We start from the raw sequence: 56,574 nt of genomic DNA on the forward strand, positions 1-56,574 counted from the left end.
GCCTCGACCCCGGCCACGAACTCGGCCACGTGCTCGCCGGTCACCAGGTAGACGACCCGCTTGGCCACGGAGACCGCGTGGTCCGCGAAGCGCTCGTAGTAGCGGCCGACCAGGGTGATGTCCACGGCGGTCTCGATGCCGTGGTGCCACCGCTCGTCGATCAGGTGGGAGAGCAGCTCCCGGTGCAGCGAGTCGATGGCGTCGTCGTCCTGCTCCATCTCCAGGGCCTTGTCGACGTCCTTGGTCGCGATGACCAGGCCGGCCTTGGCGACGAGGCGCTGGGCGAGCTGGCCCATCTCCAGGACGGTCGAGTGCAGGTCGCCGGGGACCGCCGTGTCCGGGTAGCGCATCCGGGCGATCTTGGCGACGTGCCGGGCGAGGTCGCCGCATCGCTCGAGGTCGGCGCTCATCCGCAGCGAGGTGACGACGATCCGCAGGTCGGTGGCGACCGGCTGCTGGCGGGCCAGCAGGTCGATGGCCCGGTTCTCGAGGTCGTGGTGCAGCTCGTTGACCTTCTCGTCGGCGGCGATCACGCTCTCCGCCAGCGCCAGGTCCGCGTCGAGGAGCGCGGTGGTGGCCCTGCCGAGGGCCGAGCCGACGAGCCGGGCCATCTCGACCAGGCTGTCGCCGATCGCATCGAGTTCCTCGTGGTACGCGTCGCGCATGATCTCTCCTCAGTGGCTGTGTCGGTGGCGGTGCCGACCGGTCAGCCCGTCCGATCGTCGTCATATCGTTCGGGTGGCCGCTGCTGGTGTGCGCGCATGGTACGCGCACCCCCGAGACGGTGCCCGTGGTTCGGCGCACCGTTTCGACCCACACGGGCTGCACGGCCAACTCTCAGCCGTCCCGGCGACCTGGCACGGCCAGTTCAGTGAATCGGCAGCTACGTGAAGGTGAATTCTCGGCAACGCGCGGCCGATGCCTTGATCCAGCCCTTGGGGAGCGGCCGCGCCGTGCGCTTACGCTGGCCACATGGACGTGAACGTGGCCGCCGCCGCTGCCTGCGCCATAGCCGGGCTCGGCGTCGGCCTCACCGCCTCCATCGCCTTCCGCTGGAGCGAACGCGAGCAGGCCCGGGGCAGGTACAACGGCACCGGCGGCAGGCATCACGGTCGGCACCAGCCCCTGGGCGCCGGCCACCCCGAAGCACCGCTTCCCCCCGGGGTCGACACCGTGCTCTCCGTGCTGCGCTCCTGCGCGATCGTGCTGGGCGAGGGCGACGAGGTGGTGAAGGCCAGCTCCGCGGCGTACGCGATGGGCCTGGTCCGCGGCGGTGCGGTCGCCGTGGACCAGATGCTCGCGCTGGCCCGCGCCACCCGCCGGGACGGCGAGATCCGCCAGGTCGAGCTGGAGGTGCCGCGCCCCGGTGCGGCCCGCGCGGCCGAGCCGCTCGCCGTCTCCGTCCGGGTCGCCCCGCTGGGCTCCCGCCTGGTGCTGGTGCTGGTCGAGGACCAGACCGAGCGCCGCCGGGTGGAGGCCGTCCGCCGGGACTTCGTCGCCAACGTCAGCCACGAGCTCAAGACCCCGGTCGGCGCCCTGTCGCTGCTCTCCGAGGCCGTCGCCGACGCGGCGGACGACCCGGAGGCCGTGCAGCGCTTCGCCGGCCGGATGCAGATCGAGGCGACCCGCCTGGCCAGCCTGGTCCAGGAGATCATCGACCTCTCCCGGGTCCAGGACGACCGCCTGATGGTCGACCCGGAGCCGGTCGCGGTGGACGAGCTGATCGCCGAGGCGATCGACCGCTGCCGCCAGCAGGCCGCCGCCAAGCAGATCCTCATCGCGGCCGGCGGCATCGCGGGCCTCTACCTGCACGGCAACCGCGGCCAGCTCGCCGCGGCCCTGGGCAACCTGGTCGAGAACGCGGTCAACTACAGCCCGCCGCGCACCCGGGTGGCCATCGCCACCCGCCGCATCTCCAGCGCCGCCGCGCTCGGCGAGGCGGACGGCGAGCTGATCGAGATCTCGGTCACCGACCAGGGCATCGGCATCTCGGAGAAGGACCGCGAGCGGGTCTTCGAGCGCTTCTACCGGGTCGACCCGGCCCGCTCCCGCCAGACCGGCGGCACGGGCCTGGGCCTGTCCATCGTCAAGCACGTCGCCGCCTCCCACGGCGGCACGGTCTCGGTCTGGAGCGTCGAGGGCCAAGGCTCGACCTTCACCATCCGGCTGCCCGCCAGCCAGGCGCCCACCCAGGACGAGGACACGGACGAGGACGGGTCCGACCCCGGAGCGGGTACGCCTACGTCAGGGAGCTCCGCCGGTTCGGCCCCCGAGGCCGCCCCGGCGCCCCGAACCCTCACCACGGGCCGTCCCGACGGTACGGCCCGTTCGCTCCCCGCCGGGGAGCGGGAACAACCCCTGTCAGACACAACCCCCCAGCTTGCCCCGGAGGCTTGATCGTGACCCGAGTACTGGTGGTCGAGGACGAGGAGTCGTTCAGCGACGCCCTCTCGTACATGCTCCGCAAGGAGGGCTTCGAGGTGGCCGTGGCCGCCACCGGCCCCGACGCCCTGGAGCAGTTCGAACGCAACGGCGCCGACCTCGTCCTGCTCGACCTGATGCTGCCGGGCCTGCCGGGCACCGAGGTCTGCCGCCAGCTCCGGGTGCGCTCCAACGTCCCCGTGATCATGGTGACCGCCAAGGACAGCGAGATCGACAAGGTCGTCGGGCTGGAGATAGGTGCCGACGACTACGTCACCAAGCCCTACTCCACCCGTGAGCTCGTCGCCCGCATCCGCGCGGTGCTGCGCCGCCGCGGCGAGGACGGCGGCGCGGGCGACAACGGCGGCGGCCCGGGCGCCCTGGAGGCGGGCCCGGTCCGCATGGACGTCGACCGGCACGTGGTGACCGTGGACGGCGCCAAGGTCGACCTGCCGCTCAAGGAGTTCGACCTGCTGGAGATGCTGCTGCGCAACGCGGGCCGCGTGCTCACCCGCATGCAGCTGATCGACCGGGTCTGGGGCGCGGACTACGTCGGCGACACCAAGACCCTGGACGTCCACGTGAAGCGTCTGCGGGCCAAGATCGAGCCCGACCCGGGCGCGCCGCGCTACCTGGTGACCGTCCGCGGCCTCGGCTACAAGTTCGAGCCGTAAAGAGCCGCGAAGCCGCGAAGAGCCGCATAGAGCGGTGAAGAGCGGTGAAGAGCGGTGAAGAGCTGTACGGAGCCGTAGAGCTCCGTACGAAGAGCGGGCGAACACAGCGGCGGGTTCGTCCGTACGGGTGAACGCGAGGGCCCCTCCGGCAGCTGCCGGAGGGGCCCTCGCGCGTCGTCCCGCCTACGTCAGTGGGCGGTCGGGGTGGTGCCCGCCGCGGGGGTGGCCGCGGTGGTGGCGCCGGCGGCCGGCGTGCCCGTGGTGGCGCCCGTGGCCGGGGTGGCCGGGGTGCCCGAGGCGCCTGCGGCCGGGGAGGCGCCCTTGGTGGGCACCGGGGCCGGGGAGGCGCTCGGGCTCGGGCCGTAGCCCGAGTAGATGTCCTTGTTCCTGAGGTCCGAGTCCGGGGTCACGCCGGCCTCGGCGGTGACGGTCCGGACCTGGCCCTCCTTGCCCTCCTGGATGCCGAAGGCGGTCTTGGCGAAGCCGCCGACCTTGACGTTGGCCGAGGAGACCGTGGCGGACGGGTTGCCCTTGCCGCCGATGGCCACCGAGCCGCCGGCCGGGATGACGATGGAGGGCACGGAGGCGCCCGAGGCGTCGGTGAAGGTGGCGTTGCCGCCGCCGAGCACGACGGTCTTGAGCTCCGCCGCGGTGGTGCCGGTGTTCGCGATGTTGACGACCACGCTGGCGGGGCCGGTGTAGTCGCCGGCGGCCTTGCCGGGGGTCACGACCACGATGTTGTTCAGGCGGAGGTTCGTGCCGATCGTCGCGGCCGCGTTGTCCGGCTTGATCTGCAGGGTGTCCGGCGCGTTGCCGGCGGCGCAGGACGAGAGCGAGGCGATGGCGATGGCGGCGACGACGGCGATGCTGCCGCGTCGAAGGCTGCGGCTCACGGCGGCGGCTTCTCCTTGGTCACTTGTCGGTAGGTCAGGTCTCAGATTATCGACCTCACTTATGCGGCCTTCACGGGGAGGTCCCCGTGTCGCACTTCCGGGTCCTCCTGGGGGCCGTCCGGACGCATCCGGGGGCGTTCGGGCCGTGGCGGGGCGATCAGCGGGGCATCACGGAAGGGACACACTTCGACCAAGATCGAATAACGATGCGGGTGCGACCCGGAACGCGACGAAAACTCAAGATCCAATCATGGCGTCGGGGGTGTTGCGCAAGGGTTTCGCCAGAGGTCTGTACCGCCTCCGACCTGCGGGAAGCCGTTCTCGAACATCGGTCGCAGCACGCCGGGGGGCCGCTTGTCAAGCCCCGAGACCGGTCCTGACCTGCGAAAACGCCCTTCGGGTGGGGCGCGAAGCGTGTTATTCTGGAAAGCCACGGAAGGGGTCCTGTCACATGACGTTCAAGGTTGGCGACACGGTGGTCTACCCCCATCACGGGGCCGCGCTGATCGAGGCCATCGAAACTCGCCAGATCAAGGGTGTGGACAAGACCTACCTGGTGCTCAAGGTGCAGCAGGGAGACCTGACGCTCCGCGTGCCCGCCGAGAACGCGGAGTTCGTCGGCGTTCGCGACGTGGTCGGCCAGGAGGGTCTGGACCGGGTCTTCGAGGTGCTGCGCGCACCGTACACCGAAGAGCCCACCAACTGGTCCCGTCGCTACAAGGCGAACCTGGAGAAGCTCGCTTCGGGCGATGTCATCAAGGTTGCCGAGGTCGTGCGCGACCTCTGGCGTCGCGAGCGCGAGCGCGGCCTCTCGGCCGGCGAGAAGCGGATGCTCGCGAAGGCGCGCCAGATCCTCGTCAGCGAGCTCGCGCTGGCGGAGAACACCAACGAGGACAAGGCGGAGACGCTGCTCGACGAGGTGCTGGCCTCGTAGTGCGCGCGTAGCCGTAGTGCAGTCGGGCAGCAGCCCAACGCTCACAGCGCCCGGTGCCGGCGCGCCACTGCTCGGACGAGGAGCCCGGGAGTGGTGCCGTGGCACTCCGGGCGCTGAGGCGTGTCCGGACGACGCCTCCGGCCCGGGCCGGTGCTGCCTTGCATGACCGTTTCTGCGGGTTGTGCCGGGTAGTGCCAGGTCGTGCCGAGTTGTGCCGCGGGCGGTTGGACCGTGGTTCTTCGGAAGGGGCCCGGAGCCCGTCGGGCACGCCAAGGCCATACCCACTTCGCCGAAGGAGTGAAACCTGAACGCCTCAGCAGCAGTCGCAGCAGCAGTGGTGCCCGCCGCCGGACGCGGTGAGCGACTGGGCCCCGGGGCCCCGAAGGCCCTGCGGGAACTGGGCGGCGTGCCGCTCCTGGTCCACGCCGTACGGGCGCTCGCGCGCAGCCGGGCCGTGGGCCTGGTCGTGGTCGCCGCGCCCGCGGACGGGGTGGCCGAGGTGGTCGCCCTGCTGGACAGCCACGGGCTGGACGGCAAGGACGTCCGGGTGGTGGCCGGCGGCTCGACCCGCCAGGAGTCCGTCCGGCTGGGCCTGGCGGCGATCCCGGAGGACGTCCCGATCGTCCTGGTGCACGACGCGGCCCGCCCGCTGGTGCCGGTCGAGGTGGTGGACGCCGTCGCGGCCGCCGTCCGGGCCGGGGCCGTCGCGGTGGTGCCGGCGGTGCCGCTGGCCGACACCGTGAAGCGCGTCGAGCCGAACCCGGGCCGTCCCGAGCCGGTGGTCGACACGCCCGACCGGTCCACCCTGCGCGCGGTGCAGACCCCGCAGGGCTTCGACCGGACCGTCCTCGTCGGGGTGCACGCCAAGGCGCTGGCCGAGGAGGCGTCCGGCGCCGCCGACGCGCCGCCCGTCACCGACGACGCGGGCCTGGTGGAGCGCTACGGCGGCCAGGTCGTCGTGGTGCCCGGCCACGAGGAGGCGTTCAAGGTCACCCGTCCCCTGGACCTCGTGCTCGCCGAGGCCGTACTCGCCCGCCGGAGGGCCGCCGATGCCTACTGACGCCCGGATCCCCGTCCTCCCCCGCGTGGGGATCGGCACCGACGTGCACGCCTTCGAGGCCGGCCGCCCGCTCTGGGTCGCCGGACTGGAGTGGCCGGACGCCGAGTTCGGTCTCTCCGGGCATTCGGACGCCGACGTGGCCGCGCACGCCGCCTGCGACGCGCTGTTCTCGGCCGCCGGGATCGGCGATCTGGGCGCCCACTTCGGCACCGACCGGCCCGAGTGGGCCGGCGCCTCCGGGGTGAAGCTGCTCGCCGAGGCCGCCCGGCTGGTCCGTGAGGCGGGTTTCGAGATCGGCAACGTCTCCGTGCAGGTGATCGGCGTACGGCCGAAGGTCGGCAAGCGCCGCACCGAGGCGCAGGCCGCGCTGTCGGAGGCCGTCGGAGCCCCGGTGTCCGTCTCCGGCACCACCACGGACGGGCTGGGGCTGACCGGCCGCGCCGAGGGGCTGGCCGCGATCGCCACCGCCCTGGTGTACGAACGGCGTTGAGCTCTCACCGGTGAAGACGCCGGTGAAGACGCCGGTGAAGGCGCCGGTGAGGACGTCGGTGAAGTCGCTGGAAAAGTCGGGAAGTCGACGGCGATCGAGGGGCCCGCGTCGGTAGTGTGCGACGCGGGCCCCTCGCCGGTCTCCGCCCGTGGGCCCGGACACCGCCGCCGACGTGAAGGGTTTCTTTGATGAGCGACGTCCAACTCTCCGACCGGGCCAAGACGTTGATCGACGGCAAGTGCTTCGCCGTGGTCTCCACGATCCAGCCGGACGGCAGTCCGCAGTCCTCGGTGGTCTGGGTCAGGAGGGACGGCGAGGACATCCTGTTCTCCACCGTGGAGGGCCGCCGCAAGCACCTCAACCTGGTCCGGGACCCGCGCGTCTCGCTGCTCGTCAACCCGCCGGAGAGCCCGTACGAGTACCTGGAGGTGCGCGGTCCGGTGACGATGACCACCGAGGGCGGGCGGGAGCTGATCGACGAGCTGGCCGCCAAGTACCGGGGCGTGGACTCCTACACCTGGGACACCCCCGAGGCCGTGCGGGTGGTCGTGCGCCTCACCCCGCGCAGGGTGGTCGGCGGCATCTGACCGCCGGGCGCGCGCCGTTCCCGGGGTGGGCGGGGCCCGCCATTCCCCGGGAATGTCGCGGGGCACCCCCCGCCGCCCACTACGCTTGACGCTGTGAGCATTCGTCTGTACGACACCAGCACCCGACAGGTACGCGACTTCGTCCCGCTTGTACCGGGTTGTGTCTCGATCTACCTGTGCGGCGCTACCGTCCAGTCGGCGCCTCACATCGGGCACATCCGGTCCGGCCTCAACTTCGACATCATGCAGCGGTGGTTCGCCTACCGCGGCTACCAGGTGACCTTCGCCCGCAACGTCACCGACATCGACGACAAGGTGATCGCCAAGGAGCGCGAGCAGGGCGTGCCGTGGTGGCAGATCGCCTACGAGAACGAGCGCGCGTTCAACGACGGCTACACCGCGCTCGGTTGCCTGCCGCCCACCGTCGAGCCCAGGGCCACGGGGCACATCCCCGAGATGGTCGAGATGATGCAGGCGCTCATCGCCAAGGGCCACGCGTACGAGGCCGAGGGCAACGTCTACTTCGACGTGAAGTCCTACCCGGACTACCTCGCGCTCTCCAACCAGAAGCTCGAGAACCTGCTCCAGCCCGCGGGCGAGGGCGAGACCGGCAAGCGCGACCCCCGCGACTTCGCGATGTGGAAGGCCGCCAAGCCGGGCGAGCCCAGCTGGGAGACCCCGTGGGGCCGCGGCCGGCCCGGCTGGCACCTGGAGTGCTCGGCGATGGCCCACAAGTACCTGGGCCCGGCCTTCGACGTCCACGGCGGCGGGCTGGACCTGATCTTCCCGCACCACGAGAACGAGATCGCCCAGTCCAAGGCGTACGGGGACGACTTCGCCAACTTCTGGGTGCACAACGCCTGGGTCACCATGGCCGGCGAGAAGATGAGCAAGTCGCTCGGCAACTCGGTGCTGGTCTCGGAGATGGTCCGCGTCTGGCGGCCGATCGTGCTCCGCTACTACCTGGGCGCCGCGCACTACCGCTCGATGATCGAGTACAGCGAGGAGGCCCTGCGCGAGGCCGAGGCCGGCTTCGGCCGGATCGAGGGCTTCGTCCAGCGGGCCGTCGAGCGCTGCGGCAAGGTCGACGCGGCGCCCGAGGTGCCGCCGGCCTTCGCCGAGGCGATGGACGACGACCTGGGCGTGCCGCAGGCGCTGGCCGTCGTGCACACCGCCGTCCGCCAGGGCAACAGCGCCCTGAACGCGGACGACAAGGAGAGCGTGGTGGCGCGACTGGCCGAGGTCCGTGCGATGCTCGGTGTACTGGGTCTCGACCCGCTCGACCCGCACTGGGCCGGTGCGGAGCGCGGCGAGGACCTCCACGGCGTGGTCGACTCGCTGGTCCGTCTGGTCCTGGACCAGCGGCAGGCGGCGCGCCAGCGCAAGGACTTCGCCACCGCGGACGCCATCCGCGACCAGCTCGGCCTGGCCGGGCTGGTGATCGAGGACACCCCGTCCGGCCCGCGCTGGACGATCAACAGCCAGTAACCCCATCTGACGATCGGGGTGATGGGTGGGCCGTACCGCACCGGTGCGGCCCTCCCTCATGACGTAGCGCATGTCGCAGGCGTCCGCCGCAGCGAGCGGGGGAGGCCGGGCATGCCGGACAGACAGGAAGTACAGCCATGGCCGGCAACAGCCAGCGCAGGAACCGCCGCAACCCCGGATCCAAGAAGGGTGCGTCTGTCGGTACCGGCGGGCACAGCCGGAGGGCGCTGGAGGGCAAGGGCCCGACGCCGCACGGCTCGGAGCGCAAGGGCCACCCCAAGCAGCGCGCCGCCAACGCCGCGATCAAGCGTGAGCGCGACGCCAAGGCCCGCGCCGGCATGCGCCGCTCCGGGGCGGGCGGCCGCGGTGGCCGCGGCGGCGCGGGCAGCGCCGAGCTGGTCTTCGGCCGCAACTCCGTGGTCGAGGCCCTGCAGGGCGGTGTCCCGGCCACCGCGCTGTACGTCCAGCAGTTCATCGACACCGACGACCGCGTGCGCGACGCCTTCCAGGCCGCCAACGACCGCGGCATCCCGCTGATGGAGGCCCCGCGCCCCCAGCTGGACCAGATGACCGGCGGGATGAACCACCAGGGCATGGTCCTCCAGGTGCCGCCGTACGAGTACGCGCACCCGGACGAGCTCCTGGAGGCGGCCTCCGACGCCGGCCAGGACGCGCTGATCGTCGCGCTGGACGGCGTCACCGACTCGCGCAACCTGGGCGCCGTGGTCCGCTCGGCCGCCGCCTTCGGCGCGCACGGCGTGGTCATCCCCGAGCGCCGCGCGGCCGGCATGACCGCCGGTGCCTGGAAGACCTCCTCCGGCGCCGCCGCCCGGCTGCCCGTCGCCCGGGCCACCAACATGACCCGCACGCTGGAGGCGTACCAGAAGGCCGGTCTGATGGTCGTCGGCCTGGCGGCGGACGGCGAGGCCGAGCTGAGCGACCTGGACCTGCTGACCGGCCCCGTGGTGATCGTCGCGGGCAGCGAGGGCAAGGGCCTGTCCCGGCTGGTCTCGGAGACCTGCGACATGCGGGTGCGGATTCCGATGTCCGGGCTGACCGAGTCGCTGAACGCCGGTGTCGCGGCCGGCATCGTGCTGTACGAGGCCGCGCGACTGCGCGCCAAGCGCTGAGCACAGGTGCCGTAGGCGGCGCAGGCGATCTTCCGAATTGCCCGCAGTCCGCATGGAAAACGATCGGGTCCGACAGGGCCCGATCGTTTTTTTCATGATCACTTCAAGTGTGCGCCGCACATCCACCCGGGAGAGTGTCCTAAGCGGCCGTCACCCGGTTAGACGGGCGTGGACACCAGAACACCTCGGCGCCCCCTGTTCGGCGGCGGCAGCACCGGGATAGACGCGGGCCCCGGCCTCAACACCGTCAAGGTGGACTCCGACCCCGGGCGCATCAGCAGCACCCAGGCGAGCTTCAAGCTCCGGCTCGGCGCCCCCGTGGCTCCGCTGATCGAGGCACCGGCGGGACTGCTGTCCACCGGCGCCGCCTTCGGCGACCCGTACGCGAGCCAGGGGCTGATCCGCCGTCCGCTGGTCACCCCGCAGGTCGTCGTGCCCGCCTCCGCCGTCCCCGCGCTCGCCGGGGCCGGGATCACGGCCGGTGGCGCGCCGCGCCGCAAGGGCCGGGTCACCGCCGTCACCTGGACCGGCCAGGCGGCCCCCGGGGACGTCGCGGCCACCCGGCTGCTGGAGGCCGTTCAGTACTTCGGCGAACGGGGTACGGGAGCCGGCTCCGAGGCGGACACCGAGGTGATCCCCTCCCTCGCCGGCGCCCGGACCGTCCCCCGCCAGCCCCGCGAGGGCTCCGGCACCGCCACCGACGCGGGCGTCGGCCCGATCGGCGAGCCCCACGGCTGGACGCCCAGCGGCGATCTGCCCGAGGTCTCCGCCGCCGAAGCCGACGGCAAGCAGCCCTGGTACCCCGGCCGCCGCGTCGACCTCGGCCTGGTGCTGCTGCCGCTGCGCGCCGTCCTCGGCTCGCTCTCCGTCTACGCCGGGTTCAGCAAGCTCTGCGACCCGGTGTACTTCGACGGCGGCGAGCGCGGCTCGATGATGCGCTGGCTCTCCTCGCTGCACCCGTGGAAGGTCGCCGAACCGCTGCTGGCCTTCGCCATGGCGCACCCGGTGGGCGCGGGCCTGGTCGTCTCCTTCACCCAGATCGTCGTCGGCGTGCTGACCCTCCTGGGCCTGTGGCAGCGGCTCGCGGCCGGCGCGGCGATGCTGCTCTCCGCCGCCCTGCTGTTCACCGTCAGCTGGCGGGCCGTGCCGGTCTACGACACCCCCGACCTGATCTTCCTGGCGGCCTGGAGCCCGCTGCTGATCGCCGGAGCGCCGTTCGCCTCGCTGGACGGGCGGCTCAACCTGGAGGCGTGGCGGCGCATCGGCTCCGGAGCGCCCGGGGCGCTGCGGCGGCGGGTGCTGCGCCGGGGCGCGGTGGTCACCACCGTCGTCGTCGGCCTGACCCTGCTGCTCGGCTCGATGCTCGGCGCCGCCGTCCGCACCGGTGCCAGTTCGCACCAGGCGCCGCCCCGTCCGGCCGGCGACTACGGCAACCCGGTCTGGCCGAACGGCACCCCGTCCGGCGCGCCCGGCGGCCAGGGCCCGTCCACCTCGCCCTCGCCCGCCGCCCCGCGCCCGACCACCCCGGCGCCCTCGCCCAGCGCCCCCTCGGGCAAGGCGACCGCCACGCCCGGCGGCAAGCACTCCGGCAAGCCCGGGGAGGGCGCCGGAGCGGGCCAGAGCCCGGCCGCCGTCGCCCCCGGCTCCGCCCCCGCGCAGCGGGGCACCCCGGCCCCCGGCGGCGGCTCGGGGACGGCGCCCAGGCAGAGCCCGTCCAATGGCCCGGGCCTGCTCGGCGGGGTGCTCGGCAGCGGCCCGCTGGCCGAGCTGTCCGGCGGCGCCCGCTCCTCCCGTCCGGAGGCCACCGCGACCTGAGCCTCCTCCTGGACGACGATCGGCCGGGTGCTCCGTGGGGGAGCACCCGGCCGATCGTCGTGTCTGTGGTCGGGTGCCTAGGCGGGGGCGCGGCCCGCGCCCGAGGCGAGCTCCTTGGCGGCCTCCGTGAGGTCCTTGGCGGTGTCGATGGCGCGCCAGTAGACGCCCTGCGGCAGCTGGTAGCCGGCCAGGCGCTTGCCGCGCGCGAGCTGGGGGAAGGTGGTGCGCTCGTGGTCGCCCACGTCCGGCAGCAGCTCGGCGAACTCCGGGCTGAACACGTACAGGCCCGCGTTGATCAGGAACGGGGAGGGCGGCGCCTCGATGAAGTCCAGTACGTTGCCGAACTGGTCGGTCTCCACGGCGCCCCAGGGGATCCTCGGCCGGGCCAGGGCGAGCGTGGCGACGGCGCCGCGCTCGTGGTGGAAGGAGGCCATGTCGCGGAGGCTGAACCTGGTCCAGATGTCGCCGTTGGTGGCGTACCAGGGCTCGTCCGGGCGAGGCAGCGCCTTCGCCGCGTACTTGAGCCCGCCGCCGCGGCCGAGCGGCTCGGCCTCGACCACCGTGCGCACCCGCAGCGGCAGGTCCGCCTTGTCGAGCCACTCCTCCAGCACCTCGGCGAGGTGGCCGCAGGACACCACCACGTCGGTGACGCCCTCCTCGGCCAGCCAGGCCAGCTGGTGGCCGAGGATCGGCTTGCCCGTCCCCGGGATCTCGACGAGCGGCTTGGGGCGGTCGTCGGTGTACGGCCGCAGCCGGGAGCCCTGGCCGCCGGCCAGGATCACCGCCTGGGTGACCGGGGTGGCGGTCGGGGCGGTGACCGGTGTCGCGGTCGGCCGGGGCTCGTGGTGCTCGCGGGGCTCGCGGGGCTCATGGACGGCGGCGGGGCCGGAGTCAGGGCTCATGCCTGAACAATAGGCGCGCCCGCCGCCGCAGAGGGCTCAACCGCGCGTCGGCGGGCCCGAGTTGTCGGGCGTGTGGCCTCAGCCGACGACGCCGGCCGCGAACGCCCCGTCGCAGACCGGGCGCGCGAAGGAGCGGGCCCGCTGGACGTCACCCTGGTACTTGCGCACCGCCGCCTTGCCCAGCTCCGTGGCCAGCGAGGTGCAGTACGGCGTCAGGGCCGGCTGCTCGCGCATCGAGCGCTCCAGCAGGTCCAGCGCGGCGGAGGGGTTCTTGGCGCGCAGCTCGTCGAGCAGCGCCACCCGCAGCGACTCCTGCGGGGCGAGGCCGTCCTGCGACTTGGTCGTACTGGTCGAGGCGGCGGTGGAGGAACGCCCGATCCCGGCGCCGTCCCCGCTGGACGCCGCCACGACCTGCTGGTCGAGGCCGGTCGGCGGGGCCCACGGGACCCGGGTCACGGCGAGGGTGCCGGTGGTCACCAGGACGACCGGCAGGGTCAGGGCGACGGTCTGGCCGATACGGCGCACTAGCTGCTTCACCCTCAGGAGAGTAGCGGTGGGTAGCCCCGAGATCGCCCTCCGTCACACCATCGAGTGACGCGTGTCCGGGTTTATCCCCACACCGCGTTGACGTGGGGGTGTACGGACGGAGCCCGTCCGACCGGGAACGGTCGGACGGGCTCCGCGTGGCTGCTTGCCGGGCGCGCCGTCAGCGGCTGAGGCGCTCGCCGCTGCCGGTCGCGAAGACGTGGGTCTCCTCGGAGGTCGGCACGACGTGGACCGTCTCGCCGCGGGCCGGGATCTGGCGGCCGGGCACGCGCACGACGATGTCCTTGTCCACGCCGCCGATCTGCGTGGTGCCGTAGACGAAGCCGTCCGAGCCGAGCTCCTCGACCACGTTCACCGTCACCGCGACGCCCTCGATGCCGCCCGCCGGGACGATCTGGAAGTGCTCGGGGCGGATGCCGACGGTCACCGTCTTGTCCGTGCCGGCGCCGTTCAGGTCCTCGCGGGAGATGTTGACCACCGAGCCGCCGAACTTCACCCCGCCGTCCACCAGCGGAACCTCGACCAGGTTCATCGCCGGGGAGCCGATGAAGCCGGCCACGAACAGGTTGGCGGGCTTGTCGTACATGGTGCGCGGGGTGTCGACCTGCTGCAGCAGACCGTCCTTGAGCACCGCGACGCGGTCGCCCATGGTGAGCGCCTCGGTCTGGTCGTGGGTGACGTACACCGTGGTGATGCCCAGGCGGCGCTGCAGGCCCGCGATCTGCGTACGGGTCGAGACGCGGAGCTTGGCGTCCAGGTTCGACAGCGGCTCGTCCATCAGGAAGACCTGCGGCTGGCGCACGATCGCGCGGCCCATCGCCACGCGCTGGCGCTGACCGCCGGAGAGCGCCTTCGGCTTGCGGTCCAGGTACTCGGTGAGGTCGAGGATCTTCGCGGCCTCTTCGACCTTGGTGCGGATCTCGGCCTTGTTCACGCCGGCGATCTTGAGCGCGAAGCCCATGTTCTCGGCGACGGTCATGTGCGGGTACAGCGCGTAGTTCTGGAACACCATCGCGATGTCCCGGTCCTTCGGCGGCAGGTGCGTGACGTCGCGGTCGCCGATGCGGATCGCGCCCGAGTTGACGTCCTCGAGACCGGCCAGCATGCGCAGGCTGGTCGACTTGCCGCAGCCGGACGGGCCGACCAGGACGAGGAACTCGCCGTCGGCGATCTCCAGCTCCAGCTGGTCGACCGAGGGCTTGTCGGCCCCGGGGTAGACGCGGGTCGCCTTGTCGTACGTGACAGAAGCCATGGTGGTTCTCTCCTTCACCGGCAGGAACGTGCCGGACGATCCGAGTAAAGGGGTTCATCCCTGTTCACTTGTGCCGACCCCGCAACTGGTCTGAACCACTTGCCGACCCGACTCCCGGCGACGCTACCCGCACCCCCGCCCCCTGTCAGCCCCCTGGCCACAACGGTTCCATCACACCCCCGCCCCCCGGATATCCCCCCAACCCGCCACCCGGGCCCGGTAGACTCACCCCCGGTGCCGCCGTGATCCGTTCGCGGACGGCCACCGTGCCTCCTTAGCTCAGCTGGCCAGAGCACCGCTCTTGTAAAGCGGGGGTCGTCGGTTCGAACCCGACAGGGGGCTCGCGTAGGAAGCGATGCGACCGGCGCCCGAAGGGCCAGCTCACCGGAGTGATCCGGAGGAGCTGGCCCTTCGTCGTTGCTGCGGTGCTGCTCGGGCCGTGCCACGGGCGTGCCGGAAGCGTCGGGCGGATCGTCGTCCTCACCGAGAGCCTTGCGGGCGGCCTCGCCCAACTTGTCGGCGATGGCACGGTCCCGGTCGCCGGTCATGTGCTGGTAGATCGGCGCGGCCCGGGTGGTGCTGTGATCCATCCTGGTCATGAGCTCCCGGGTGCCGACTCTCATCCGGGCCACCACGTGAACGCTCAGCCGTGCCAGGTTCGGCTGTCCCGGGCCACGGCGAAGATCTGGTCCACCTGATCGCTCCGAAGCTGAGGCAACCGCCCGGACAGATGCTGATCCACGCGTGCGCCGTCCAGCAACAGAATCGGAGACAGGGCCGATCCGATGGTGATTGAGGTCGCCCCCACCACGGCGACCACCGGCTGAACCGGCACCGGGAATCCGGAGCGTGCTGACAGCACTCGTGAGACCTTGGTGGCTTCGCTCTGGCTCACGGGCGCATAGCGCGTAGGCACGCGGTTCACGGTGATCGCCTGATCCCCCTGCCACACGACGGCGCCCCGGTGGTGCTTCGTGTTGACCGTGAAGACGCCTGGTGGCCCGATGACCAGATGGTCGATGTCGGTTCCGCTGGAGAACTGCACCGAGTGAAGCACCTTCCACCCGTCACGGCGGAGACGGTCCAGCCGACGACCGACCACCCGCTCACCTCGCAGGCCGACCGCCCATGTGTGCGCTTGCGTCTGCTCCTTGCCGAGCCAGTAGGCAAGGCGTCGTTTGATCCAACTCGGCTCGAGCTCCCTGATCTTCCGACGGATGGAGTCGCCGGGAGCGTTCTGCGCCAGGTCGGAACCGGGTGGCGAAGGAGGCGGTAAGGGCGGTGCGACAGGTCGCCCTGAGTCGAGTTCCACGCTGTCAGGTGCCGCTTTCAGGTGAGCGGCCAACACGCTCTCGACGAGCGCCCGTTGGCTCTCATCCCTCACCGTGGTCTCGCCGGTCTTGACGTCGTACCAACCGAGAGCCTTCTCAATGCCGCGCTGGTTCACGTACAGCCGGTCGTGTCCGTGCCGACGCCAACGCCCGACAGTGAACTCGTCTATCCTCACCCCCGAGAGAGCTACCAATCGACGCACCACCACAACACGGTGACGGTCAACTGCCAAGGGCGCATTGGAGCGTGCGGGCCAGAGGCGCCACGATGCGCCGACCCGGCGAGCGTGAGCAGGGCGGGATGGCAGGGGAGCAGGAGCGAGGGAGTGTGCCGGCGGCGCCAAGGGCGTGCCACGCGTGCCGCAGGCGTGTCAGAACGGGCGGTACGTGGCGGTGAATCGCGGGCGCAGACGGTGCGGTGGCCGGGGAATCGGCAGGGTGGCCCAGCCGCAGGTCGCGCGGGGTGTCGAACGCCTGTCCTTGTAAGGCGGGGGTCGTCGGTTCGAACCCGACAGGGGGCTCTGCGGAATCGGAAGGGTCGGCCCGGTCGTCATCGGGTCGGCCCTTCCTACGTGTCCGGGGTGCGAGCGGGGAGGGTGAGGGTGGCGAGGGCGCCGCCGGCGGGGTGGTTGGCGAAGGTGAGGGTGGCGCCGATGACGCGGGTGTGGCCGGTGGCGATGGTGAGGCCGAGGCCGTGGCCGCGGCCGCGTTCGGGGGCGTTGGTGCGGAAGCGCTGGGGGCCGTGGTCGAGGAGGTCCTCGGGGTAGCCGGGGCCGTGGTCGCGGACGGTGATGCGGTGGCCGTCGACGCGGAGCAGCACGGGGGCGGCGCCGTGGCGGTGGGCGTTGAGGAGCAGGTTGCCGAGGATGCGGTCGAGGCGGCGCAGGTCGGTGCGGACCTCCCGGTCGTCGGCCACCTCGACGGTGACGTCCAGTCCGGTGAGGGCGACGGTGCGGCGCACGGCGCGTTCCAGGGGGACGGTGGAGAGGTCGGGGGACTCGACGTCGGCGTCCAGGCGGGAGACCTCCAGCAGGTCCTCGACCAGGCCGCGCAGGGCCTGGACCCGGTTGCGGACGAGCTCGGTGGGGCGCCCGGGCGGCAGGAGTTCGGCGGCGGTGACCAGCCCGGTGAGCGGGGTGCGCAGCTCGTGGGCGACGTCGGCGGTGAAGCGCTGCTCGTCGGCGAGGCGCCGGTGCAGGGTGCGGGACATCAGGTCGACGGCGGCGGCGAGGTCGGCCACCTCGTCCTTGCCGTCGACGAGTTCGCCGATCCCGGTGTCCGTCCCCCCGGCGGCGATGCCCCGGGCGGCGGTGGCGGCGGTGCGCAGCCGGCGGCTGATCCGGTCGGCGACGAGGACGCCGGCGAGCACGGTGGTGAAGACCGCGGCGACCACGGTGATCAGGATGATCCGGTCCAGGTCGGCGATGGCGCGGCGGTCCTGGGTGAAGTCGACCCGGACGGAGAGCACCCCGTCGCGGACGGGGCCGGCCGCCCACATCGCCTCGCCCGGCCCGTCCGCGGCCAGCAGGCTGCCCCGGTGGCCGGAGGCGGCGAGGGTGCGCAGCCGTCCGGGCAGGGCGGGGTCGTTGACGGCGCCGCCCGTCCTGGCGGGCTCCTCGCCGCGGCTGTAGGCGGCGGAGGCGGAGTCGAGGGCGGTGAGGGAGGCGGTCCGGGCCTGGTCGACGTGCTGACGGATCATCGCCCGGTGGACCAGCAGGCCCACGGCCACCGCGACCAGTACGGAGATGGCGGCGACGGCGGTGGCGATCTGGCGGCGCAGGGTCATGCCGGGCGCCGCAGCTTGTAGCCGAACCCGCGGACGGTCTCGATCCGGTCGGAGCCGATCTTGGCGCGCAGCCGCTGCACGTGGACGTCCACGACGCGGGTGTCGGCGCCCCACTCGTAGTCCCAGACGCGTTCGAGCAGGGTGGTGCGCTCCAGCACGATGCCGGGGGAGGCGGTGAGTTCGAGCAGCAGGCGCAGCTCGGTGGGGGTGAGCGGGACGAGGCGGCCGTGCACCCGCACCTCCATGCTGTCGGTGTCCACCTCCAGTCCGTCGAAGCTGCGGACGGTGGCGGGCGCGAGGGTGGCGGGTGCGACGGTCGCGGGCGCGAAGGCGGGGGCGGTCACCACGGCTTCGGCGGCCTCCACGGCGGCGGACGCGGGCGGGGCGGGAACGACCCGGACGCGGCGCAGCACCGTACGGATGCGGGCGACGAGCACGGCGCTCTCGAAGGGCTTGACGACGTAGTCGTCCGCCCCGGCCTCCAGCCCGGAGACCACGTCCACCGGGTCGGTGCGCGCCGACATCATCAGGATCGGCAGCTGGCTCTCCTCGCGGATGCGGCGGCAGAGGCCGACCCCGTCGAGCAGCGGCAGCATGACGTCCAGCAGCAGCAGGTCGGGGTTGACGGCGTGGAAGGCCTCCAGGCCCTCCAGTCCGTCCGCCGCCGTGGTGACCGGGAAGCCGTAGCGCTCCAGGGCCATGCGGGTCGCCTCGCGGATGACCTCGTCGTCCTCGACCAGGAGGATGTGCGGGGTGGGGGTGGTGGTCATCGTCGGGCTTCCGGGGTCGGGATGCGGACGCCCGCGCCGGACGGGGCGGGCACGGGGGTGGCGGTGGCGACGGAGGGTCGGGCCGGCCGCGGCTCCGGGGCCGCGGCGGTCGGGCCGGCGAGCGGGACGGGGCCGATCGCGGTCACCCGCTGCTCCATGAGGGCCAGGACGGTGCCGTTCCACTGATAGCGGCTGCTGGTCTGGGAGGAGAGGGTGGTCGACTCGTGGAGCCACAGGTCGGAGCCGACGGTGTCGGCGCTGAAGACGCTGGTGACCTCCACCCGCAGGATCGGCACGACGCGCTCGCCGTCGAGGGCGTAGACGTGCAGCACGACCGCGCCGGGGGTGGTGGCGGTGGTGATCAGCTCCGGGTGGCCGTCCCCGGTGAGGTCGCGGAACTCCGGGGTGCGGACCCCGCAGCCCGGGCAGGTGCCGAGCGCGCGCCGCTCCTCCGGGGAGACGGCCGGGTCCTTCCCGAGGAGGTCGCGCACGTCGACGGTGGTGAGGTCGTGCCCGGGGACGGTCAGGCCGGGCACGGGCTGGGGGGCGGGCTGGGCGGCGCGTTCGGGCGCGGCCGACGGCGAGGCGGTGGTCTGGTCGGGCCAGAGCGCCTTGGCGACGGGCGGCGGGCTGGCGGCGGCGATCGGCCCGGCGTCGCGCAGGTCGCCGGGGGACTCCCGGGTGAGGGCGAGGGCGGCGAGGGCGAGGAGCCCGGCCAGCGCCGCCAGGACGGCCACCGGTACGGCGCCCGGCCGGCGGCGACGGGGTCGGGGTGCTGCTGGCACGGTCGGGTCAGCCCTCCTGGCCTGCTGGTTCGTGCTGGTTCGCGCTGGTTCGTCGGTGGGTAGGTCGTGCGGACGGCCGTCGGCGGTTCCGGGGGCGCGGCGTCAGGCCGGGTCCGCCGTCACGATGATGTTGTCCGTCCAGTGGCCGTCCTTGCCGATCTTCCCGCCGCAGGTGATCAGCCGGAGCGTGGGGGTCGGGGTGTCACCGTAGACCTGTTCGGTGGGGAACCGGTCCTTGGCGACCTGGAGCAGCGTACGGACCGTGAAGTCCACGGTGGTGCCGTCCGCGCGCCGGATCCGGACCAGGTCGCCGGGCTTCAGCTTCGGCACGTTCCGGAAGACCGCCGGGCCGTGCACGGTGTCGTAGTGGCCGATCAGGACGGCCGGGCCGTTGCTGCCGGGGGCGGCGCCGTCGCGGTACCAGCCGACCTCGTCGCCCCGGTCGGACGGGGGCACCTCGACCGTCCCGTCCGGGTTCAGGCCGAGGCCCGCCACCGGCGCGTCCACCCCGGCGGCGGGGATCAGCAGCCGGGTCGGCGGCGAGGGGGCGAGGGACTTCGGCGCCGTGGTGGCCGTGGTGCCCGGGGCGGTCGGGGAGCCGGGCGCCGGGGCGGTGATCGCGTTCACCGCGCTGTGCCCGGAGGTCTCGATGCGCACCACCGGAGCCTCCCGGCCGCTCAGCGCCATCGAGGTGCCGAGCACCAGGCAGAGCAGCCCCGCCGCGCCGAAGGCCGTACGGCGCAGGGCGCTCGGCCCGCGCCGGGCGGCGCGGCGCCTGCCGCGCTTCGTGGTTCTCCGAGCCGTCCTGGTCCCGGCCGCCGGCGGGGCCCCGGCGCCGCTTCCCCCGCCGGCCGGGTACGGGGGAAGGGCGCCGGGGTGCCCGGCGGGCTCGGGACCGGTGTCAGCCGCGCGCACCGGAGCGGCGGCGCAGGACGGCGAAGCCCAGCGCGCCGGCGCCGATGGCGGCGACGGCGCCACCGCCCGCCAGCATCAGGCCGGAGCCGCCCTCGGAGGCGGTGGAGCCGTCACCGGCCGCCGCGGCGCCCTTGGGCACCGGCCGGGCGGTGGGGGTGCCGGTCCTCTCCAGCTTGGGAAGGACGCCGGCCGACGGGGTGGCCGTGGGGGCGGCCGGAGCGGCCGGACCGGCCGACGGCGAGGCCACGGCGGCGCCGCCACCGGGGGCGGTGGCGGTGGGCGCCGGGGTGCCGTCGGCCCATGCCTGTCCGCCGGTGAGAGTGGTCAGCAGCGCGGCCCCGGTCAGGGCGCAGACCGCCAGGACGCGGCGGGCGGGGGAGCGGTCGGTACGGCTCCTGCTCGTGCTCATACGGTGGTTCTCCTCGTGGGTGCTGCGTCAACGGGTGGTGTCCTACGCGATCGCGGACGCGCTGCGGCCGTACCGGCCCGTAGGTCCCGGCGACGGCCCTGCGGCGTCGACAGCGACGGTAGGAGCGCCGTGTCGCGGCCACCGGCCGGTCGTGTCACGGCCACCCGTCGACTGTGTAACGGACCTCCCGTCGACCTCCCGTCACACTCCCCGTCCCCCTCCCCGTCGACCTCCCGTCACCCTCCCTGCCGCAGTTGACGGAGGGTCCAGCCCTCGCCGAGCGGGCGGGTGCGGTCGGTGAAGAGTTCGGCGGCGCGCCGGTACGAGAGGCGGGCGCGGCCGGTGTGCGGGCAGCGGTCGGCGGCGGGGGTGCCGGCCGGGGCGCGGCGGTCGGTGAGGAAGAGCGGGCCGGTGGGGCGGCCGGCCGTGAGCATGAGCAGTAGCCGCGCCGTGCCCGACTGCCAGCGGAGCGTGGGGCGTTGGGGGTGCGGCCGGGTGTGGCGCAGGGTCGGGTCGAGGCCGTCGGTGTCGAGGGCGAGGACGGTCTCGATGGCGGCGCCCGACTCGTGCAGCAGGTGCCACAGGGCCTGTTCGCGCAGCGGGGCGCGGAGGGCGAAGAGGGCGCGCAGCCGGTCGGGGTCCAACGGCTCTGCGGCGGGCGCGGGTTGGGCCGTGGGCCGCAGGCCGGCGGCCGGGTCGCCGGCGATCCAGCCGCGGGCGCGCCACCAGGCCGACGCCGCCCGGAGGGTGGAGAGTTCGCGGTTGAGGGTCCGCGGGTCGGTGTCGGCGGCGCGGCGGTCGAACGCGGCGCGCAGCCGACCGGCGGCGTCCGGGTGGTCGAGCAGCGCGAGCGGCAGGACGGGCGGCCGGGCGCGCCGCCGTTCGGGCCCGGTGGGCGCGGGGCGGTCGGCGAGCGCCCAGGCCCAGGTGTCCAGGGCGATCCGGTAGATCCGCCGGGAGCCCTCGGACAGCCCGGATCCGGCGAGGTAGCGCTCGACCGCGACGCCGTACTCGACCGGCTCGACTTCCCCCACGATGCATCACCTTTCCGCAGTAAATCGCTTTTCCCGAGCACTCACAGCCTATCCGTGAATCGCAGTAAACCGCAGGTGAAGCACCACAGATGAGTCAATTTACTGCGGCAACTCCCCTCCTCTCCAAAATTGATGCCGAAACGCTCAACTTTTCTCCCGGAACCCCTTGAACCCCGCTCCCTCCCGACCGCAGACTGGCTGCCCATGGCAGTGGAAACAGAACGGATCCCGGCCCGCCCCCGGCGGCTGGGAGACCGGCTCGCCGTGCTGCGCGAGCGCGACTTCAGGTTGTTCTTCGTCGGATACACGACCTCCCTCCTCGGTTCCTCGATGGCCCCGGTGGCCGTGGCCTTCGCGGTGCTCGACGGCGGCGGAGGCGGCACCGCCCTCGGGTGGGTGATGGCGGCGCGCATCCTCCCCGTGGTGCTGATGCTGCTGGCCGGCGGGGTGATCGCCGACCGGCTGGGCGGGCGGCGGGTGATGCTGGGCTCGGAGGCGTCGCGCGGACTGGTGCAGGCGGTGTTCGCGGCCCTGCTGGCCGCCGGGCGCGCACCGGTGTGGGCGATGGTGGTGCTGGTGGCGGTCTGGGGCGTGGGCGAGGCGCTGTTCATGCCCGCGTTCGGCGCGATCGTCCCGGATCTGGTGCGCCGCAAGGAACTGCTCGGGGACGCCAACACCCTGCTGGGGCTGGCCCGTTCGGTCTCCACGGTGGCCGGCCCGGCGCTGGCCGGCGTGGTCACGGCGGCCAGCGGCCCGGCCGCGGTGCTGCTGGTCGACGCGCTGACGTACGGCGTCGGGGCCCTCGCCCTGGCCCGCCTGCGCCTGCCCGAACGGAAGGCCCCGGGCGCCGGGCCCGGCCCGTCCATGATCCGCGAACTGCGCGAGGGCTGGGCGGAGTTCACCGCCCGCCCCTGGTTCTGGATCACCACCGCGCAGATGGGCCTGTTCAACCTGCTGGTCTGGGCGCCGTTCCTCGTCCTCGGCCCGCTCACCTCGCAGCGGGAGCTGGGCGGCGCCCGCGCCTGGGGCCTGGTGATGGGCGTGTACGGCGCGGGCGCGGTGCTGGGCGGCCTGCTGATGCTGGGCCGCCGCCCCGGCCGTCCCCTCGCGGTGGCGACCCTGGCCGCGCTCGGCTGGGCGCTGCCCTCGGCGGCCTTCGGGGCGGGGCTGGCGCTGCCGTGGGTGGCGGCCGGCGCGCTGGTGGCGGGGGTCGGCTCGGCGGTCTGCGGGGCGCTGTTCAGCACGACGACCCAGGAGTGGGTCCCGCGGGAACTGCTCGGTCGGATGACGGCCTACGGCTCGCTCGGCGCCTTCGCCCTCGGCCCGCTGGGTCTCGCGGTGGCCGGCCCGGTGGCGGACCACCTGGGCGCCGCCCGGGTCCTCGCGGCGGGTGCCCTGTGGCAAGTCGCCGCGACGGCCGTGGTGTTGGCCCTGCCCGCCGTCCGGGACCGCACCTGGGACGAGCCCGACGACGCCAAGGCCCCGTCCCCGCAGGACCACCCGGACCGGGCGCGCTGATCCGACAAGATCGCCCGGATCGGTCCTAGCCGGGCGGCCCCGCCCGCCCGGTCGTACGGTGGAGGTACGGGGGCTCACGGAGGAGGTCCGCCATGCCCGGTTCGCTCACCATCGGCCACCACGAGTCCACGGTCGCCCTGGGCCACGCCGACGCCGCCCGGCTCGCCACCGTCCTCGCCGACCTCGCGTACCTGCTGGAGGTCCCGGGCCCGGACCGGATCGGCGACGCCCAGGTGGCCGTCCTCTGCGAGGGCCGCGCCCCGGACCGCGCCGAGCTGTCCGCCTGGGCCCGCGCCCTCTCCGGGAGCTTGCGCGGACGGCTCTGAGAAGCACGGCCCGAGCCATGGCCCGACCCGCCGGTGGCGCCCCCACGTACGATGGCGCGCGGGGCGATCACCGTACGAACGCCCGCCGGGCGCCTGGCCGATGGCCGCAGCGGGCGGCCGGACCGGCGGAGGGTGGGGGGCCGAGCGTGCCGCAGTCCTGGTCGATGTCCTGGCTGACGGTGGACACCCCGCTGCCCAGCGGCCCGATGCACATCGCGGTGACCCCGATGGGCGTGGCGGCGGCCGGCTACCACGTGCGGGACGGCGAGACGCCCCCGTGTACGGACGAGCGGAAGGCCGCCGCCGTCACCGACCGCATCGGCGCCTATCTGGCGGGCCGCAGCCGCGAGTTGGGGCTGCCGATCGACTGGAGCCTCAGTTCCGGCCCGCACCGCGCCGTCCTGCAGACGCTCTGGCGCGAGGTGCCCTTCGGCCACACCATCACCTACGGCGAACTGGCCGCCCGCAGCGGGGTGTTCGAGGACGTGACCGAGCCGGGGCTGGCGGCCCGCACAGTCGGGCAGATGATGGCCGCCAACCCCGTGCCCCTGCTGGTGCCCTGCCACCGGGTGGTGGCGGCGGACGGGATCGGCGGCTTCGGCGGGGGCCGGGTCGGCATCGAGGTGAAGCGCTGGCTGCTCACCCTGGAAGGGGTGCTGGAGCCGACCCTCGACTGGAACGGCCCGCTCTGAAGGCTTCCATAGCTGTGGATTACATACGGATTGCAGACCATATGTCCGAATGATCAATCGAACTGATATCGGTCAGGTGAACTAGTCGTACTAATTGTTCGGTTATTCCGAACCACTCGAATGAGTGATTGCGGGACGCCCCCGAACGGGCCCACGATTGAAGCTGCACCATGAATGTCCTGGCGACGCTTCATCGGGTATGCGAAGGGCTCCCCTCATGTCGACCGAAACCAATGCCGGTATTCCCGCGCCTGACGCTCAGGCCGAGATCCGGCAGCAGCAGTCTCTGAGCACGGCGGGCGCGCGGAACCTCGCCACCACCACCAAGTCCGCGCCCCAGATGCAGGGCATCAGCCCCCGTTGGCTGCTCAGGAAGCTGCCCTGGGTGCAGGTGTCCGGCGGCACCTACCGGGTCAACCGCAGGCTGCGCCACTCGGTGGGCCGCGGCCGGGTGAGCTTCTTCAAGACCGGTTCCGAGGTGCGCATCGTCCCCCCGACACTGGCCGAGGTGCCGGTGCTGCGCGGGTTCGAGGACGAGGGGGTGCTGGAGGAGCTGGCGAGCCGCTTCACCCAGCGCGAGTTCGGCCCGGGCGACGTGCTGGTCTCCGCCGGTACGCCGATCAGCGAGGTCTTCCTCATCGCGCACGGCAAGCTCGACCGCCTCGGCACCGGCAAGTACGGCGAGGAGACGGTCGTCGGCACCCTCGCGGACGGCGACCACCTCGGCGACGAGGCGCTCCAGCAGGAGGACGGCACCTGGCCGTACACCGTCCGCGCCGCGACCTCCGGCACGGTGATGGTGCTCTCCTGGCCGTCCTTCCAGGAGCTGCACGACCGCTCCGAGGCGCTGCAGCTGCAGGTCATGGAGTACCTGAACGGCTTCCAGCAGGCGCAGAACAAGCACGGCGAGGCCGCGATCGACCTCTCCGCCGGCCACGCGGGCGAGTACGAGCTGCCCGGCGCCTTCGTCGACTACGAGCTCAGGCCCCGCGAGTACGAGCTGAGCGTCGCGCAGACCATCCTCAAGGTCCACAGCCGCGTCGCCGACCTCTACAACCAGCCGATGAACCAGACCGAGCACCAGCTCCGGCTGACCATCGAGGCGCTGCGCGAGCGCCAGGAGCACGAGCTGATCAACAACCCCGAGTTCGGCCTGCTGGAGAACGCGGAGTACGACCAGCGCATCCAGACCCACTCCGGCCCGCCCACCCCGGACGACATGGACGAGCTGCTCAGCCGCCGCCGCGGCACCAGGATGTTCCTCGCCCACCCCAAGGCCATCGCCGCCTTCGGCCGCGAGTGCAACAAGCGCGGCCTCTACCCGGGCACGGTCGAGGTGGACGGCAAGCACATCAGCGCCTGGCGCGGGGTGCCGATCTACCCGTGCAACAAGATCCCGGTCATCGGCGGGCACACCACCTCGATCATCGGGATGCGTATCGGCGAGGACAACCAGGGCGTCATCGGCCTGCACCAGGCCGGAATTCCGGACGAGTACCAGCCGAGCCTCTCGGTGCGTTTCATGGGGATCGACGACAAGGCGATCATCTCCTACCTGGTCAGCCTGTACTACTCCGCCGCGATCCTGGTTCCGGACGCGGTCGGCGTGCTGGAGAACGTGGACGTCGCGCAGCGCTGAAGAACCGGAAACCGCTGAGCCGAGAAAACCGTGAGCCGGCCGGACCGAGCACGTTCCGGCCGGCTCACGGCCGCCCACCCCACGGCGTCTGACCCCAGGCGCCGACCCGACAGGCGTCCACAGGGGGAGAGAAAACCCATGACGAGTCCCACGCTGGAACGATCGCACGAGGAGCGGCCCGAGCACCGGGAGGGGGCCGAGGCCGCGAGCGTCATCGAGCGGGCCCGCAAGCTCGTCGACCCGGTCCTGCGCGAGGCCGTCGACTCGCTGCCCGGCGCGATGCGCAGGGTCGCCGGATACCACTTCGGCTGGTGGGAGGCGGACGGCTCGCCCTCGACGGCCCCCTCCGGCAAGGCGATCCGCCCGGCCATGGTCCTCGCCGCCACCCAGGCGCTCGGCGGCTCCCCGGCCGAGGCCACGGCGGCCGCGGCGGCGGTGGAGCTGGTGCACAACTTCACCCTGCTCCACGACGACGTCATCGACCGCGACGAGACCCGCCGCCACCGCCTCACCGCCTGGCGGGTGTTCGGCACCACCGAGGCCATCCTCGCCGGCGACGCCATGCACTCCCTGGCCCTGCGCCTGCTCGCCGAGGACGCGCACCCGGCCGCCCGCGAATCGATCCGCCGGCTCACCGACTGCGTGGTCGAGCTGTGCGAGGGCCAGCAGATCGACTGCGCCTTCGAGCAGCGCAACGACGTCTCGCTCGCCGAGTGCCTGGCGATGGCCGAGGCCAAGACCGGCGCACTCCTCGGCGCGGCCTGCGCGATGGGCGCCCTGTACGGCGGCGGCTCCGGGGAGGCCGCGCAGGCGATGGACGGCTTCGGCCGCGAGATCGGCCTCGCCTTCCAGCTGATCGACGACCTGATCGGCATCTGGGGCGATCCCGCCGTGACGGGCAAGCCGGTCGGCGCGGACCTCGTCGCCCGCAAGAAGTCCCTGCCGGTGGTCGCCGCGCTCGGTTCCGACACCCCGGAGGGCCGCCGGCTCGCGGAGCTGTACGTCCTCGAACGCCCCCTCACCCCCGAGGAGTTGGCGCAGTGCGCGGCGGACGTCGAGGGCGCCGGCGGGCGCGGCTGGGCGCAGGGCGAGTCCTGCGAGCGGATGGCCGCGGCCATGGCGCAGCTGGCCGTCGCCGTCCCGGAACCGTCCTCGGCCGACGAACTCCTCGCCCTCGCCGAGCTGGTGACCCGCCGCAGCCACTGAGCCGGGGCGACGCGGCGGGAGGTCCCCCGTTCCTCCCGCCGCGCCCGTCTATGCGTAAGCAGCCAGCAGCCGCTGCTCCTTGGCCGGTTCGATGCCCTGCCGGAATGCCGCCGTCGGCCTCCCCTTGCGCCCCTCGGCGTCCGTGTCGTCGACGGGCTCGCGCGTGCGCAGCCACTCCCAGGTGTCCCGTGCCGTCTCGGTGAACGGGCGGCAGCGCAGACCGGCCGCCTCGGCGCGGCTGCTGTCGACCTTCCAGATGCCCGCCCAGTCCGGCAGATCCGGTGCCCAGAGGGGGAGTTCGGTCCAGGGCGCGACCTGGTCCGGCCCTTCGGCCAGCAGCGGCCCGTCCTCGATCCACACCAGCTCGGTGCCCGCCGGGCCCGCGATCTCCCGGCAGGTCTCCAGCCACTGCCCGTAGGTGAGCCGCCCCGGCGGCGTCGTGGTGAGGAACCGGCCCGGGGTGCCCTCCGTCAGCAGTTCGAGCCCGAAGGCGGCGAAGTCCCGGACGTCGATCACCTGCATGGTCCGGCCCGGGTCGCCGGGGGCGAGCACCCGTCCGCCGCGGGCCATCCGCTCCAGCCACCAGGGCAGCCGACCGCCGAGCTCGTACGGTCCGATCAGCAGCCCGCTGTTGAGGATCAGTGTGCGCTCGGCCCCGAACCCCTCCTGTACGGCCCGCTCGCATCCGGCCTTCAGTTCCCGGCTGAACGGCTGCCCGGGCGGGGTGTCGGCGGGGCAGGGGAGGAGCGCGGAGTCCTCGGTGATCGCCTTCGGGCCGAAGTCGGCATAGGCGTGCACGGAGGAGACGAAGGTGTAGTGGTCGGCCCGGTCGCGCAGCAGCCTCGCGCTGAGCGCGGCCTGGGCGGGCTGCTGGGCGGAGGTGTCGACGACGGCGTCCCAGCGGCGGCCCTCGACCAGCCGGGCGACGTCCTCGGCGCTGTCGCGGTCGCCCCGGACGACCTCGACACCGGGCAGGTCGCCGACGCTGAGGCCCCGGTTGAAGGTGGTGACCTGGTGGCCGTGGGCGAGGGCCTGGGCGGCATAGGCCCGTCCGAGGAAGGACGAACCTCCGAGCAAGAGGATCTTCATACCGAGCAGCTTGTCCGATCCCTCCCGCCCTCACGCCCGGCTTAGCGCTCAGCAGAGCGCCCGGAGAGCCCCGGGCGCCCGGATCGCCCGGATCACCCGGATCGTCCGGATCGCCACCGGGCCGCCCCCCACCTAGCATCCGATATGTACCCGCATCACCGGTATCACCCGTATCAGCCGAATCAGCCGAGAAGCCCGCCCGGAGCGATCCGCCCGGACCGGAGGACCCCCGATGACCCAGCCCGAGCTGGAGGCCCTGGCCGCCGACGCGTACGTCTACGGCTATCCGCTCGTCGCCGGCCTGACCATGGTCGAGCGCTTCACCAGGGGAGGCCTGGGCACCATCCCGGCGGCGCCGTTCAACCGGTTCAGCCACGCCACCCGCCTCGCCGGGCCCGGCGACCACTTCGTCTCCGTCAACAACGACACCGTCTACTCGATCGCCCTGCTCGACCTCTCCGAGGGCCCGCAGGTGCTCCACGTCCCGGACACCGCCGGCGCCTACTACGTGCTGCAGTTCATCGACGCCTGGACGGACAACGTCGCCTACCTCGGCCGCCGCGCCACCGGCACCGGCGCGCAGACCTGGCTGGTCGTCCCGCCCGCCTGGCACGGCACCCCGCCCGACCCGGACCGCGTGATCGAACTGCCGACCACGACCGGCACGATCGTCGGCCGCTTCGCCTGCGCCGGCCCGGACGACCTGCCCCGCGTCCGCGCCCTCCAGGCCGACCTGACCCTCGGCCCGCTGGAGCCCGGCGGCCTGGTCGCGGGCCTGCCCGAGCCCGACCCCGAGGTGCCCGAGCGCCTCGCCTTCTTCGAACGCCTCCGGGTCTGGATGCGCGCCTTCCCGCCCGCCACCCCGGACATCGAGTACGAGCGCCGCTTCGCCCCGCTCGGCCTGCTCGACGAGGGCCCCTCCCCGTACCGGGCCGCCGCCGAGGAGTGGACGCTCGCCCTCGCCAAGGGCCTGGCCGCCGGCCGCGAGCGCGTGGAGGACGCCACCCGCCCGGGCGAGGACCAGCCGCTCGGCGAGTGGCGCACGGCGCTCCACCTCTTCGACTACAACGTCGACCACCTGGGCCCCGGCACCCTGGACGACCCCGAGTGGCGCATCCCCGACCGCCGCGCCGCCTACCTCAGCCGGGCCGCCGCCGCCCGCGCCGGCCTGTGGGGCAACCACGCCTACGAGGCCACGTACGCGATGACCTACGACGACTCGGACGGCCGCCCGCTCAGCGGCGCCAACGCCTACACCCTGCGCTTCGACCAGCCGCCGCCCGCCGGGGCGTTCTGGTCCGTCACCATGTACTCGCTGCCGGACTACCACCTGGTCGAGAACCCGATCGACCGCTACTCGATCGGCGACCGCACCCCCGGCCTGGTCCACGCCGGGGATGGCTCCCTCACCCTGACCCTCCAGCACGAGCCCCCCGAGGACCCGGCCGCCGCCGCCAACTGGCTCCCCACGCCGGCCGGCGAGTTCCGCCCCATCATCCGCCTCTACCAACCCGAGCCCCCCGCCCTCGACGGCACCTACCAGGTGCCCCCGATCCGCCGCGTCTGACCGACCGCACTCCTACGGCGTGGCCGTCGCACTCGGGTGCGCGGGCGCCGTCCCGCCGGTCGCCGTCCCCGAGGGCGTGGCCGTCGCCGACGGCGAGTGCGTGGGGGACGGCGTCCCGGACGGCGCCGGCGAGGCCGTGGCGCTCGCGGACGGCCCGGCCGTGGGCGTCGCGCTCGGCCCCGCCGGCGAGGCCGAGCCGGTCGGGCTGGCCGAGCCGGTCGGGGCCGTCGAGCCGGTCGGGGTCGCGGGCGAGGACGGCTCCCCGCCCCGGTTGTGCGGCCCGCCCTCCAGCGTGACCACCGCCTGCGAGGGCGGCAGCGCGATCCGCGCCGTCCAGTGCCCGGCGGGTGCCAGTTCCTCGTCCACCGTGACGATCACCGTGATCCGCTGCCCGGGCGCGAGCGTCCCGGAGTCGCGGCTGAGCCGCAGCCATCCGGCCTCCGTCACGGCCCGCCAACGGATCTCCGTACCACCGGAGTTGGTGAGGGTGAGGACGGTACGGCTGCCGTACTCCCCGGCCTCGACGGTGAGCAGCCCGCCCGCCGCCGTGTCCCCGGGCACCGAGGCCGGCTGGGCGGCCGGCACCGGGGAGGCGACCAGTGCGGGGTTGCCGATCGGCGTCGCCCCCCGACCGGGCACGGGGACGAGCGGCCCCTGGAAGGTCAGCCGCGGAAAACGCGGCAGCAACGTTTCTGCACCGTGCCCGGCCACCCCCGTCAGCTCCAGCCCCGCCGCCACCGCCCCCACCGAAGCCCCGGCCGTGCCCGCAGCACCCGTCGCACCGGCCGCAGCGCCGTCCCGGGAGCCACCGGCCGACCGCTGCCCCGCCTCGTCCACCCGCACCGCCGAGACCGAGGCCGCCGACCCCGCCCCGCCGCCACCGCGGTGCCCGGCCCACAGCGCGACCACGGGAGCGGCCAGCACCGCCGCGAGCACCCCGGTGGTCACCACCCGCCGCCGCACCGCCAGCCCGCGCCCCGCGTCGGGGGCCCGGTGCCGGGGGAACCCGCCCTGGTCGAACCGCAGCCCCGGCTCCACCACCCGCGCCGCCCCCGCCACCGGCAGGTACGGGGCCCCGCCCTCCTCCGCGTCCGCAACCGGAGCGCCCAGCAGCGGCAGCCCCGACACCCCCTCCGCCCCCGCCTCGTCGGCCGCCACCCGCTCGGCCGTCCCCCGGCAGGTCGGGCAGTCCACCACGTGCTGCACCAGCTCCCGCCGCAGCGCCGGGCCGAGCACCCAGTCCCGCCAGGACTCCGCTCCGGCCCCGCCGAGCCGGTCCAGCTCCGGACAGCTGCCGACGCCGAGCACCAGCAGCGCCGCCCGCGTCCGTGCCACCTCCGCCTCCGCACCGCCCAGCAGCGCCCGCGTCCGGTCGAAGGGCAGCCCCAGCACCGCCGCGACCTCCAGCGGCGTCAGCCGGTGCCGCACCGACAGCTCCAGCGCCTCCCGCTGCTCCGGATCGGTCCCGGCCGCCTCCGGCCACGCCAGCGAGGCCAGCTCCCGCCGCCGCCGGGCGGCCTCCAGCTCCGAAATCTCCGAAGCCTCCAAAACCTCCGCGAGACCCTCGCCCGGGCCGCCCGAGCGCACCCCGCCCGCCAGCCGCCGCAGGCAGCAGTACCGCGCCACCGCGAACAGCCAGGCCCGCACCAGCCCCGGCTCCGCCAGCCGCCCCCCGTGCCGCCGCGCCAGCTCCCGCACCTCGCGCAGGGCGTCCGCCGCCGCGTCGTGCTCGCACAGCACCGACAGGCAGTACGTGAACAGCCCGTCAGCCTGCCGCTCGTAGGCGGCCAGCACCGCCGCGCCGCGGCCCTCCTGCCCGGACCGCACCGCACCCGGGCGGTCGGCAGCCCCGGCAACGACCCCCGGCGTCCCTTCGATACGCGTTGTCACCCGTCCGAAGGTAGGCACCCCGGGCCCCTCGCCCCCACCATTCGCCGCGTATGTACTTCTTTCGGGTAACAACATCGCCCATCTGTGTGGTTGACCGGAGCCTCCCGGCGCGTCCGCCGGCGCACCGCCACTGTCAGACCCAGGCGCTACCGTGGCCGCATGCCACCGCGTTCCAAGACCACCGCCAAGCCGCGCCCGGCCTACCGCTGCACCGAGTGCGGCAACCAGCTGCCCAAGTGGGTCGGCCGCTGCCCGGAGTGCAACGCCTGGGGCACGGTCGAGGAGTACGGCGCGGTCCCGATCCGCACCACCGCCGCGGGCCCCGTCAGCGCGCCCGCCCGTCCGATCGCCGAGGTGGACGGCCAGGTCGCGACGGCCCGCTCCACGGGCGTGCCGGAGCTGGACCGCGTGCTCGGCGGCGGCCTGGTCCCCGGCGCGGTGGTGCTGCTGGCCGGGGAGCCCGGCGTCGGCAAGTCCACCCTGCTGCTGGACGTCGCGGCCAAGGCGGCCAGCGCCCAGCACCGCACCCTCTACGTCACCGGCGAGGAGTCCGCGAGCCAGGTCCGGCTGCGCGCCGACCGGATCGACGCCCTCTCCGACCACCTCTACCTCGCCGCCGAGCAGGACCTCGGCGCCGTCCTCGGCCACATCGAGGCCGTCAACCCCGGCCTGCTGATCCTGGACTCGGTGCAGACCATCGCCTCCGCCGAACTGGACGGCGCTCCCGGCGGCCCGGCCCAGGTCCGCGAGGTGGCGGGCGCGCTGATCCGCGCCTCCAAGGACCGCGGCATGGCCACCCTGCTGGTCGGCCACGTCACCAAGGACGGCCAGATCGCCGGCCCGCGCCTGCTGGAGCACCTGGTGGACGTGGTCCTGAGCTTCGAGGGGGACCGCCACGCCCGGCTGCGCCTCATCCGGGGGGTCAAGAACCGCTACGGCGCCACCGACGAGGTGGGCTGCTTCGAGCTGCACGACGAGGGCATCGTGGGCCTGGCCGACCCGTCCGGCCTCTTCCTGACCAGGCGTGACAAGCCCGTGCCCGGCACCTGCCTCACCGTCACCCTGGAGGGCAAGCGCCCGCTGGTGGCCGAGGTGCAGGCGCTGATGGTGGATTCGCAGATCCCCTCCCCGCGCCGCACCACCTCGGGCCTGGAGTCCCCCCGGATCGCGATGATCCTGGCCGTGGTCGAGCGCCACGGCGGGGTGAAGCTCGGCAAGCAGGACATCTACACCGCCACGGTCGGCGGGGTGAAGCTGACGGAGCCGTCCGCGGACCTCGCGGTGGCGCTCGCCGTGGCCTCCTCCTCCACCGACACCCCGCTGCCCAACAACCTGGTGGCGATCGGCGAGGTCGGCCTGGCGGGCGAGGTGCGGCGGGTGACGGGTGTGCAGCGGCGCCTCGCCGAGGCGCACCGGCTGGGCTTCACCCACGCCCTCGTCCCGCCGGACCCGGGCAAGGTCCCGCCGGGCATGAAGGTGGTCGAGGTGTCGGACATCGGCGAGGCGCTGCGGGCGATCCCGGGCCGCCGCCGCGCGCCCGCCAAGCCGCGCGGTGAGGGGCGGGGTGAGGCCGCGTCGGCCCCGCCGGCGCCCCGCGAACCCCGGGTCGCGGCCTACGCCGAGGAGCTGATGGACGGCTGGGAGCCGCTCGACTCCGACGAACTGCGCTGACCCAAGCCCTGCCGAAGCCGCACGCAGTTAGACTTTCCCCAGTCTCATTGGCCAGAGGGCAGTACCGAGCGGTACTGAGCGACAGAGCAACAGACCGCGGACCGGCGCACGGCGCGAGGCGCGCGGCACGGGGTCGACCGGAGGAATCACGTGGCAGCCAGCGACCGGGGGGCCGACAAGGCTTCCCGCGAGGAGGCCCTGCTGCGGGCCTCCCTTACCGCCATCGCGCCCGGCACCGCCCTGCGTGACGGCCTGGAACGGGTCCTGCGGGCCAACACCGGCGGCCTGATCGTGCTGGGCTTCGACAAGACCGTCGAGCCGATCTGCACCGGCGGCTTCGTCCTCGACGTCGAGTTCACCGCCACCCGCCTGCGCGAGCTGTGCAAGCTCGACGGCGCGGTGGTGCTCGACAAGGACATCACCAAGATCGTCCGGGCCGGGGTCCACCTGATGCCGGACTCCACCATCCCCACCGACGAGACGGGCACCCGCCACCGCACCGCCGAGCGGGTCAACCGTCAGACCGGCTACCCGGTGGTCGCGGTCTCGCACTCGATGCGGCTGATCGCCATGTACGTCAACGGCACCCGCCGGGTGCTGGAGGACTCGACCACCGTCCTGTCCCGCGCCAACCAGGCGCTGGCCACCCTGGAGCGCTACAAGCTGCGCCTGGACGAGGTGGCCGGCACGCTCTCCGCCCTGGAGATCGAGGACCTGGTGACGGTCCGGGACGTCACCGCCGTCGCCCAGCGGCTGGAGATGGTCCGGCTGATCGCCACCGAGATCGCCGGCTACGTGCTGGAGCTCGGCATCGACGGCCGCCTCCTCTCGCTCCAGCTGGACGAGCTGATCGCGGGCGTGGAGCCGGAGCGCGAACTGGTCGCCCGGGACTACTTCCCCGAGCGGGCCGCCAAGAAGGGCCGGACGGTCAACGAGGTGCTGGCCGACCTGGAGGCGCTGACCCACGCGGAGCTGCTGGACCTCCAGACCGTCGCCAAGGCGCTCGGCTACTCGGGCACCCCGGAGTCCCTGGACTCCGCGGTCTCGCCGCGCGGCTACCGGCTGCTGGCGAAGATCCCGCGCCTGCCCAACACGGTGATAGAGCGCCTGGTCGAGCACTTCGGGGGCCTGCAGAAGCTGCTCGCCGCGAGCATCGACGACCTGCAGACCGTCGAGGGCGTCGGCGAGACCCGGGCCCGCTCGGTCCGCGAGGGCCTGTCCCGCCTCGCCGAATCGTCCATCCTGGAGCGCTACGTCTGACCGTCCCGCCCGTCCGTCCCGCCCGCCTGATCGTCCGACCGGACGGGCGCCGCAGACGCCGCAGAACACCGGAGCCCCCGACCGCCGCTGCGGTCGGGGGCTCCGTACGTCCGTGGTGCGCCGTCAGCCGTCCAGGCGGATCGACGCCCGGGCTACGACCTTGTCGCCCGTGACCCCGCTGAGCTCGGCGAGCACCGTGTAGGTGCCGGTGGCCGCCGGTGCCGGGTCGGGGGTGGCGCAGGCCTGCTTGCTGCGCAGCCGGTCCCAGGTGAAGGTCTCGCCCTGGCTGCTGTTGGCCCCGATCTGCACCCACTGGTCGCTCTTGTCGGCCGGGCAGTCGCCGGAGCTCCAGATCCGCTCGTTGCTGGTCGAGCTCACGGTGATCGCCGAGGCCGTCCGCCCGAGGTTGACGCGGCAGGCCGCGCCGGAGGAGTTCTTGACCGTCAGGACGAGCTGCGGCTTGTCCTTCGCCTGGTACGGGTTCTGGGTGGGCGTCAGCTCCAGGGCCACCTGCGAGGCGGTGCAGACCGGGAGCTTCATCACCTCGGCCGTGTTCACCGGCGGGGCGCCACCGCCCGTCCCGCCCGCGCCGCCGCCCGAGGAGGCGCCGGCCGAGCCGGTCCCGCCGCCACCGGAGCCGGCCGAGCCGCCGCCCGTGGCGCCGCCGTTGAGGCTCACCTCGCCGCCGGAGCCGCCGGAGCCGGACGATCCGCCGCTGCCGCCGGAGCCGCCGGTCGAGCCGCCGCCGGTCGAACCGCCCCCGGGAGGGGCCGCGGGGCCGGAGGAGGGCGCGCCGGGCGTGATGGCCTGGGCGGGGGTCTGGTTCTGGGACTGGGTCGGCGCGGCGTTGGCGGCCTTCTGTGAGGCGCCGTCACCGCCCCCGCCCTGGTCGCTCATCAGCCAGGCGATCAGGGCGACGACCGCCACGACGGCGGCGAGCACGACGACGCGCCGGCGCCAGTAGATCGAGGCCGGCAGTGGTCCCACGGGTTGACGCAGAGAGGGCACACCCGAACTCTACGAGACTGTGTGAGTCTCCTGACTCATCAACACCGCACAGTCGCCCCTTCCTTCACATGATCCGCCATTTGAGCCGTTCGAGGGAGGTCTTCGACGGTGGATTCCGGTGAATTCCGAGGATCATCCGGAATTCACCACTCCACTTCCATGATCCCCCGGTGGTCTTCCGGTGGTCCTCCGCCGGCACCCCGACGACCCCCGCGGCCGTGGGAGGATCGAAGGGCCATGACTGCCATCACCACCGCCCCCGCCGCCCCCGGGCTGACCATGCCGCTGCCCGCCCTGCACGCCACCGTCCTCGACTGGTACGAGGCGAGCAAGCGCGACCTCCCCTGGCGGACGCCCGACGCCACGCCCTGGGCCGTCATGGTGAGCGAGTTCATGCTCCAGCAGACCCCCGTCAAGCGGGTGCTGCCCGCCTGGCAGGCGTGGATGACCCGCTGGCCCACCCCGGCCGACCTCGCCGCCGAACCCTCCGGCGAGGCCGTACGGATGTGGGGTCGGCTCGGCTACCCCCGCCGCGCCCTGCGGCTGCACGCCGCCGCCGTGGCGATCACCGAGGAGCACGGCGGGGCCGTCCCGGACGACCACGCCACCCTGCTCTCCCTGCCCGGAGTGGGGGAGTACACCGCGGCCGCCGTCGCCTCCTTCGCCTTCCGCCAGCGGCACGTGGTGCTGGACACCAACGTCCGCCGGGTCTTCGCCCGCGCCGTGACGGGCGTCGAGTACCCCGCCCAGGCCACCACCGCCGCCGAGCGCCGCACCGCGACCGCCCTGCTGCCCGAGGACGCCGGGACGGCCGCCACCTGGGCGGTGGGCGTGATGGAGCTGGGCGCCCTGGTCTGCACCGCCCGGGGCCCGGAGTGCGGCGACTGCCCGCTGTTCGAGCACTGCGCCTGGCAGCGCGCCGGCCGCCCGCCGTACGAGGGCCCGGCCCGCCGCGGCCAGACGTACGAGGGCACGGACCGCCAGGTGCGCGGCAAGCTGCTCGCCGTCCTGCGCGAGGCGCACGGCGGCGTCCCGCAGGCCAGGCTGGACGCGGTCTGGCCGGACGCCGTCCAGCGGGCCCGCGCCCTGGACGGCCTGGTCGCGGACGGCCTGGTCGAGCCCGTCGAACAGGGCGTCTACCGACTGCCCGCCTGACACGACGTACGACGGCGCCCCCGGGAGAGACCTCCCGGGGGCGCCGTCGTACGCGGGGACCGTCAGACGGCCGCGGCCTCCAGCGGGGCCTCGGCCGGCTTCTCGCCGGGGGCCGCGCCGCGCAGCGGCACCTGGCGGATGAACACCGCCGCGGCCAGCCCGATGATCGCCACGCCCGCGCCCCACAGGAAGACGGTGTGCATGCCGTTGGACACCGCGTGGTGGTAGGCGTCCTGGACCGGCGCCGGAAGCGTGCGCAGCACCGCAGGGCTCACCTGGCTCGGGTCCTTCATGCCGGCGCCCGCGCCGGCCGCCTGGTCGCCCAGGCGCTCCTTCATGGTGTCGGCGACCCGGTTGTTGAACAGCGCGCCGAACAGTGCCACACCGAAGGAACCGCCGATGGTGCGGAACAGGGTGGCGGTGGAGCTGGCCACGCCCATGTCCTTGAGCTCCACGCTGTTCTGTGCGAGCAGCATGGTGATCTGCATCAGGAAGCCCATGCCCGCGCCGAGCACGACCATCCAGCAGGCCGAGGTGAAGCTGCTGGTCCCGGTGCCCATGGTGGAGAGCAGGAACATGCCCGCGGTCATCACCACGGTGCCGATGATCGGGAAGATCCGGTACTTGCCGGTCTTGGTGACGGTCTGGCCGACCACCAGCGAGATCACCAGCATGCCGAGCATCATCGGCATGAGCAGCAGACCGGAGTTGGTCGCCGAGGCGCCCTGGACGATCTGCTGGTAGAGCGGCAGGAAGACGGTCGAGCCGAACATCACGAAGCCGACGATGAAGCCGATGATCGAGACCATCGTGAAGTTCAGGTTCTTGAACAGCGTCAGCGGCAGCATCGGCTCCTCGACCCGCTGCTCCACGTAGCAGAACGTGATCAGGGCGGCGAGGGCGAGCACGGCCAGGCCGATGATGTGCTTGGAGCCCCAGGCGTACTGCTGGCCGCCCCAGGTGGTGATCAGGGTGAGCGAGACGATTCCGGTGGTGAGCAGCAGGGCGCCCAGGTAGTCGATCCGGGCGGTGCTGCGGACCTTCGGCAGCTTCAGCGTGACGATGACCACGGCGAGCGCGATCACGCCGAGCGGCAGGTTGATGTAGAAGGTCCAGTGCCAGCTCAGGTGGTCCGTGATGAAGCCGCCGACCAGCGGGCCGCCGATGGTGGCCAGGGCCATCACCGCGGCGAACAGGCCCTGGTACTTGCCGCGCTCACGCGGCGGCACGAGGGCGCCCATGATCGACATGACGCCGACCATCAGACCGCCGGCGCCCAGGCCCTGGAGGGCGCGGAAGCCGATCAGCTCGTTCATGGTCTGCGACAGGCCGGACAGCGCCGAGCCCACCAGGAAGATCACGATCGAGGTGAGGAAGCTGCCCTTGCGGCCGTAGAGGTCGCCGAGCTTGCCCCAGATCGGGGTGGAGGCGGCGGTGGCCAGGGTGTACGCGGTGACGACCCAGGACAGGTGCTCGGCGCCGCCGAGGTCGCCGACGATGGTCGGCATGGCAGTGCCGACGATCAGGTTGTCGAGCATGGCCAGCAGCATGGTGACGACCAGGCCGATCATCACGAGGCGGATCTCGCGGGGCGACCGCGGCTGTTCCTCCTCGATGGCCTTGTCCTCCGGAACCGTGCCGGCGGTCTTGGACTGTGACATGCGGTGGGTCTCCCGGAGGTGTGGCGGACGAGCGTCGCGGCTGCGGCTCACTTACTTGTCGCCCGGCTAGTTTATCGATCGTCGGTACGGTAGGTTCTTTACTAGCCGGGCGTCAAGTTAGTTTCCCGTCCGGGCTCCCGGGCAGGGAGAATGAACCCGGGGCGGACGTCACCTGGGGTCCGCAGCAGTCACCGACGCAGTCAGAGGCAGGCCATGGGCACTCCGCACAGCCCCCGAAGCGACACCCGGGCGCGCATCATCGAGGTCGCCCTGGAGCTCTTCTCGGACCAGGGCTACGAGCAGACCTCGCTGCGGGAGATCGCCGACCGGCTGGGCGTCACCAAGGCCGCGCTCTACTACCACTTCAAGACCAAGGACGACATCGTCCTCGGCATCGTCGAGCGGATGTCCGTGCCGATCGACGAGACCATCGCGTGGGGCCGGGAGCAGACCTGGAGCCCCGAGGTGCGCGACGAGCTGATCAGCCGCTTCGCGGACGGCATGGCCGAGCGAGCGCCGCTGCTGCGCTTCTTCCACGAGAACCAGCCCGCGATGCGGGACTCCCCGGCCGGCCAGGCGTTCCGCAACCGGATCATCACCATGATGCAGCTGGTGCACGGCCCGGACGCCGACTTCCAGGACCGGCTGCGGGCCGCGATCTCGCTGTTCACCATCCACACCTCGCTGTTCCTGCTCCAGCAGGACGGCAAGGGGTACGGCGGCGACGAGCAGGCCGAGAACGTCTGGGGCGAGCCGCCGCGCACGGTCGACTCCCTGGAGGAGGCCGTCGCCATCGCGCGGACGGTGTCCATGGAGATCGGCAGCCGGATCGGCACGTCGGAAGCTCGGGTCACCCCGGCCGGCAGCTGATCCCGACGGCGGGTCAGAACGCCGTGACGCCGTGCGCGGACAGGTACGCGATCGGGTTGATCACCGCGCCGTAGCGGTTGCTGGTGCGGATCTCGAAGTGCAGGTGCGGCCCGGTCGAGTTGCCGGTGCTGCCCGAGTACCCGATCCGGTCGCCCGCCGAGACCCGCTGCCCGGCCGACACGGCGACGGAGGACAGGTGCGCGTACTGCGCGAAGTGCCCGTCCGCCAGCCGCAGCACGACCTCCTTGCCGTACGCGCCGTCCCAGCCCGCCGACACCACGGTCGCCGCGCCGACGGCCATCAGCGGCGTGCCCGGGGAGACGGCGAAGTCCACCCCGGTGTGATAGCCCGCCGCGTACTCGGAGTTGGCCACCCCGTACGGATTGCTGGTGGGCGCGCCGGGCGCCGGGGCCGCCCAGTCGGGCGCCGGTGCGGGTGCCGGTGCGGGCGCGGGCTCCGCCGGGGCCCCGGCCTCCGGCGCCGCCGCCGGAGCGGCCGCGGGCTCCAGCGGCAGCAGGTTGGCGGCCACCGCCACGAACTCCTGCGCCGAGTCCCCGTCGTCCGGCATCTTGTACGGGCTCGGCCCGGCGACCTGGACCAGCCCGGGGCTGGGCACCGCCACCAGGGGCAGGGTGAAGGCCGAACTGCCGGGCGTGGTCGGCCGCACCGTCTGCGCGGAGGCGTTGCCGGGCGAGGCCACCAGCAGGGCGCCGGCGAGCAGCACCGCCGCGGCCCCCGCGGAGGCCACCGGGTGCTCCCGCTCGACCCGCCGCGGGCTGTCCGGGAGCAGGGCGTGCCGCTGCGGCGCGGGGAGCGCGGCCAGCGCGGCGGCGACGAGGCGGCGCAGGGCCGGCCCCACGGGCGGGACAGTGGACATGGTCTGCCGTACCTCACGGGTCGTACGAGGGCAGCACGAAGGGCCCGTTCGGGGCGCGTGCTGAGCGAGCGGGGGACCACTCAGGTGTAACGGTCACCGAGCGGACTCCCAAACGCTGTGACGTACTACGGCGTGTAGTCAGCGGGGAGCCGGAGATTCAAGCCGACGGAGCAACGATCATGAAATCCGATCGTCTGTGCGGCCTCCGGGTCCTCCGGTCACCCCCGGGGCCCACTACTACCGCCCCTCGTACCCGCCCCCGCGGCTGTGACCAGTGCCACCCGCCACCGGGGTTTCGGGGCACGAAAAGACGTCCGGCCCGCCCCCGCGAGTGCGGGGACGGGCCGGACGGAAGGTGATCAGCGGCACCCGGTCACCACAGGGTCACCGGAGTGCGGTCCGATCAGAAGTTGTCGACCGGACGGACGCGGATCCAGGTCTCCAGGTAGTTCGAGGACTCGTTCTCGATCTCGATGCTGGTACCGGTCTTCGGCACGTTCACACCCGCGTACTGGTCGTCCTTGGTCCACCAGTCCTTGAGGTCGTTGAACTCGTCGACGCCCTTGGCCTTCGGGATGACCGTCTCGACACCGTTCTTGTGCAGCGTCAGCGGGCCGACGCGGCGCGAGCCGAAGGTCGAGTCGAAGCCCTGCATGCGCGGACGCATCAGGGTGCCGTCCGACCACTTGATCGGGGTCGGGTGCGAGTCGATCGGAAGGATCAGGCCCTGGCCCGGGTGGGCGCTGACGTTGTTGTCGGTCTGGGACTCGTCCCAGTACCAGATCAGCAGACCGGGCTGGTAGGCGTAGTGCTCGACCCAGTTCGCCTTGGCGGTGCCGAAGCCGAAGTTGTACGGGCCGGTCTTCAGCGTCTGGTCGAACGAGACGTACTGGCGGTTCTCGGCGATGTAGTGCTGCCCGTACTCCTTGGTGTAGGAGCCGCCGAAGCGCTTGAAGCCGTCGGCCACCCAGCCGTTGTCACCGTTCTCGACGTCGTCGCTGAACACGGTGGCGCCGTCGGCGACGATCGAGACGTTGTCGATCGCGAGGCCGCGGTAGTGCAGGCCGCCGTCGGTGGTGTTGTGGTAGCGGAACTTGACGGCCTTGCCGGCGTACGCGTCCAGGTTGAACGACAGGTCGCCCCAGGCGGCGGTCAGGCCGCTGAGGGCCGGGCGGCCGTTCTCCTTGGGCAGCGCGGCGCCGTTCCAGGTGCCGTCCACGACGGTCCAGGTCTTGCCACCGTCGGTGGAGACCTCGCCGAAGGCGTAGTCGAAGTCCGGCTCCAGCTCGACCCAAGCCTTGGCGTTGACGCTGGCCTTGGTCTTGCCGGTCAGGTCGATGTCACGGGTCAGCGTGACGTTCAGGTTGTCGGCGCTGCCGCTCCACCACTCGTTGCCGCCGCCGAACGGCTTGTTGATCTCGGTGGTGATGCTCTTCTTCGGCAGGTCGACGATCAGCGCCTGCGGGAGCTTGGAGTTGTACTCCGCCGGGCCGATGTGGTGCGTCGACTCGGTGCCGGCCGTGGCGTGCTCGGCGTTCAGCCACCCGAGCTTGAACTTGCTCCAGGCGTCGAAGTCGTTCGGCATGTCGCCGATGCTGTCCTTGCCCTCACCGAGCCAGGAGCCCGAGGACATGATGGACCAGAAGCCGACCGAGTTGTCGATGCCCTTGCCGGCGGTGTCGTAGAGGTCCGGCAGACCGAGGTCGTGGCCGTACTCGTGGGCGAAGACGCCGAGGCCGCCGTTCTCCGGCTGCATGGTGTAGTCGCCGATCCAGAGGCCGGAGTTGCCGACCTGGACGCCGCCCAGCTTGTTGCCGTCGGGGCCGGCCTGGCCCGTCAGGTTGCCGTAGACGTACGAACGGTGCGCCCACAGGGCCTTGGTGCCCTGCTTGCCGCCACCGGCCGACTTGTCCTCGCCGGCGTGCACGATCTGGAAGTGGTCGATGTACCCGTCGGGCTGGTTGAAGTTCCCGTCGTGGTGCGAACCGTAGCGGTCCCACTGGTCGTACTGCGCCAGGGTCGCCTTGATCTGGGCGTCGGTCTGACCCTTCGCCTGCTGGTCCTTGTACCAGATGTCCACGGCGTCGCGGATCAGGTCCTGCGCGCTGGGGCAGACGTTGGAACCGCAGTAGTCCGAGCCGTACCGGGCCTCGTTCCACGGAACCCGCACCCAGTCCGAGACCACGCCGTCGACCGAGTAGCGGCCCGAGGACTGCTTCTCGTAGTAGGTCTTCAGCGAGGGCTTGTCCTTGGCGAAGTACAGGTCCTGGAAGTGCGCCTGGTTGTAGTCGGCCTGCCAGGCGGTCGAGTTGTTGGTGGCGCGGTCCGGCTGCGCGATCTCGTTGTGCTTCGGACCGGCCTCGCCGCCGTACTTGACCTTGCCGTCGGGCGTCTTGGTGGTGTTGTCCACCTGGTCGCCGAAGTCGACGAGGATCGTGAAGATCTTGTCGGTGCGCTCGCGCTTGAGCTCGACGAACTTGTCCTTGCCGAGCTTCACGCTGGTCGAGCCGTTGTGCTCCTCGACCTGGGCGGTCCCGTCGAGCAGCTTCTCGGTGGCGGCCTTCTGCTCGGCCTCCACCTTCGCGGTCAGCGGGCCCGGGATGTTGTGCTCGGTGTTGACGGACTGGACGGCGTCAGCCGGGTCCATCGGCACGGGGGCCGAGCCGGAGGCGACGGCGCTGCTCGGGAAGAGCCCCGCGCCGAGCGTGACTATGACCGCTGCCGCCGTGGCGATCGCAGCGGTTCTCCTGGTGTTGTTCAACGTTGTGACGTCCTCCCCGACCGGGGCCAGCTCTTGGCCAAAGCCCGGCAAACCAAAATGAAAGACAGGTGGACGTCATTTGATCCAAGCGTGGAGGGAAAAGATAGACCTTGACCGTGACATGGTCACGGCGCTATCCTCCCCGACTTCCCATCATCTGACCAAGTGTCAACCGTATAGACATAAAAGATGACTGAGAAATGGGACGCACCCGCACCAACTGCCCCCGGTGGCACCCGGTCGGGCACGCGACGTTCCCCGCAGGTCGGGCACGGAAAGCACCGAGCCCCCGGCGTGAACGCCGGGGGCTCGGTGCTTGTGAAGTTGTCTGTTAAAAGTTGGTCTACTTCGTCAGGTCGGGACCGGACGAGGCGACCTCGGCGGGGGTGTCCGCGACGGCCGACTTCTCCTCGCCGCGGAAGGTGAACTTGGCTTCCTTGCCCTCGCCCTCGACGTCCACGACGACGATGTGGCCGGCCCGCAGCTCGCCGAAGAGGATCTTCTCGGAGAGGTGGTCCTCGATCTCGCGCTGGATGGTGCGGCGCAGCGGACGGGCGCCCAGCAGCGGGTCGTAACCGCGCTTGGCCAGCAGCTTCTTGGCCTCGACGCTGAGCTCCAGGCCCATGTCCTTGTCCTTGAGCCGCTCGTCCACCTTGTCGATCATCAGGTCGACGATCTTGATGATGTCTTCCTCGGACAGCTGGTGGAACACCACGATGTCGTCGACGCGGTTCAGGAACTCGGGGCGGAAGTGCTGCTTGAGCTCCTCGCCGACCTTCGCCTTCATCCGCTCGTACCCGCTCTGGGTGTCACCCGTGGCCGCGAAGCCCAGGTTGAAGCCCTTGGAGATGTCCCGGGTGCCGAGGTTGGTCGTCATGATGATGACGGTGTTCTTGAAGTCGACCACGCGGCCCTGGGAGTCGGTCAGCCGACCGTCCTCCAGGATCTGCAGCAGCGAGTTGAAGATGTCCGGGTGGGCCTTCTCGACCTCGTCGAAGAGGACGACGGAGAACGGCTTGCGGCGGACCTTCTCGGTCAGCTGGCCGCCCTCCTCGTAGCCCACGTACCCGGGCGGGGAGCCGAACAGCCGGGAGACGGTGTGCTTCTCGGAGAACTCGGACATGTCGAGCGCGATCAGCGCGTCCTCGTCGCCGAAGAGGAACTCCGCCAGCGTCTTGGACAGCTCGGTCTTACCGACGCCGGACGGGCCGGCGAAGATGAACGAACCGCCGGGGCGCTTCGGGTCCTTGAGGCCCGCACGGGTGCGCCGGATGGCCTGGGAGAGCGCCTTGATGGCGTCCTTCTGGCCGATGACGCGCTTGTGCAGCTCGTCCTCCATGCGCAGGAGACGGGAGGTCTCCTCCTCGGTCAGCTTGAAGACCGGGATGCCGGTGGCGGTGGCCAGGACCTCGGCGATGAGCTCCTCGTTGACCTCCGCGACGACGTCCATGTCGCCGGCCTTCCACTCCTTCTCGCGCTTGGCCTTGGCCTGCAGGAGCTGCTTCTCGTCGTCGCGCAGGGACGCGGCCTTCTCGAAGTCCTGCGCGTCGATCGCGCTCTCCTTCTCGCGGCGCACGTCGGCGATCTTCTCGTCGAACTCGCGCAGGTCCGGCGGCGCGGTCATCCGGCGGATGCGCATGCGCGAACCGGCCTCGTCGATCAGGTCGATCGCCTTGTCCGGCAGGAAGCGGTCCGAGATGTACCGGTCGGCCAGGGTGGCGGCGGCGACCAGGGCGGCGTCCGTGATGGAGACCCGGTGGTGGGCCTCGTAGCGGTCGCGCAGACCCTTGAGGATCTCGATGGTGTGCGGCAGCGAGGGCTCCGCGACCTGGATCGGCTGGAAGCGGCGCTCCAGCGCGGCGTCCTTCTCCAGGTGCTTGCGGTACTCGTCCAGGGTGGTGGCACCGATGGTCTGCAGCTCGCCGCGGGCCAGCATCGGCTTGAGGATGCTGGCGGCGTCGATCGCGCCCTCGGCGGCGCCCGCGCCGACCAGGGTGTGCAGCTCGTCGATGAACAGGATGATGTCGCCGCGGGTGCGGATCTCCTTGAGCACCTTCTTCAGGCGCTCCTCGAAGTCACCGCGGTAGCGCGACCCGGCCACCAGGGCACCCAGGTCCAGCGTGTAGAGCTGCTTGTCCTTGAGCGTCTCCGGGACCTCGCCCTTGACGATCGCCTGGGCCAGGCCCTCGACCACGGCGGTCTTGCCGACGCCGGGCTCACCGATCAGCACCGGGTTGTTCTTGGTGCGGCGGGACAGCACCTGCATGACCCGCTCGATCTCCTTCTCGCGCCCGATGACCGGGTCGAGCTTGGCCTCGCGGGCGGCCTGGGTGAGGTTGCGGCCGAACTGGTCCAGGACCAGCGAGGTCGACGGGGTGCCCTCGGCGGGCCCGCCGGCCGTGGCCGACTCCTTGCCGCCGCTGGTCTGGTAACCGGAGAGCAGCTGGATGACCTGCTGGCGCACCCGGTTGAGGTCGGCACCCAGCTTCACCAGGACCTGGGCGGCGACGCCCTCGCCCTCGCGGATCAGGCCGAGCAGGATGTGCTCGGTGCCGATGTAGTTGTGGCCGAGCTGCAGGGCCTCCCGGAGCGAGAGCTCCAGGACCTTCTTCGCCCGGGGGGTGAAGGGGATGTGACCGGACGGGGCCTGCTGGCCCTGGCCGATGATCTCCTCGACCTGCTGGCGAACGGCCTCAAGGGAAATCCCGAGGCTCTCCAGGGCCTTGGCGGCGACGCCCTCGCCCTCGTGGATCAGACCCAGGAGGATGTGCTCGGTGCCGATGTAGTTGTGGTTGAGCATCCGGGCTTCTTCCTGAGCCAGGACGACAACCCGCCGCGCGCGGTCGGTGAACCTCTCGAACATCGTTTATCGCTCCTCAGAGCGGTCGGGCAGTTCGGGGTCCGTCCCCGCCCTGTCCTTCCGCATGCTAGTCCCGCTCAGCGGCGCGGCCCACGGATTCACTCCCCGGTAGAGGAGCGAGATGCTGCGCGACCAGCCGACACCAATCCCAACCTGATGCTGGGAATCGGTGTTCCCACAGGTGGGCCGGATGCACCGGAATCCGCTACGCCATCGGCGAACAAGAGCCGCCGGAGCGGAGTCGGTCCGGCTCCGGCCGGTCGCCCATACTGCCCCTGGACGGGCTCCCAGAACCCGTCCACCTGCATTCATACCCGGTATCGGGGCGGTTCTCGCGCAGTTTCCGGGGTGGCGGTGTTCGCCTGGCGAGAAGTCGGGCCGCGAGGACGGCCGTTCAGCCTCTCCGGAACGATCCGTACGCCATCCCGGGGGTGTCCGCGTTACCGCTTCGCCCCTACAGCGTTGCACAGCACGTGTTTGTTCCGCCGCCCGAGAACGACCCGAGGACCGGCCCCGCGACCGGCCCCGTGACCGGACCCGAGGCTCGCCCCGCGCCCGGCTTCGCCGCAACGCCCGGCCCCGCGCACGCCGCAGGGCGCGGAGGAGGTCCCTCCGCGCCCCGCGCGTCTGTCATGGGCGCCGCTCACGGCCTCCGCAGCCCCGCACCCGCTCCGGCCGGCCCGCGGCGCCGGGGTCAGGACGCGTTGGCCTTGTCGTAGGCCTCGCGCACCAGGCTCGGCACGCGGCCGCGGTCGTTGACCTCCATGCCCTGCTCCTTGGCCCACGCGCGCACCTTCGCGGTGTCCGGCGCGCTGCCCGCGGCCGGGCGCTGCACGGCGTTGCGGCCCGGACGGCGGGGGCCGGCCAGCCGGCCGCTCTGCTTGCGGCCCTTCTCCAGGTACGGCGCCAGCAGACCGCGGAGCTTGTCCGCGTTGGCGCTCTTCAGATCGATCTCGTAGGCAACGCCGTCGAGCGCGAACGTGACCGTCTCATCCGCCGAGCCGCCGTCGAGATCGTCTTCAAGAATGACCTGCACCCTCTGTGCCACGGGCTTCCCTTTCCGCTAAACGACGTATTGCCTAAGGAAAGGAAAGCGCCTTTCTCCGGAAAACACAAACCCTTGACCGGCGCGGAGCCGCTCAGAGGTGCAGCAGCATGCGCGAGTTGCCCAACGTGTTGGGCTTCACCCGCTCCAGGTCCAGGAACTCGGCGACACCTTCATCGTACGAGCGGAGAAGTTCTTCATAGACGTCCGTGGCGATGGCCGCCGGGTCCGCGGCGGTCTCTTCCGCTTCGTGAAGCTCGCCGATCTCGACGAAACCGTGTTTCGCGAAGAAGGACACCTCGAACGTCAAGCAGAAAATCCGACGGACGCCGAGCCAGCGCGCGGTCTGCAACAGCTTCTCCAGCAACAGGTGCCCGACTCCCGTTCCGCGGCAGGACGGATCGACCGCGAGCGTGCGGACCTCCGCGAGGTCCTCCCACATCACATGGAGTGCTCCACAGGCCACCACGGTTCCGTCGTCGTCGCGTTCCGCGACCCAGAACTCCTGAACGGATTCGAACAGTGTGACTGTGGGCTTGTCCAGCAGAATGCCGCCGCGGGCATAGGTGTCGATGAGGCTGCGCACGGCCCGTACGTCGGTGGTCCGCGCACGGCGGATGGTGACCTCCATGGCGGGACGTTATCGTGTCGCGCCCGGCTCGGTCTCCCCGGTATCCAGAGCGGCCACCCGCAAGGCGTCGCGCAGGGCCTCGCGCTGCTCGGGCGACATCAGGCCGAAGAAGTGCACCAGGGCCGCCGCCGGATTGTCACTGGTGGCCCAGGCGTCGTTCATCAGGGCCGCCGTGTAGGACTCCCTCGACGAGACCGGTTCATATCGATAGGCCCGGCCGGCCCGCTCGCGCCGGAGCCAGCCCTTTCTGTGGAGCTTGTCCAGGACGGTCATCACCGTCGTGTAGGCGATTTCGCGTTCCGCCTGCAGATCCAGGAGAACCTCGCGAACCGTGACCGGTCGGTTCCACCGCCACACCCGGGTCATGATGGCGTTCTCAAGTTCGCCGAGTTGCCGGACCATAGTGCCGCCAGGATAGGGAGTGAATGGGGCAAATCTTGTGAAGTGCGCCAAACCGGCGCGCCGCCACCCCCGTAATCGGGAATGGCGGCGCGGGGGTCGTACGGGAGCGGCCGACGGACGTCAGTCGGATCAGTCGACGTCTTCCTTGGCCTTCTGGGCCCCACCCTGGCTGCGGATGATGGCCCGCACCAGGAATCCGAAGCCGATCGCCATGACCAGCGGCGGCACGATCGCGCTGACGTAGTCCATCAGGTCACTCCTCCTCGGTCTTCTCCGCCGACGCGGCGGAAGCCTTCGGCTCCGGCTTCACCAGCGGGAAGAGCACGGTCTCCCGGATGTTCTTGCCGGTCAGCAGCATGATCAGGCGGTCCACGCCGAGGCCCAGGCCACCGGTCGGGGGCATCGCGTACTCCAGGGCGCGCAGGAAGTCCTCGTCCACCTGCATCGCCTCGACGTCGCCGCCGGCCGCCAGCAGGGACTGCGCCGTGAGGCGGGCGCGCTGCTCGACCGGGTCGACCAGCTCCGAGTAGGCGGTGCCGATCTCGGTGCCGAAGATGACCAGGTCCCACTTCTCGGCCACGCCCGGGACGGAGCGGTGCTGGCGGGTCAGCGGGGAGACCTCGGTGGGGTAGTCCTTGATGAAGGTCGGCCGGACGGCGTTCTCCTCCAGCAGGCGCTCGACCATCTCCAGCACGATCTGCCCGTGGCCCCACTCCTTCTCGAAGGGGATGCCGTGGGTGGTGGCCAGCTTGCGCAGCTCCTCGACCGTCGTGTCCGGGGTGACCTCGACGCCCAGGCGGGCGGAGATGCCCGGGTAGACGGAGACCTCCTCCCACGGCTCGGCCAGGTCGATCTCGTGCTCCACGCCGTGCGCGTCCACGCCCGTGATCACGGTGGTGCCCAGGGCGTCCCGGGCCGCGTTGACGATCGTCGCCCGGATCAGCTCGGCCTGGGTGTCGTAGTCGCCGTACGCCTCGTACGACTCCAGCGAGGTGAACTCCGGGTTGTGGGTGGAGTCCGCGCCCTCGTTGCGGAAGTTGCGGTTGATCTCGAAGACCTTCTCCGCGCCGCCGACCACGAGCCGCTTGAGGTACAGCTCGGGGGCGATGCGCAGGAAGAGGTCGATGTCGTACGCGTTGATGTGCGTCTTGAACGGGCGGGCGTTGGCGCCGCCGTGCACCGGCTGAAGCATCGGGGTCTCGACCTCGATGTAGCCGCGGTCCTCGTAGGTGCGGCGGATCGAGCGGACCACCTTGCTGCGCAGGTGGAGGATCTCGCGCGCCTCGGGGTTCACGATCAGGTCGACGTAGCGCTGGCGGACCCGGGCCTCCGGGTCGGTCAGGCCCTTGTGCTTGTCCGGCAGCGGCCGCAGGCACTTGGCGGTGAGCTCCCAGCGGTCAACCATCACGGACAGCTCGCCGCGCTTGGAGGTGATGACCTCGCCCTCGACGCCCACCTGGTCGCCCAGGTCGATGTCGGCCTTCCACGCCGCCAGCCGCTCGGCGCCCAGCTTGTCCAGGGAGAGCATCACCTGGAGGTCGCCGCTGCCGTCGCGCAGGGTGGCGAAGCAGAGCTTGCCGCCCGTACGGGAGAGGATCACCCGGCCGGTGATCCCGGCCCGCTCGCCGGTGGCGGTGTCGGGCTCCAGGTCCGGGTGCTTGGCACGGAGGTCCGCGATGGTGCTGGTGCGGGGGAAACCGACCGGGTACGGGTCGACACCGGCGGCCCGGAGCCGGTCGAGCTTCTCGCGCCGGACGCGCATCTGCTCGGGAAGGTCGTCGGTCGCGGGAAGAAGGCTCTGATCGCTCACCCCACAAGGGTAGCCAGCCCCACACCGTGCTCCGCGACCGGATGAACGGCTGAGGGGAGACCGCGCGGGACGCGCGGTCTCCCCTCGGGGGGCTGCGGGCCGGGTCAGCCGGTGCCGGTGGCGAGTTCGACGTCCTCGGGGGTGGTGTCGGCCGGGGGCTTGGGTGCGGTGGGGGGCTTGGGGCGGCGGCCGAAGAGTTCGGCGGGGGTGGGCATGCGGTGGGGGCGGGGCGCGGCATCCGGCGGGGTGGCGGCGGGCTGCGACGGGCGGGGGGCGCGGGAGTCGCTGCTGCTCATGGTGATCCGTCCTCCAACAGGGATGGGGAGACTGCTCGGGGGTGCGGCGGGGTTCGGTACGGCCACCAGGTGGCGCGGCTGGCCGGTGGTGAGGGCGAGCCGCTCGCGGACGGCGGCCTCGGCCAGCGCGTGGCAGCGCCCGGCCAGCCGGGAGCGGCGGGAGCGCTCGTGCTGCCCGCAGGGCTGGCGGGTGAGCCCGCGCAGCGCGGTGAGGTCCTCCGGGCCGGGCAGGTAGCCGTCCGAGACGGCCTCCTCCAGCCGCTCCAGGTACCCGGGGGCGCTGCCCGGCAGGGCGGAGCGGTAGCGGCACAGGTCGGCGAGCAGGAAGGCGCGCAGCCGGCCGCCCTCCTGCACCGCCTCGTCGATCGCCTCGGTCAGACGCAGCGCGTCCTGGACGTCCTCCGCCCACAGCTCGGCCCCGGGCCCGGCGAACGCCGCCGCCCGGTCGGGCCCCTGGAGGTGGACGGGAACGGCGGGGTGCAGGGCTTGGGCGAGGGCGCGGCGCAGCACGCGGACTTCGTCGGCGCTGAAGGCCATGCCGCCGCGCGATCCGTGTGGCGTAGGCATGGGCTGACACTACGTGAGGAATATCCGATTTGTCGGTAACCCGGCGCCGAACCACCCACGATCGGCCCGCAGGCAGCCGGGTCAGGCCGGGCGGTTGCGTTCGTAGACCAGGCGCAGGCCGATCAGGGTGAGCCAGGGCTCGTGGACGTCGATGGTGGTGGCCTCGCCGAGGACGAGGGGGGCGAGGCCGCCGGTGGCGATGACCTGGACGTCGTCCGGGTCCTTGGAGAGTTCCTTGGCCATCCGGTCGACCAGGCCGTCGACCTGGCCGGCGAAGCCGTAGAGGATGCCGGACTGCATGCCCTCCACGGTGTTCTTGCCGATGACGTTGCGCGGGCGGGCCAGCTCGATCTTGCGGAGCTGGGCGCCGCGGACGCCGAGCGCCTCGACGGAGATCTCGATGCCGGGGGCGATCGCGCCGCCGACGTAGTCGCCGCGGGCGTTGACGGCGTCGAAGGTGGTCGCCGTGCCGAAGTCGACCACGATGCACGGGCCGCCGTACAGGTGGTTGGCGGCCAGCGCGTTGACGATGCGGTCGGCGCCGACCTCCTTGGGGTTGTCCATCAGGACGTGCACCCCGGTCTTCACGCCGGGCTCCACGATCACCGCGGGGACGTCGCCGTAGTAGCGGCGGGTCACCTCACGGAGCTCGTGGAGCACGGCGGGAACCGACGAGCAGATCGCCAGGCCCTCCACCACCGCCTCGTGCACGGCGGTGTGGTTGCCCATCAACCCCTGCATCAGCACGGCCAGTTCATCGGCCGTACGGCGCGGATCGGTGGAGATCCGCCAGTGTTCCACCACGTCCTCGCCGTCGAACAGGCCGAGTGTGGTCTGGGTGTTGCCGACGTCGATGGTGAGGAGCATGGGGCGCTTTCTGCGAGTCGGGGCAGGTCTGCGTCGTGCGGGGCGGACGGTCAGGCGCGCAGGTCCAGGCCGATGTCGAGGATCGGCGAGGAGTGGGTGAGCTCGCCCACGGCGATGAAGTCGACACCGGTCTGGCCGACCGCGCGGGCGTCGGCCAGGGTCAGGCCGCCGGACGCCTCCAGCTTCGCCCGGCCGGCCACCAGCGCGACGGCCTCCTTGAGCTGCTCGACGGAGAAGTTGTCCAGCAGGATCAGCTCCGCACCGGCCTCCAGCACCGGCGGGATCTGCTCCAGGGTGTCCACCTCGACCTCGACCGTCAGGTCGGGGTAGGCCGCGCGCACGGCCCGGAACGCCTCGGCCACGCCGCCGGCGGCGATCACGTGGTTGTCCTTCACCAGCGCGGCGTCCGAGAGCGCCATCCGGTGGTTGGCGCCGCCGCCGCAGCGGACCGCGAACTTCTCCAGGGCGCGCAGGCCCGGGGTGGTCTTGCGGGTGTCGCGCACGACCGCGCCGGTGCCCTCGAGGGCGTCCGCCCAGGCGCGGGTGGCGGTGGCGATGCCCGACAGGTGGCACAGCAGGTTGAGCGCGCTGCGCTCGGCGGTCAGCAGGTCGCGGGTGCGGGAGCGGACCGAGAGCAGCACCTGGCCGGCCTCCACCCGGTCGCCGTCCTCGACGTGGCGCTCGACCTCGAACTCCTCCTCGCAGACCAGCGAGACCACGGCCTCGGCGATCCGCAGGCCCGCCACCACACCCGCCGAGCGGGCGGTGAAGTCGGCGGTGGCGACGGCCTCGGCGGGCACGGTGGCCACCGAGGTGACGTCCTCGCCGCCGGCCAGGTCCTCGGCCAGCGCCAGGGTGGCGACGTCCTCGACCTCGATCGGGTCCAGCCCGGCCGCCTCCAGCAGCTCGGCCAGCTGCGGGTCCAGGCCCGTCTCGTAGCCCTCGCCGTCCCCGCAGGCGCAGCCGTCGCCGCAGCCGCCTCCCTCCTCGCCCGCCTTCGGCGAGGAGGGGCCCAGGTCGGCCAGGGGGAGTTCCTCGTGGGAGTGGGTCATGGTTCTACTGCTCCTCAGGGGTGCTGACGGGGTCGCCGGAGGCGGCCAGGGTGGTGATCAGGTGGCGCCGCCAGTGGGCGTCGTCGCGCTCGGGGAAGTCCTCGCGCCAGTGGCCGCCGCGGGTCTCCTCGCGCTGCGCGGCCGCCGCCACCAGGGCGGTGGCGACCAGCAGCAGGTTGGCGGCCTCCCAGGTCTCCACCCGGGGGTCGGCCGGCTTCTCCTCGGCCACGTGCGCGTACGCCTGCTCGGCGAGCAGCGCGAGCCCGGTCTCGGCCTCGGCCAGCGAGCCGGCCGAACGCAGCACGCCCGCTCCGCGCGACATCAGCCGCTGGATCTCGGCGCGGGCCTCGGAGGCCGGCAGCGGCACCGGCCCGGCGGCCTGCGCGGCGGCCACGTCCACGGTGCGCTCGGGAAGCTCGCCGGCCGCGTGCCGGGCGGCCAGGTCGGCGGCGATCCGCTCGGCGAAGACCAGGCCCTCCAGCAGGGAGTTGGAGGCCAGCCGGTTGGCGCCGTGCACCCCGGTGCAGGCGACCTCGCCGCAGGCGTACAGGCCCGGGACGGAGGTGCGGCCGTGCCGGTCGGTGCGGACGCCGCCGGCGGCGTGGTGCGCGGCCGGGGCGATCGGGATCGGCTCGGTGACCGGGTCGATGCCGTGCGAGCGGCAGGAGGCCAGGATGGTGGGGAAGCGCTGCTCCCACATCTCGGCGCCGAAGTGCCGCCCGTCCAGGTACATGTGGTCGGCGCCCTTCTCCTGCATGCGCCGGGTGATCGCCTTGGCGACGATGTCGCGCGGGGCCAGTTCGGCCAGCTCGTGCTGCCCGACCATGAACCGCACGCCGTCCGCGTCCACCAGGTGGGCGCCCTCGCCGCGGACGGCCTCGGAGACCAGCGGCTGCTGGCCCTGGGCGTCCGGGCCGAGCCACAGCACGGTCGGGTGGAACTGGACGAACTCCAGGTCGGTGGCGGTGGCGCCGGCCCGCAGGGCCAGGGCCACGCCGTCGCCGGTGGAGACGGCCGGGTTGGTGGTGGCGGAGAAGACCTGGCCCATGCCGCCGGTGGCGAGCACCACCGCGCGGGCCCGGACGGCGCCGACGCCGTCGCGGGTGCCCTCGCCCATGACGTGCAGGGTCAGGCCCGCGGCGTGGCCCTCGGCGTCGGTCAGCAGGTCCAGGACCAGGGCGTGCTCGATCAGTTCGAGGTCCGGGTCGTTGAGGACGGCGGCGACCAGCGCGCGGGAGACCTCGGCACCGGTGGCGTCCCCGCCCGCGTGCACGATCCGGTGGCGGTGGTGGCCGCCCTCGCGGGTGAGCAGGATCTCGCCGGTCTCGTCGCGGTCGAAGTCGGCACCGACCGCGATCAGCCGGCGCACCGAGTCCGGGCCCTCGGTCACGAGGGTGCGCACGGCCTCCTCGTCGCAGATCCCGGCACCGGCCACCAGGGTGTCGGTCAGGTGCTGCTCGGGGGTGTCCCCCTCGCCGAGGGCGGCGGCTATGCCGCCCTGCGCCCAGCGGGTGGAGCCCTCGTCCAGTACCGCCTTGGTGACCACCATGGCCCGCAGGCCGGCCTTGCGGACGTTGAGGGCGACGGTGAGACCGGCGACGCCGGAGCCGACCACGACCACGTCGGTGGTGGCGGTCCAGCCCGGGGCCGGGGCGGTGAGGCGATGCGTAGCGGACATGGCTCAGTGGCTCCTTCGGCGCGTGGCCGAGGTGGCCGCGCCTTCCTCGCCACGGTACGCCGCGTCCCCGCGGAGCAGTCCGCTGCCCTCCGGGGCCTCGGCGGGGTCGTCGCCGAAGCCGGTGATCCGGTTCTCCCCGTCCACGAAGACCACCTTCGGCTGGTAGCCCTTCGCCTCGGCGGTGTCCATCTGCCCGTAGGCGATGAGTATGACGAGGTCGCCGGGGTGGACCAGCCGGGCGGCGGCGCCGTTGATGCCGATCACGCCGGTGCCGCGGGGGCCGGCGATGGTGTACGTCTCCAGCCGGGCGCCGTTGTTGATGTCGACGATGTGGACCAGCTCGCCGGGGAGCAGGTCGGCGGCGTCGAGGAGGTCCTCGTCCACCGTGACGGAGCCGACGTAGTGCAGGTCGGCCTGGGTCACGGTGGCCCGGTGGATCTTGGACTTGAGCATGGTGCGGAGCATTGCGGGTCACGCCTCCTGTGAGTGCATGCCTGGAAGTGGTGGAGCTGTCGAACGATTCCGTGCTTGACGGTCCTCTGCCTAGCGGCAGATGACGCGAACGTTGTCGATCAGGCGGGTGGAGCCCACCTTCGCGGCGACGGCCAGCACCGCCTCGCCCTGGAAGTCGTCCGCCGCCTCGGTGAAGTCGTGCGGGTCGATCAGGGCGAGGTAGTCGAGTTCGACACCTTCGGCGGTGTCGAGGGCGGCCGCGGCGGCTTCGCGCACGGCCTTCGGGCCCTGCGCGGCGACGTCCCGGCCGGCGAACAGGGCCTTGGAGAGGGCGAGGGCGCGGGCGCGCTCCTCCTCCGAGAGGTAGCGGTTGCGCGAGGAGCGGGCCAGCCCGTCCTCCTCGCGGGCGGTCGGCACGCCGACGATCTCCACGTCGAAGTCCAGGTCGGCCACCATCCGCTGGATGATCGCCAGCTGCTGGGCGTCCTTCTCGCCGAAGAAGGCGTAGTCCGGGTCGGTGATGTGCAGCAGCTTGGCGACGACGGTGAGCACCCCGTCGAAGTGGCCGGGGCGGGTGGCGCCCTCGAAGCGCTCGCCCATCGGGCCGGCGGCCAGGCGCACCTGCGGCTCGCCGTTGGGGTAGACCTCGTCGACGGACGGGGCGAAGACCACGTCGGCGCCGTGCTCCTCGGCCAGCTTCACGTCCTCGTCGAGGGTGCGCGGGTAGCGCTCCAGGTCCTCGCCAGCGCCGAACTGCAGCGGGTTGACGAAGACCGTCACCGCGACGCGGCCCTCCGGGCCGACCTGCTTGCGGGCGGCGCGGATCAGCGCGCCGTGGCCCTCGTGCAGCGCGCCCATGGTCATCACGACGGCGTTGTCCACCGGCCGCTCGTCGGGCCAGAACGCGGCCTCGAAGTCGTCCACGGTGCGGGTGACGACGGCCCGGTGGACCTTCGGCGCCCGGTGGGGCTTGTTCGGCTGCTTGCCGCGTGCCATCAGCGCGTCTCCTCGTTCAGGACGTCCAGCAGCGCAGCCGCCGACGTCTCGTCGATCCTGCCGCCCGCGAGTGCCCGCTGGGCGGTGGCGCGGGCCATCGCCCGGTACGCGGCCGGGATGTCGGGGGACACCGTACTGAGCTGCGCCAGGTGGCGCCGTACGGTGCCCGCGTCGCCCCGCGCGACGGGGCCGGTGAGGGCCGCGTCGCCGGAGCGCAGGCTGTTGTCCAGGGCGGCGCCGAGCAGCGGGCCGAGCATCCGGCCGGGCTCGGCGATCCCGGCGGTGCGCAGCAGCTCCATGGCCTGCGCGACCAGGGTGACCAGGTGGTTCGCGCCGTGCGCGAGGGCCGTGTGGTAGAGCGGGCGGACGTCCTCGGGCACCCACTCCGGCTCGCCGCCCATCTCCACGACCAGCGCCTCGGCGACCGGCCGCAGCTCCTCGGGGGCGGTCACGCCGAACGGGCAGCCGGCCAGCCGGGCCAGGTCGACGGAGGTGCCGGTGAAGGTCATCGCCGGGTGCAGGGCCAGCGGCAGCGCCCCGGCCCGGGTGGCGGGCTCCAGGACGGCGACGCCGTGCGCGCCGGAGGTGTGCACCAGCAGCTGGCCGGGCCGGACGGCTCCGGTGGCGGCGAGCCCGGCGACCAGGTCGGCCAGCGCGTCGTCGGGGACGGTCAGCAGCACGAGGTCGGCGGCGGCCATGACCTGCGGCGGGGTGACGATCCGCACGCCCGGCAGTAGCGCGTCGGCGCGGCGGCGGGAGGCGGCGGACACCCCGGACGCGGCGACCACGGTGTGCCCGGCCAGCTGCAGGGCGGCCCCCAGTGCGGGGCCCACCCGGCCGGTGCCGACCACGCCCACCGCGAGGCGGGCCGGCCGGTTGCCGGGGTCGCTCGGGTCGTCGTAGGTGCTCATGCGCCCACCTCGCTGCGCTCGGCAGGGGCATTCGCCCATGCGCGCCTCTTGACGGTGAGCTCGCTTCGCTCGCTCACAGGCCCCACCCTTATTCGCCGTGAATCCGTTCCAGTCCACCTGCGGGTACCGGACGTACCGCACCAGTCTACGGGGGCGTCAGCCGATGGCCCCGGCCCGGACCGGAGGTCGGATCAGTCCGTGGCCCCGGCCCGGATCAGCCCCGCCTCGTAGGCCAGCACCACGGCCTGGACGCGGTCGCGTAGGCCGAGCTTGGCCAGGATGCGGCCGACGTGGGTCTTCACGGTGGCCTCGGAGAGCACCAGCCGGGCCGCGATCTCGCCGTTCGACAGGCCCTGGGCGACCAGCAGGAACACCTCCCGCTCGCGCTCGGTCAGCGGGGCGATCACGTCGGAGCCGGGGGCGGTGCTCGGGGTGGGCAGCACCTCGGCGAAGCGGTCGATCATGCGGCGGGTGGTGGTCGGGGCGACCACGGCCTCCCCGCCGTGCACCGCGCGGATCGCGGCCACCAGTTCCGTCGGCGGGACGTCCTTGAGCAGGAAGCCGCTGGCGCCGGCCTTGAGCGCGGCGAAGGCG

Annotated in this window: 50 protein-coding genes and 1 tRNA gene (2 of these 51 only partly in view); 20 read left to right on the forward strand and 31 right to left on the reverse strand. The window is 72.6% G+C overall.

Annotated features, from left to right (window positions below; translation table 11 throughout):
* Positions 1–665: the 5' portion of a phosphate signaling complex protein PhoU gene (gene phoU, locus ACIBCA_RS10585; RefSeq protein ID WP_396282505.1), read on the reverse strand. 25 nt of this gene lie to the left of the window's left edge; only the first 665 of its 690 coding nucleotides appear in the window; its start codon is at positions 663–665; its stop codon lies off the left edge, out of view.
* 307 nt (positions 666–972) lie between these two features.
* On the opposite strand from phoU, the gene ACIBCA_RS10590 reads away from it, so the two are divergent.
* A complete protein-coding gene (locus tag ACIBCA_RS10590) occupies positions 973–2,397 on the forward strand; it encodes a sensor histidine kinase (RefSeq protein WP_396282506.1) in 1,425 nt (474 codons plus the stop codon).
* Positions 2,398–2,399: 2 nt separating this feature from the next.
* Positions 2,400–3,095 (forward strand): response regulator transcription factor, encoded by a 696-nt coding sequence (locus ACIBCA_RS10595; protein ID WP_031069385.1) that lies wholly within the window; start codon positions 2,400–2,402, stop codon positions 3,093–3,095.
* A 188-nt stretch (positions 3,096–3,283) separates the two neighbouring features.
* On the opposite strand, the gene ACIBCA_RS10600 is transcribed toward ACIBCA_RS10595, so the two are convergent.
* Positions 3,284–3,988 carry a DUF461 domain-containing protein gene (locus ACIBCA_RS10600; RefSeq protein WP_396282507.1) on the reverse strand — a complete coding sequence of 235 codons (705 nt, stop codon included), beginning with the start codon at positions 3,986–3,988 and terminating at the stop codon, positions 3,284–3,286.
* A 451-nt stretch (positions 3,989–4,439) separates the two neighbouring features.
* On the opposite strand from ACIBCA_RS10600, the gene ACIBCA_RS10605 reads away from it, so the two are divergent.
* The 7 genes from ACIBCA_RS10605 to ACIBCA_RS10635 all read left to right on the forward strand — a co-directional run bounded on the left by ACIBCA_RS10605 (position 4,440) and on the right by ACIBCA_RS10635 (position 11,492).
* A complete protein-coding gene (locus ACIBCA_RS10605) occupies positions 4,440–4,922 on the forward strand; it encodes a CarD family transcriptional regulator (RefSeq protein ID WP_014136563.1) in 483 nt (160 codons plus the stop codon).
* 304 nt (positions 4,923–5,226) lie between these two features.
* The gene (ispD, locus tag ACIBCA_RS10610; RefSeq protein ID WP_396282924.1) at positions 5,227–5,982 is read left to right on the forward strand and encodes a 2-C-methyl-D-erythritol 4-phosphate cytidylyltransferase; all 756 of its coding nucleotides are present in this window, start codon (positions 5,227–5,229) and stop codon (positions 5,980–5,982) included.
* A complete protein-coding gene (ispF, locus tag ACIBCA_RS10615) occupies positions 5,972–6,472 on the forward strand; it encodes a 2-C-methyl-D-erythritol 2,4-cyclodiphosphate synthase (RefSeq protein WP_396282508.1) in 501 nt (166 codons plus the stop codon). The genes ispD and ispF overlap by 11 nt, the downstream gene beginning before the upstream one ends.
* 188 nt (positions 6,473–6,660) lie before the next feature.
* Positions 6,661–7,059: a PPOX class F420-dependent oxidoreductase gene (locus ACIBCA_RS10620; RefSeq protein ID WP_396282509.1), complete on the forward strand. Its 399-nt coding sequence runs from the start codon at positions 6,661–6,663 to the stop codon at positions 7,057–7,059.
* Positions 7,060–7,152: 93 nt separating this feature from the next.
* Positions 7,153–8,547 (forward strand): cysteine--tRNA ligase, encoded by a 1,395-nt coding sequence (cysS, locus tag ACIBCA_RS10625; RefSeq protein WP_396282510.1) that lies wholly within the window; start codon positions 7,153–7,155, stop codon positions 8,545–8,547.
* A gap of 137 nt (positions 8,548–8,684) precedes the next feature.
* Complete coding sequence (rlmB, locus tag ACIBCA_RS10630; protein WP_396282511.1) at positions 8,685–9,677, forward strand: 23S rRNA (guanosine(2251)-2'-O)-methyltransferase RlmB; 993 nt, start codon at positions 8,685–8,687, stop codon at positions 9,675–9,677.
* Positions 9,678–9,845: 168 nt separating this feature from the next.
* Entirely contained in the window at positions 9,846–11,492 is a 1,647-nt protein-coding gene (locus ACIBCA_RS10635) for a DoxX family membrane protein (protein WP_396282512.1), read from the forward strand.
* A gap of 77 nt (positions 11,493–11,569) precedes the next feature.
* On the opposite strand, the gene ACIBCA_RS10640 is transcribed toward ACIBCA_RS10635, so the two are convergent.
* From ACIBCA_RS10640 to ACIBCA_RS10650, 3 genes are all read right to left on the reverse strand, one after another.
* Positions 11,570–12,394 carry an NDP-sugar synthase gene (locus ACIBCA_RS10640; protein WP_396282513.1) on the reverse strand — a complete coding sequence of 275 codons (825 nt, stop codon included), beginning with the start codon at positions 12,392–12,394 and terminating at the stop codon, positions 11,570–11,572.
* Between the two features lie 78 nt (positions 12,395–12,472).
* Complete coding sequence (locus ACIBCA_RS10645) at positions 12,473–12,931, reverse strand: hypothetical protein (protein ID WP_396282514.1); 459 nt, start codon at positions 12,929–12,931, stop codon at positions 12,473–12,475.
* Positions 12,932–13,100: 169 nt separating this feature from the next.
* On the reverse strand, positions 13,101–14,192 hold the full coding sequence (locus ACIBCA_RS10650) for an ABC transporter ATP-binding protein (RefSeq protein WP_396282515.1): 1,092 nt from the start codon (positions 14,190–14,192) through the stop codon (positions 13,101–13,103).
* A gap of 268 nt (positions 14,193–14,460) precedes the next feature.
* Here ACIBCA_RS10650 and ACIBCA_RS10655 point away from each other — a divergent pair.
* Positions 14,461–14,534, forward strand: a tRNA-Thr gene (locus ACIBCA_RS10655).
* A gap of 301 nt (positions 14,535–14,835) precedes the next feature.
* Here the strand turns inward: ACIBCA_RS10655 and ACIBCA_RS10660 are convergent.
* From ACIBCA_RS10660 to ACIBCA_RS10690, 7 genes are all read right to left on the reverse strand, one after another.
* Positions 14,836–15,699 carry a nuclease-related domain-containing protein gene (locus ACIBCA_RS10660; protein WP_396282516.1) on the reverse strand — a complete coding sequence of 288 codons (864 nt, stop codon included), beginning with the start codon at positions 15,697–15,699 and terminating at the stop codon, positions 14,836–14,838.
* Between the two features lie 392 nt (positions 15,700–16,091).
* Positions 16,092–17,309: a sensor histidine kinase gene (locus ACIBCA_RS10665; RefSeq protein WP_396282517.1), complete on the reverse strand. Its 1,218-nt coding sequence runs from the start codon at positions 17,307–17,309 to the stop codon at positions 16,092–16,094.
* Positions 17,306–18,079, reverse strand: coding sequence for a response regulator (locus ACIBCA_RS10670; RefSeq protein ID WP_396282518.1), 774 nt, complete (start codon positions 18,077–18,079; stop codon positions 17,306–17,308). The genes ACIBCA_RS10665 and ACIBCA_RS10670 overlap by 4 nt, the downstream gene beginning before the upstream one ends.
* Positions 18,076–18,864, reverse strand: a complete 789-nt coding sequence (locus ACIBCA_RS10675; protein ID WP_396282519.1) for a hypothetical protein — start codon at positions 18,862–18,864, stop codon at positions 18,076–18,078. The genes ACIBCA_RS10670 and ACIBCA_RS10675 overlap by 4 nt, the downstream gene beginning before the upstream one ends.
* Before the next feature lie 102 nt (positions 18,865–18,966).
* Positions 18,967–19,779 carry a class F sortase gene (locus tag ACIBCA_RS10680; protein WP_396282520.1) on the reverse strand — a complete coding sequence of 271 codons (813 nt, stop codon included), beginning with the start codon at positions 19,777–19,779 and terminating at the stop codon, positions 18,967–18,969.
* Positions 19,766–20,188, reverse strand: coding sequence for a hypothetical protein (locus ACIBCA_RS10685; protein ID WP_396282521.1), 423 nt, complete (start codon positions 20,186–20,188; stop codon positions 19,766–19,768). The genes ACIBCA_RS10680 and ACIBCA_RS10685 overlap by 14 nt, the downstream gene beginning before the upstream one ends.
* A gap of 236 nt (positions 20,189–20,424) precedes the next feature.
* Complete coding sequence (locus ACIBCA_RS10690) at positions 20,425–21,222, reverse strand: hypothetical protein (RefSeq protein WP_396282522.1); 798 nt, start codon at positions 21,220–21,222, stop codon at positions 20,425–20,427.
* Between the two features lie 204 nt (positions 21,223–21,426).
* On the opposite strand from ACIBCA_RS10690, the gene ACIBCA_RS10695 reads away from it, so the two are divergent.
* The 5 genes from ACIBCA_RS10695 (at position 21,427) to ACIBCA_RS10715 (ending at position 26,603) form a co-directional block, all read left to right on the forward strand.
* On the forward strand, positions 21,427–22,740 hold the full coding sequence (locus ACIBCA_RS10695) for an MFS transporter (RefSeq protein WP_396282523.1): 1,314 nt from the start codon (positions 21,427–21,429) through the stop codon (positions 22,738–22,740).
* 92 nt (positions 22,741–22,832) lie between these two features.
* Positions 22,833–23,066 (forward strand): hypothetical protein, encoded by a 234-nt coding sequence (locus tag ACIBCA_RS10700; RefSeq protein WP_396282524.1) that lies wholly within the window; start codon positions 22,833–22,835, stop codon positions 23,064–23,066.
* Between the two features lie 146 nt (positions 23,067–23,212).
* Positions 23,213–23,758, forward strand: coding sequence for a methylated-DNA--[protein]-cysteine S-methyltransferase (locus ACIBCA_RS10705; RefSeq protein ID WP_396282525.1), 546 nt, complete (start codon positions 23,213–23,215; stop codon positions 23,756–23,758).
* Between the two features lie 217 nt (positions 23,759–23,975).
* Positions 23,976–25,397, forward strand: coding sequence for a family 2B encapsulin nanocompartment shell protein (locus tag ACIBCA_RS10710; protein WP_396282526.1), 1,422 nt, complete (start codon positions 23,976–23,978; stop codon positions 25,395–25,397).
* 138 nt (positions 25,398–25,535) lie between these two features.
* Positions 25,536–26,603, forward strand: a complete 1,068-nt coding sequence (locus ACIBCA_RS10715; protein ID WP_396282527.1) for a family 2 encapsulin nanocompartment cargo protein polyprenyl transferase — start codon at positions 25,536–25,538, stop codon at positions 26,601–26,603.
* Positions 26,604–26,651: 48 nt separating this feature from the next.
* Here the strand turns inward: ACIBCA_RS10715 and ACIBCA_RS10720 are convergent, their stop codons facing one another.
* Positions 26,652–27,692, reverse strand: coding sequence for an NAD-dependent epimerase/dehydratase family protein (locus ACIBCA_RS10720; protein ID WP_396282528.1), 1,041 nt, complete (start codon positions 27,690–27,692; stop codon positions 26,652–26,654).
* Between the two features lie 232 nt (positions 27,693–27,924).
* Here ACIBCA_RS10720 and ACIBCA_RS10725 point away from each other — a divergent pair, with 232 nt between their 5' ends.
* Entirely contained in the window at positions 27,925–29,259 is a 1,335-nt protein-coding gene (locus ACIBCA_RS10725; protein ID WP_396282529.1) for a DUF1254 domain-containing protein, read from the forward strand.
* Between the two features lie 12 nt (positions 29,260–29,271).
* On the opposite strand, the gene ACIBCA_RS10730 is transcribed toward ACIBCA_RS10725, so the two are convergent.
* Complete coding sequence (locus tag ACIBCA_RS10730) at positions 29,272–31,149, reverse strand: hypothetical protein (protein ID WP_396282530.1); 1,878 nt, start codon at positions 31,147–31,149, stop codon at positions 29,272–29,274.
* 159 nt (positions 31,150–31,308) lie between these two features.
* On the opposite strand from ACIBCA_RS10730, the gene radA reads away from it, so the two are divergent.
* Both radA and disA read left to right on the forward strand, forming a co-directional pair.
* Positions 31,309–32,820, forward strand: coding sequence for a DNA repair protein RadA (gene radA, locus ACIBCA_RS10735; protein ID WP_396282531.1), 1,512 nt, complete (start codon positions 31,309–31,311; stop codon positions 32,818–32,820).
* Positions 32,821–33,021: 201 nt separating this feature from the next.
* The gene (gene disA, locus ACIBCA_RS10740; protein WP_396282925.1) at positions 33,022–34,080 is read left to right on the forward strand and encodes a DNA integrity scanning diadenylate cyclase DisA; all 1,059 of its coding nucleotides are present in this window, start codon (positions 33,022–33,024) and stop codon (positions 34,078–34,080) included.
* A 123-nt stretch (positions 34,081–34,203) separates the two neighbouring features.
* Here disA and ACIBCA_RS10745 read toward each other — a convergent pair whose 3' ends face one another.
* Entirely contained in the window at positions 34,204–35,067 is an 864-nt protein-coding gene (locus tag ACIBCA_RS10745; RefSeq protein ID WP_396282532.1) for a hypothetical protein, read from the reverse strand.
* Positions 35,068–35,325: 258 nt separating this feature from the next.
* On the opposite strand from ACIBCA_RS10745, the gene ACIBCA_RS10750 reads away from it, so the two are divergent.
* Positions 35,326–36,243 carry an A/G-specific adenine glycosylase gene (locus tag ACIBCA_RS10750; RefSeq protein ID WP_396282533.1) on the forward strand — a complete coding sequence of 306 codons (918 nt, stop codon included), beginning with the start codon at positions 35,326–35,328 and terminating at the stop codon, positions 36,241–36,243.
* A gap of 62 nt (positions 36,244–36,305) precedes the next feature.
* Here the strand turns inward: ACIBCA_RS10750 and ACIBCA_RS10755 are convergent, their stop codons facing one another.
* Positions 36,306–37,904, reverse strand: a complete 1,599-nt coding sequence (locus ACIBCA_RS10755) for an MDR family MFS transporter (protein ID WP_396282534.1) — start codon at positions 37,902–37,904, stop codon at positions 36,306–36,308.
* 213 nt (positions 37,905–38,117) lie between these two features.
* Between ACIBCA_RS10755 and ACIBCA_RS10760 the strand changes: the two genes are divergently transcribed.
* Positions 38,118–38,774: a TetR/AcrR family transcriptional regulator gene (locus tag ACIBCA_RS10760; RefSeq protein ID WP_396282535.1), complete on the forward strand. Its 657-nt coding sequence runs from the start codon at positions 38,118–38,120 to the stop codon at positions 38,772–38,774.
* Positions 38,775–38,787: 13 nt separating this feature from the next.
* Here ACIBCA_RS10760 and ACIBCA_RS10765 read toward each other — a convergent pair whose 3' ends face one another.
* The 15 genes from ACIBCA_RS10765 to ACIBCA_RS10835 form a co-directional block, all read right to left on the reverse strand.
* Positions 38,788–39,651 carry a M23 family metallopeptidase gene (locus ACIBCA_RS10765; protein WP_396282536.1) on the reverse strand — a complete coding sequence of 288 codons (864 nt, stop codon included), beginning with the start codon at positions 39,649–39,651 and terminating at the stop codon, positions 38,788–38,790.
* Between the two features lie 403 nt (positions 39,652–40,054).
* On the reverse strand, positions 40,055–42,412 hold the full coding sequence (locus ACIBCA_RS10770) for an immune inhibitor A domain-containing protein (RefSeq protein ID WP_396282537.1): 2,358 nt from the start codon (positions 42,410–42,412) through the stop codon (positions 40,055–40,057).
* Positions 42,413–42,755: 343 nt separating this feature from the next.
* The gene (locus tag ACIBCA_RS10775; RefSeq protein ID WP_031069344.1) at positions 42,756–45,275 is read right to left on the reverse strand and encodes an ATP-dependent Clp protease ATP-binding subunit; all 2,520 of its coding nucleotides are present in this window, start codon (positions 45,273–45,275) and stop codon (positions 42,756–42,758) included.
* 691 nt (positions 45,276–45,966) lie between these two features.
* The gene (locus tag ACIBCA_RS10780) at positions 45,967–46,320 is read right to left on the reverse strand and encodes an Lsr2 family protein (protein WP_396282538.1); all 354 of its coding nucleotides are present in this window, start codon (positions 46,318–46,320) and stop codon (positions 45,967–45,969) included.
* A 91-nt stretch (positions 46,321–46,411) separates the two neighbouring features.
* A complete protein-coding gene (locus ACIBCA_RS10785) occupies positions 46,412–46,948 on the reverse strand; it encodes an amino-acid N-acetyltransferase (protein ID WP_396282539.1) in 537 nt (178 codons plus the stop codon).
* A 9-nt stretch (positions 46,949–46,957) separates the two neighbouring features.
* A complete protein-coding gene (locus tag ACIBCA_RS10790) occupies positions 46,958–47,350 on the reverse strand; it encodes a BlaI/MecI/CopY family transcriptional regulator (protein WP_396282540.1) in 393 nt (130 codons plus the stop codon).
* A gap of 253 nt (positions 47,351–47,603) precedes the next feature.
* A complete protein-coding gene (lysX, locus tag ACIBCA_RS10795) occupies positions 47,604–49,160 on the reverse strand; it encodes a bifunctional lysylphosphatidylglycerol synthetase/lysine--tRNA ligase LysX (protein WP_396282541.1) in 1,557 nt (518 codons plus the stop codon).
* A gap of 104 nt (positions 49,161–49,264) precedes the next feature.
* Positions 49,265–50,023, reverse strand: a complete 759-nt coding sequence (locus ACIBCA_RS10800) for a hypothetical protein (protein WP_396282542.1) — start codon at positions 50,021–50,023, stop codon at positions 49,265–49,267.
* 81 nt (positions 50,024–50,104) lie between these two features.
* Positions 50,105–50,890, reverse strand: coding sequence for a type III pantothenate kinase (locus ACIBCA_RS10805; RefSeq protein WP_396282543.1), 786 nt, complete (start codon positions 50,888–50,890; stop codon positions 50,105–50,107).
* Between the two features lie 50 nt (positions 50,891–50,940).
* Complete coding sequence (gene nadC, locus ACIBCA_RS10810; RefSeq protein ID WP_396282544.1) at positions 50,941–51,942, reverse strand: carboxylating nicotinate-nucleotide diphosphorylase; 1,002 nt, start codon at positions 51,940–51,942, stop codon at positions 50,941–50,943.
* Positions 51,943–51,946: 4 nt separating this feature from the next.
* Positions 51,947–53,620, reverse strand: coding sequence for an L-aspartate oxidase (locus tag ACIBCA_RS10815; RefSeq protein WP_396282545.1), 1,674 nt, complete (start codon positions 53,618–53,620; stop codon positions 51,947–51,949).
* Between the two features lie 3 nt (positions 53,621–53,623).
* The gene (gene panD / locus ACIBCA_RS10820; protein ID WP_396282546.1) at positions 53,624–54,085 is read right to left on the reverse strand and encodes an aspartate 1-decarboxylase; all 462 of its coding nucleotides are present in this window, start codon (positions 54,083–54,085) and stop codon (positions 53,624–53,626) included.
* A gap of 78 nt (positions 54,086–54,163) precedes the next feature.
* A complete protein-coding gene (panC, locus tag ACIBCA_RS10825) occupies positions 54,164–55,069 on the reverse strand; it encodes a pantoate--beta-alanine ligase (protein WP_396282547.1) in 906 nt (301 codons plus the stop codon).
* Positions 55,069–55,980, reverse strand: coding sequence for a Rossmann-like and DUF2520 domain-containing protein (locus ACIBCA_RS10830; protein WP_396282548.1), 912 nt, complete (start codon positions 55,978–55,980; stop codon positions 55,069–55,071). Before ACIBCA_RS10830 ends, panC begins: the two co-directional genes overlap by 1 nt.
* Before the next feature lie 191 nt (positions 55,981–56,171).
* Positions 56,172–56,574 carry the 3' portion of a response regulator gene (locus ACIBCA_RS10835; RefSeq protein WP_396282549.1) on the reverse strand. It continues 287 nt past the right edge of the window, so only the last 403 of its 690 coding nucleotides appear in the window; the start codon falls outside the window, past its right edge; it ends in the stop codon at positions 56,172–56,174.

Origin of the sequence: Kitasatospora sp. NPDC051170 (genome assembly GCF_044455705.1) — a bacterium.
GTDB lineage: Bacteria > Actinomycetota > Actinomycetes > Streptomycetales > Streptomycetaceae > Kitasatospora.

What these genes read in the sequence shown, in the direction of transcription:
- nadC (WP_396282544.1), bottom strand. Translation starts at nt 51,942, where the DNA reads ATGACCCACTCCCACGAGGAACTCCCCCTGGCCGACCTGGGCCCCTCC.
- ACIBCA_RS10695 (WP_396282523.1), top strand. Translation starts at nt 21,427, where the DNA reads ATGGCAGTGGAAACAGAACGGATCCCGGCCCGCCCCCGGCGGCTGGGA.
- ACIBCA_RS10605 (WP_014136563.1), top strand. Translation starts at nt 4,440, where the DNA reads ATGACGTTCAAGGTTGGCGACACGGTGGTCTACCCCCATCACGGGGCC.
- ACIBCA_RS10710 (WP_396282526.1), top strand. Translation starts at nt 23,976, where the DNA reads ATGTCGACCGAAACCAATGCCGGTATTCCCGCGCCTGACGCTCAGGCC.
- ACIBCA_RS10830 (WP_396282548.1), bottom strand. Translation starts at nt 55,980, where the DNA reads ATGAGCACCTACGACGACCCGAGCGACCCCGGCAACCGGCCGGCCCGC.
- ispF (WP_396282508.1), top strand. Translation starts at nt 5,972, where the DNA reads ATGCCTACTGACGCCCGGATCCCCGTCCTCCCCCGCGTGGGGATCGGC.
- panD (WP_396282546.1), bottom strand. Translation starts at nt 54,085, where the DNA reads ATGCTCCGCACCATGCTCAAGTCCAAGATCCACCGGGCCACCGTGACC.
- ACIBCA_RS10805 (WP_396282543.1), bottom strand. Translation starts at nt 50,890, where the DNA reads ATGCTCCTCACCATCGACGTCGGCAACACCCAGACCACACTCGGCCTG.
- ACIBCA_RS10620 (WP_396282509.1), top strand. Translation starts at nt 6,661, where the DNA reads ATGAGCGACGTCCAACTCTCCGACCGGGCCAAGACGTTGATCGACGGC.
- ACIBCA_RS10750 (WP_396282533.1), top strand. Translation starts at nt 35,326, where the DNA reads ATGACTGCCATCACCACCGCCCCCGCCGCCCCCGGGCTGACCATGCCG.
- ACIBCA_RS10720 (WP_396282528.1), bottom strand. Translation starts at nt 27,692, where the DNA reads ATGAAGATCCTCTTGCTCGGAGGTTCGTCCTTCCTCGGACGGGCCTAT.
- ACIBCA_RS10590 (WP_396282506.1), top strand. Translation starts at nt 973, where the DNA reads ATGGACGTGAACGTGGCCGCCGCCGCTGCCTGCGCCATAGCCGGGCTC.
- ACIBCA_RS10785 (WP_396282539.1), bottom strand. Translation starts at nt 46,948, where the DNA reads ATGGAGGTCACCATCCGCCGTGCGCGGACCACCGACGTACGGGCCGTG.
- ACIBCA_RS10775 (WP_031069344.1), bottom strand. Translation starts at nt 45,275, where the DNA reads ATGTTCGAGAGGTTCACCGACCGCGCGCGGCGGGTTGTCGTCCTGGCT.
- ACIBCA_RS10640 (WP_396282513.1), bottom strand. Translation starts at nt 12,394, where the DNA reads ATGAGCCCTGACTCCGGCCCCGCCGCCGTCCATGAGCCCCGCGAGCCC.
- rlmB (WP_396282511.1), top strand. Translation starts at nt 8,685, where the DNA reads ATGGCCGGCAACAGCCAGCGCAGGAACCGCCGCAACCCCGGATCCAAG.
- radA (WP_396282531.1), top strand. Translation starts at nt 31,309, where the DNA reads ATGCCACCGCGTTCCAAGACCACCGCCAAGCCGCGCCCGGCCTACCGC.
- ACIBCA_RS10765 (WP_396282536.1), bottom strand. Translation starts at nt 39,651, where the DNA reads ATGTCCACTGTCCCGCCCGTGGGGCCGGCCCTGCGCCGCCTCGTCGCC.
- ACIBCA_RS10760 (WP_396282535.1), top strand. Translation starts at nt 38,118, where the DNA reads ATGGGCACTCCGCACAGCCCCCGAAGCGACACCCGGGCGCGCATCATC.
- ACIBCA_RS10650 (WP_396282515.1), bottom strand. Translation starts at nt 14,192, where the DNA reads ATGGCTTCTGTCACGTACGACAAGGCGACCCGCGTCTACCCCGGGGCC.
- ACIBCA_RS10685 (WP_396282521.1), bottom strand. Translation starts at nt 20,188, where the DNA reads ATGAGCACGAGCAGGAGCCGTACCGACCGCTCCCCCGCCCGCCGCGTC.
- ACIBCA_RS10670 (WP_396282518.1), bottom strand. Translation starts at nt 18,079, where the DNA reads ATGACCACCACCCCCACCCCGCACATCCTCCTGGTCGAGGACGACGAG.
- ACIBCA_RS10665 (WP_396282517.1), bottom strand. Translation starts at nt 17,309, where the DNA reads ATGACCCTGCGCCGCCAGATCGCCACCGCCGTCGCCGCCATCTCCGTA.
- ACIBCA_RS10790 (WP_396282540.1), bottom strand. Translation starts at nt 47,350, where the DNA reads ATGGTCCGGCAACTCGGCGAACTTGAGAACGCCATCATGACCCGGGTG.
- ACIBCA_RS10700 (WP_396282524.1), top strand. Translation starts at nt 22,833, where the DNA reads ATGCCCGGTTCGCTCACCATCGGCCACCACGAGTCCACGGTCGCCCTG.
- ACIBCA_RS10715 (WP_396282527.1), top strand. Translation starts at nt 25,536, where the DNA reads ATGACGAGTCCCACGCTGGAACGATCGCACGAGGAGCGGCCCGAGCAC.
- ACIBCA_RS10755 (WP_396282534.1), bottom strand. Translation starts at nt 37,904, where the DNA reads ATGTCACAGTCCAAGACCGCCGGCACGGTTCCGGAGGACAAGGCCATC.
- ACIBCA_RS10725 (WP_396282529.1), top strand. Translation starts at nt 27,925, where the DNA reads ATGACCCAGCCCGAGCTGGAGGCCCTGGCCGCCGACGCGTACGTCTAC.
- ACIBCA_RS10800 (WP_396282542.1), bottom strand. Translation starts at nt 50,023, where the DNA reads ATGCCTACGCCACACGGATCGCGCGGCGGCATGGCCTTCAGCGCCGAC.
- panC (WP_396282547.1), bottom strand. Translation starts at nt 55,069, where the DNA reads ATGGCACGCGGCAAGCAGCCGAACAAGCCCCACCGGGCGCCGAAGGTC.
- ACIBCA_RS10815 (WP_396282545.1), bottom strand. Translation starts at nt 53,620, where the DNA reads ATGTCCGCTACGCATCGCCTCACCGCCCCGGCCCCGGGCTGGACCGCC.